Source organism: Undibacterium sp. GW821-FHT11B02 (assembly GCF_058808955.1).
Map to the genome: position 1 here is coordinate 115,344 of NZ_JBXASD010000009.1, position 57,671 is coordinate 173,014.

Annotated in this window: 39 protein-coding genes (2 of these 39 cut by a window edge); 15 read left to right on the top strand and 24 right to left on the bottom strand. The window is 50.1% G+C overall.

Annotated features, from left to right (window positions below):
• Positions 1 to 1,025, top strand: the 3' portion of a protein-coding gene (gene hmpA / locus AC1RVX_RS19760; RefSeq protein WP_493218314.1) for an NO-inducible flavohemoprotein. The gene continues 193 nt to the left of window position 1, outside the view; the window shows 1,025 of its 1,218 coding nt (coding positions 194-1,218); its start codon lies off the left edge, out of view; the stop codon is at positions 1,023 to 1,025.
• A 118-nt stretch (positions 1,026 to 1,143) separates the two neighbouring features.
• Positions 1,144 to 1,626, top strand: a complete 483-nt coding sequence (locus AC1RVX_RS19765) for an RrF2 family transcriptional regulator (RefSeq protein WP_493218315.1) — start codon at positions 1,144 to 1,146, stop codon at positions 1,624 to 1,626.
• A gap of 45 nt (positions 1,627 to 1,671) precedes the next feature.
• On the opposite strand, the gene AC1RVX_RS19770 is transcribed toward AC1RVX_RS19765, so the two are convergent.
• From AC1RVX_RS19770 to AC1RVX_RS19795, 6 genes are all read right to left on the bottom strand, one after another.
• Complete coding sequence (locus tag AC1RVX_RS19770; RefSeq protein ID WP_493218316.1) at positions 1,672 to 2,373, bottom strand: GDSL-type esterase/lipase family protein; 702 nt, start codon at positions 2,371 to 2,373, stop codon at positions 1,672 to 1,674.
• A 39-nt stretch (positions 2,374 to 2,412) separates the two neighbouring features.
• Positions 2,413 to 3,282 carry a rhamnogalacturonan acetylesterase gene (locus AC1RVX_RS19775; protein ID WP_493218317.1) on the bottom strand — a complete coding sequence of 290 codons (870 nt, stop codon included), beginning with the start codon at positions 3,280 to 3,282 and terminating at the stop codon, positions 2,413 to 2,415.
• A 60-nt stretch (positions 3,283 to 3,342) separates the two neighbouring features.
• Positions 3,343 to 4,569: a rhamnogalacturonan acetylesterase gene (locus AC1RVX_RS19780; protein WP_493218318.1), complete on the bottom strand. Its 1,227-nt coding sequence runs from the start codon at positions 4,567 to 4,569 to the stop codon at positions 3,343 to 3,345.
• A gap of 239 nt (positions 4,570 to 4,808) precedes the next feature.
• Positions 4,809 to 7,121 (bottom strand): TonB-dependent receptor domain-containing protein, encoded by a 2,313-nt coding sequence (locus AC1RVX_RS19785; protein ID WP_493218319.1) that lies wholly within the window; start codon positions 7,119 to 7,121, stop codon positions 4,809 to 4,811.
• A 230-nt stretch (positions 7,122 to 7,351) separates the two neighbouring features.
• Entirely contained in the window at positions 7,352 to 10,117 is a 2,766-nt protein-coding gene (locus AC1RVX_RS19790) for an exo-rhamnogalacturonan lyase family protein (RefSeq protein ID WP_493218320.1), read from the bottom strand.
• A 48-nt stretch (positions 10,118 to 10,165) separates the two neighbouring features.
• On the bottom strand, positions 10,166 to 14,200 hold the full coding sequence (locus AC1RVX_RS19795; RefSeq protein WP_493218321.1) for a beta-galactosidase: 4,035 nt from the start codon (positions 14,198 to 14,200) through the stop codon (positions 10,166 to 10,168).
• 494 nt (positions 14,201 to 14,694) lie between these two features.
• Here AC1RVX_RS19795 and AC1RVX_RS19800 point away from each other — a divergent pair, with 494 nt between their 5' ends.
• The 3 genes from AC1RVX_RS19800 to AC1RVX_RS19810 all read left to right on the top strand — a co-directional run bounded on the left by AC1RVX_RS19800 (position 14,695) and on the right by AC1RVX_RS19810 (position 22,504).
• Complete coding sequence (locus tag AC1RVX_RS19800; protein WP_493218322.1) at positions 14,695 to 16,389, top strand: rhamnogalacturonidase; 1,695 nt, start codon at positions 14,695 to 14,697, stop codon at positions 16,387 to 16,389.
• A gap of 847 nt (positions 16,390 to 17,236) precedes the next feature.
• Entirely contained in the window at positions 17,237 to 20,407 is a 3,171-nt protein-coding gene (locus AC1RVX_RS19805; RefSeq protein WP_493218323.1) for a TonB-dependent receptor, read from the top strand.
• Positions 20,408 to 20,578: 171 nt separating this feature from the next.
• Positions 20,579 to 22,504 carry a family 43 glycosylhydrolase gene (locus AC1RVX_RS19810; RefSeq protein ID WP_493218324.1) on the top strand — a complete coding sequence of 642 codons (1,926 nt, stop codon included), beginning with the start codon at positions 20,579 to 20,581 and terminating at the stop codon, positions 22,502 to 22,504.
• Between the two features lie 88 nt (positions 22,505 to 22,592).
• Here AC1RVX_RS19810 and AC1RVX_RS19815 read toward each other — a convergent pair whose 3' ends face one another.
• The 6 genes from AC1RVX_RS19815 to AC1RVX_RS19840 form a co-directional block, all read right to left on the bottom strand.
• The gene (locus AC1RVX_RS19815) at positions 22,593 to 23,981 is read right to left on the bottom strand and encodes an FGGY-family carbohydrate kinase (RefSeq protein ID WP_493218325.1); all 1,389 of its coding nucleotides are present in this window, start codon (positions 23,979 to 23,981) and stop codon (positions 22,593 to 22,595) included.
• A gap of 25 nt (positions 23,982 to 24,006) precedes the next feature.
• Positions 24,007 to 25,023, bottom strand: a complete 1,017-nt coding sequence (locus tag AC1RVX_RS19820) for an ABC transporter permease (RefSeq protein ID WP_493218326.1) — start codon at positions 25,021 to 25,023, stop codon at positions 24,007 to 24,009.
• On the bottom strand, positions 25,020 to 26,039 hold the full coding sequence (locus tag AC1RVX_RS19825) for an ABC transporter permease (RefSeq protein WP_493218327.1): 1,020 nt from the start codon (positions 26,037 to 26,039) through the stop codon (positions 25,020 to 25,022). Before AC1RVX_RS19825 ends, AC1RVX_RS19820 begins: the two co-directional genes overlap by 4 nt.
• Complete coding sequence (locus AC1RVX_RS19830; RefSeq protein ID WP_493218328.1) at positions 26,036 to 27,607, bottom strand: sugar ABC transporter ATP-binding protein; 1,572 nt, start codon at positions 27,605 to 27,607, stop codon at positions 26,036 to 26,038. Before AC1RVX_RS19830 ends, AC1RVX_RS19825 begins: the two co-directional genes overlap by 4 nt.
• Positions 27,608 to 27,755: 148 nt before the next feature.
• Complete coding sequence (rhaS, locus tag AC1RVX_RS19835) at positions 27,756 to 28,760, bottom strand: rhamnose ABC transporter substrate-binding protein (protein ID WP_493218329.1); 1,005 nt, start codon at positions 28,758 to 28,760, stop codon at positions 27,756 to 27,758.
• Positions 28,757 to 29,623 carry a DeoR/GlpR family DNA-binding transcription regulator gene (locus AC1RVX_RS19840; RefSeq protein ID WP_493218330.1) on the bottom strand — a complete coding sequence of 289 codons (867 nt, stop codon included), beginning with the start codon at positions 29,621 to 29,623 and terminating at the stop codon, positions 28,757 to 28,759. The genes rhaS and AC1RVX_RS19840 overlap by 4 nt, the downstream gene beginning before the upstream one ends.
• 476 nt (positions 29,624 to 30,099) lie before the next feature.
• Between AC1RVX_RS19840 and AC1RVX_RS19845 the strand changes: the two genes are divergently transcribed.
• The 6 genes from AC1RVX_RS19845 (at position 30,100) to rhaM (ending at position 39,627) form a co-directional block, all read left to right on the top strand.
• Positions 30,100 to 32,208, top strand: a complete 2,109-nt coding sequence (locus AC1RVX_RS19845; protein WP_493218331.1) for a bifunctional rhamnulose-1-phosphate aldolase/short-chain dehydrogenase — start codon at positions 30,100 to 30,102, stop codon at positions 32,206 to 32,208.
• Between the two features lie 78 nt (positions 32,209 to 32,286).
• Complete coding sequence (rhaI, locus tag AC1RVX_RS19850; RefSeq protein ID WP_493218332.1) at positions 32,287 to 33,582, top strand: L-rhamnose catabolism isomerase; 1,296 nt, start codon at positions 32,287 to 32,289, stop codon at positions 33,580 to 33,582.
• 180 nt (positions 33,583 to 33,762) lie between these two features.
• Positions 33,763 to 36,522 carry a glycosyl hydrolase gene (locus AC1RVX_RS19855; protein WP_493218333.1) on the top strand — a complete coding sequence of 920 codons (2,760 nt, stop codon included), beginning with the start codon at positions 33,763 to 33,765 and terminating at the stop codon, positions 36,520 to 36,522.
• Positions 36,519 to 37,973, top strand: coding sequence for a glycoside hydrolase family 28 protein (locus tag AC1RVX_RS19860; RefSeq protein ID WP_493218334.1), 1,455 nt, complete (start codon positions 36,519 to 36,521; stop codon positions 37,971 to 37,973). Before AC1RVX_RS19855 ends, AC1RVX_RS19860 begins: the two co-directional genes overlap by 4 nt.
• 110 nt (positions 37,974 to 38,083) lie before the next feature.
• Positions 38,084 to 39,295 (top strand): glycoside hydrolase family 88/105 protein, encoded by a 1,212-nt coding sequence (locus AC1RVX_RS19865; protein WP_493218335.1) that lies wholly within the window; start codon positions 38,084 to 38,086, stop codon positions 39,293 to 39,295.
• Positions 39,296 to 39,312: 17 nt separating this feature from the next.
• Positions 39,313 to 39,627 (top strand): L-rhamnose mutarotase, encoded by a 315-nt coding sequence (gene rhaM, locus AC1RVX_RS19870; RefSeq protein WP_493218336.1) that lies wholly within the window; start codon positions 39,313 to 39,315, stop codon positions 39,625 to 39,627.
• An 86-nt stretch (positions 39,628 to 39,713) separates the two neighbouring features.
• On the opposite strand, the gene AC1RVX_RS19875 is transcribed toward rhaM, so the two are convergent.
• On the bottom strand, positions 39,714 to 40,634 hold the full coding sequence (locus AC1RVX_RS19875; RefSeq protein ID WP_493218337.1) for an alpha/beta hydrolase: 921 nt from the start codon (positions 40,632 to 40,634) through the stop codon (positions 39,714 to 39,716).
• Between the two features lie 97 nt (positions 40,635 to 40,731).
• On the opposite strand from AC1RVX_RS19875, the gene AC1RVX_RS19880 reads away from it, so the two are divergent.
• Positions 40,732 to 41,397: a 3-keto-disaccharide hydrolase gene (locus AC1RVX_RS19880; protein WP_493218338.1), complete on the top strand. Its 666-nt coding sequence runs from the start codon at positions 40,732 to 40,734 to the stop codon at positions 41,395 to 41,397.
• Between the two features lie 46 nt (positions 41,398 to 41,443).
• Here AC1RVX_RS19880 and AC1RVX_RS19885 read toward each other — a convergent pair whose 3' ends face one another.
• Entirely contained in the window at positions 41,444 to 42,835 is a 1,392-nt protein-coding gene (locus AC1RVX_RS19885; protein WP_493218339.1) for a TolB-like translocation protein, read from the bottom strand.
• A 330-nt stretch (positions 42,836 to 43,165) separates the two neighbouring features.
• Between AC1RVX_RS19885 and AC1RVX_RS19890 the strand changes: the two genes are divergently transcribed.
• Genes AC1RVX_RS19890 through AC1RVX_RS19900 form a run of 3 tightly spaced genes read left to right on the top strand, consistent with a single transcriptional unit; the run spans position 43,166 to position 46,298 of the window.
• A complete protein-coding gene (locus AC1RVX_RS19890) occupies positions 43,166 to 44,083 on the top strand; it encodes a rhamnogalacturonan acetylesterase (protein WP_493218340.1) in 918 nt (305 codons plus the stop codon).
• Between the two features lie 11 nt (positions 44,084 to 44,094).
• Positions 44,095 to 44,838 (top strand): DUF6250 domain-containing protein, encoded by a 744-nt coding sequence (locus AC1RVX_RS19895; protein ID WP_493218341.1) that lies wholly within the window; start codon positions 44,095 to 44,097, stop codon positions 44,836 to 44,838.
• A gap of 47 nt (positions 44,839 to 44,885) precedes the next feature.
• A complete protein-coding gene (locus tag AC1RVX_RS19900) occupies positions 44,886 to 46,298 on the top strand; it encodes a glycoside hydrolase family 88/105 protein (protein WP_493218342.1) in 1,413 nt (470 codons plus the stop codon).
• Positions 46,299 to 46,346: 48 nt separating this feature from the next.
• On the opposite strand, the gene AC1RVX_RS19905 is transcribed toward AC1RVX_RS19900, so the two are convergent.
• The 10 genes from AC1RVX_RS19905 to AC1RVX_RS19950 all read right to left on the bottom strand — a co-directional run.
• On the bottom strand, positions 46,347 to 48,188 hold the full coding sequence (locus tag AC1RVX_RS19905; protein WP_493218343.1) for a nickel-dependent hydrogenase large subunit: 1,842 nt from the start codon (positions 48,186 to 48,188) through the stop codon (positions 46,347 to 46,349).
• A 48-nt stretch (positions 48,189 to 48,236) separates the two neighbouring features.
• The gene (locus AC1RVX_RS19910; RefSeq protein ID WP_493218344.1) at positions 48,237 to 49,046 is read right to left on the bottom strand and encodes a M15 family metallopeptidase; all 810 of its coding nucleotides are present in this window, start codon (positions 49,044 to 49,046) and stop codon (positions 48,237 to 48,239) included.
• Between the two features lie 55 nt (positions 49,047 to 49,101).
• Positions 49,102 to 49,992 carry a phosphoribosyltransferase family protein gene (locus AC1RVX_RS19915; protein WP_493218345.1) on the bottom strand — a complete coding sequence of 297 codons (891 nt, stop codon included), beginning with the start codon at positions 49,990 to 49,992 and terminating at the stop codon, positions 49,102 to 49,104.
• Positions 49,992 to 50,603, bottom strand: coding sequence for a hypothetical protein (locus AC1RVX_RS19920; RefSeq protein ID WP_493218346.1), 612 nt, complete (start codon positions 50,601 to 50,603; stop codon positions 49,992 to 49,994). The genes AC1RVX_RS19915 and AC1RVX_RS19920 overlap by 1 nt, the downstream gene beginning before the upstream one ends.
• 44 nt (positions 50,604 to 50,647) lie before the next feature.
• Complete coding sequence (gene hypE, locus AC1RVX_RS19925) at positions 50,648 to 51,763, bottom strand: hydrogenase expression/formation protein HypE (RefSeq protein WP_493218347.1); 1,116 nt, start codon at positions 51,761 to 51,763, stop codon at positions 50,648 to 50,650.
• Positions 51,760 to 52,914, bottom strand: a complete 1,155-nt coding sequence (gene hypD / locus AC1RVX_RS19930; protein ID WP_493218348.1) for a hydrogenase formation protein HypD — start codon at positions 52,912 to 52,914, stop codon at positions 51,760 to 51,762. The genes hypE and hypD overlap by 4 nt, the downstream gene beginning before the upstream one ends.
• Complete coding sequence (locus AC1RVX_RS19935; protein ID WP_493218349.1) at positions 52,901 to 53,623, bottom strand: D-sedoheptulose-7-phosphate isomerase; 723 nt, start codon at positions 53,621 to 53,623, stop codon at positions 52,901 to 52,903. Before AC1RVX_RS19935 ends, hypD begins: the two co-directional genes overlap by 14 nt.
• A 20-nt stretch (positions 53,624 to 53,643) precedes the next feature.
• A complete protein-coding gene (locus AC1RVX_RS19940; RefSeq protein WP_493218350.1) occupies positions 53,644 to 53,922 on the bottom strand; it encodes a HypC/HybG/HupF family hydrogenase formation chaperone in 279 nt (92 codons plus the stop codon).
• A gap of 10 nt (positions 53,923 to 53,932) precedes the next feature.
• Positions 53,933 to 56,470 (bottom strand): carbamoyltransferase HypF, encoded by a 2,538-nt coding sequence (gene hypF, locus AC1RVX_RS19945; RefSeq protein ID WP_493218351.1) that lies wholly within the window; start codon positions 56,468 to 56,470, stop codon positions 53,933 to 53,935.
• A 75-nt stretch (positions 56,471 to 56,545) separates the two neighbouring features.
• On the bottom strand, positions 56,546 to 57,671 hold the 3' portion of the coding sequence (locus AC1RVX_RS19950; RefSeq protein WP_493218352.1) for a hypothetical protein. It continues 680 nt past the right edge of the window; the window shows 1,126 of its 1,806 coding nt (coding positions 681-1,806); its start codon lies off the right edge, out of view — the gene reads right to left on this strand; the stop codon is at positions 56,546 to 56,548.

The following is a 57,671-nucleotide window of genomic DNA, read 5'->3' on the forward strand; positions in this document are numbered from 1 at the left end:
CAGAGCACATTGATAATCCCACCGTACTCATGCCTGTGTTGACGCTGGTAGCGAACAAGCATGTCAGTGTCGGTATCAGGGCAGAACACTATCCTATCGTTGGCAAGCATCTGCTGGCATCAATCAAGGAAGTGCTTGGGAATGCAGCCTCGGATGAACTGATCGCCGCCTGGGCCGCCGCATATGGGCAACTTGCTGACATATTGATCGCCCAGGAAGCCGCCATCTACGCGCAGGCAGCAAGCACGCCAGGAGGCTGGACGGGCTGGCGCACCTTTGTTATCAGCAAAAAAATTGCAGAAAGTGAAGAAATTACCTCTTTTTACCTGCGACCGGCAGATGGCGGCAAGGTGCCGACCTATCGGCCTGGGCAGTATATTTCGGTCAAGGTGTTCGTGCCAGAACTGGGCATCATGCAGCCGCGCCAATACAGCTTGTCAGCAGCGCCGGGTGGTGAATGCCTGCGTATTTCTGTCAAACGCGAAAGTGAAATGGCAGATAAACCGGCTGGCTTGGTATCCAATGTCTTGCACCGGGACTTGCAAGAGGGTGCTTTGCTGGATGTGGCACCACCCATGGGCGATTATGTCTTGCATGAAGACCGTGATACTCCTGTCGTGCTGATCAGTGCCGGTGTTGGTGTAACACCCAAGATGGCAATGCTGGAACACCTGCTGCATAACAAGACATCACGACAAGTCCGCTTTTTGCATGCTTGCCGGCACGGCGGTGTACACGCATTCAAACAGCATGTACGCGAGCTGACGGGGCAGCATGCCCACGTCAAATCCGTGATTTACTATGAAACACCGAGAGCAAAAGATCAGCCATCAGTGGACTTTGATCACAGCGGTCGCCTGAATCTGGAGACGGTTGCTGCTGACGTGATCTTGCCAGAGGCCGACTACTATGTTTGCGGCCCACGTCCCTTCATGCAGGCGCAAATTGCCAGCTTGCATGCACTGGGTGTTTCTGCAGACCGCATTCACAAGGAAGCTTTTGGTAGTGGTGGCTTTGCGCAATAAATGGAATTGACGCCATATCAGCACCCTGTTTATGTGGCGTCAATACCTCAGGCTTATCTTTCAATAATTTTGGCAACTGTATTATCATGCGACCTACCTCCTGATTCGAGATATTTTTATGCAACTGACCCACTTTACCGACCTTGGCTTGCGCGTGTTGATGTACTTGAGCCATAAGGAAAGGGAAGAGCCTGTGACGATTACCGAAATTGCGACCAAGTTTGCCATTTCGCGTAATCATCTGGTCAAGGTGGTGCATTTTATGGCGCAAAAAAACTGGATCATAACCACCAGGGGCAAAGGGGGTGGCATGGTGTTGGCACAGTCCGCAAAAAATTATCGCCTTGGTACCACCATACGGGAACTGGAAGGGGAGAGCGCCTTGATTGATTGCGCAAGTCCGCCATGCGAGTTACGTGGCAATTGTCAATTAAAGAGCATACTGGATCAGGCATTGTCAGTCTTTTATACCCATCTGGATACTCATACACTGGCTGATGCGGTGGCTGGCAACACGCATGAGGCTATAGTAATGCTGCACAAATTGGGTTTTGTAGATCGCTCACAAATCGGGCGTGATGCGCAGATAAAGCGTGACTGAAACTTGCAGGTGATGCCACGTCTGCATCACCTGAATTGTGCTTGACTACCTAGCCAATACGGTAGGAAGAATTGCTTCCAGTTCGCTCGCCCATACTTCATAACCTTCTGCAGACAGGTGCAGTTTGTCTTTGCTTAAGCCTTTCCAGTTATCGCCAGCGGGCGGAAATTTTTCTGCCAGGTTGAGATAGAAAATATCTTTTTGGTCAGCCAGCGGAGCCAGCAAACCATTCACTGTCGCCATTTTTTCTGTTGCACGTGCATTGGGTAAAATACTCAGCAAGACAATTTTGATGCCTGAGAATTTTTTCTGGGTGGCGGCAATTACTGCTTTGACGCCGTCGGCTATGTCTTCCGGCGTATCCTGCCAATTGTTGGTGCCTATCAGTATCACGGCTGCTTTGGGGGTGAATGCGGACAAGTCGATGTTTTCAAGGCGCCATATGGTATGTTGTGTCTTGTCAGAACCAAGTCCAAAGTCGATGGCACGCTCTTCAAAATGCTGTTTCCATACCGGCGAACCGGCACCCCAACGCCATTGCTCGGTGATGGAGTCGCCAATGAAAATCAGGTCGGCGGGGCGATTTTTTCTCAGTGTTATATAGTCATTGAAATAGATTTGGTAATTGATTCTGGGACTGTAGTTCTGATCACTGGCAACCGTGGTTGTTTGTTTGGCCGGTGCTGTGCTTACTTGCGCATTGCAAAGAGATGTGACCAGAAGAGCAGACAAAAGAAAGCGTTTCATGATGTGCTCGTAGATGAATGAAGTTCGTCAAAAAAAGTTTTACTCTGCTTGTGGCGATATGACGCCTGCCTTGAGCGACAGATAATTGTTCAAGCCGTTTTTGGGTAAACCCTTGATGCCAGCCACGACAGATTCTGCATTGATTCTGGCGCCAGCAATATTGGTGTGGGTACGCTGGTCGCTAAACAGGGTTTCCACTTTTTCTTTGCCCAGAGCGTCATAGGTTTTACCTGTGATCAAGGTGACATCAATCAGGGGCACTTGCGTTTCTTTGGCAACAGCACTTGCAAGCTTGCGGTGTTCAGCAAAATCATTCGCCCAATCTTTGTGCGGTACTGGTGTAGCAAGGATGACAGAAATACCCTTGGCTCTGGCGTCCTGTATGTACTTCTTCAAATACCAGCCGTAGCTGTGTACGATTTCGACGCTACCATCTGGTTTGGTGATATTTTCGGTTTCTTCGCCTGCGCTGCGTATGCTGCCCCGGAACTTGCCCCTGGCATCCAGTGGGCCGACATCATTGTGTCCAAATTGTACCAGCACGAAATCGCCGGCTTTCATTTCACCCAGCACTTTGTCCCAGCGGCCTTCCTGTATATAAGTGCGGCTGCTGCGGCCACCTATGGCGCGGTTGATGACATTGATCTTGCTCAGATCAAAGTAAGGTGCTATTTCATCTGCCCAGCCACGCATGGGGGCGTCACTACGGGCAGTGGAGTCGCCGACGATAAAGAAAGAGGGTAGTTTGGGATCAATCGCCTGTTTGACGGTTGCCTGCTTGCTTTCGTCAACGACTGGCCTGTCGTCTTCTTTGGTGGCTTGTGCTGAAGCCAGGCCCGCCGCAGCAAAGAAGAGTAAAAACTGTACAGCCTTGCGCCAGGAAAAGAAAGATGTTTTAGTCATGTTCATGAAAGCCTCTGTGTCAGCAATGTTGCAGCAAATGTATAGATATAGTTCAGCATAAAAGCCTTAACTGCCATCGGGTTTTTTGACGATGACAATGGCCGGGCTGGCAGGGATGGAAAATGATTCTGGCGCATCGGGTTTGGCAGGATCAAAACTGTCAACCTCAGCAAGGATGGATTTTGCCAGCGGTAGTTTGGCCAGGCGTATACCTTGGGCTATGCATTTCGCCAGTTCATAGGCACCGTAGGCATTGTGATGCGTACCGTCGCCGGGCTTAAATGCCAGCAAGGATTTTTCTGGCCCCAGGGCTTCATAGAAGACTTTGCTCATGGCATGCAGATCGATCAGGGGCAAGCCTTCTTCTTTGGCTACTTCACGTACCGCATCCGGGTAGCCTTTGTGTGAATTGCTGATGGTCGTACCTTCAAACGTGCGACGCTGTACCTGGGTGACCAAAATGACCTGTGCATGTTTTTCGGCCAGGGCCGCAGTATAGCTTTTCAGATTATTTTTGTAAGTTGCTACATCCACCACTTTCATGTCATTGTGCCCAAATTGAATGAACACATAGTCGTCAGGTTTGACAAGGCTGAGTACTTTGTCCAGACGGCGAGCTGATTTAGATGAGGACAGTGATTCGCCAGATTGCGCATAATTGGCGACACTGACATCCGATGAGAAAAAACGTGGCAACATCTGCCCCCAACTGGCGTAGGGTTCGCCCGGTTGATCGGTGACAGTAGAGTCGCCCAGCAAGTACAGGGTAGGCAGGTTTTCCACGCGTTCGATATCGATGGCATCTACACTGGGGCGTGAGCCGTTGAATTCCAATGTCAGCTTGTTATCCCAGGTAAATTGTTCTTCCCCGGTTTCGCGTGGCTTCAATTTTACTTCGCCACCGCCAGCAATGCCCGGGCGACGCACATTGACGACGAAGCTTTTTTCTATACGTTCGCCTTTTTGGGTTTTGATTTTCTCCAGCATCAGGCGACGGGTCTCGGCCTTGACCGTGGTTTCGGATACGTCATCGGTGTCACCCAGCGTGAGTCTAACGCGATAATTACCTTCTGGTACGGCGACAGAAAACAGGAAAGGTTTGGAAGAGCTGACGCCGTTACTGGTAGCACGGACCTGTCCACCATTTTCAAAGCCATATCCGGTTTCTGCCGAATAGACGACATCCGGTTTCACAGACTTGGATTTTTCTGTGGGCTTTGCGCTGAAATCAAATGAATAGGTTTGCGCGTAAAGTGTATTGCTGAATACGATACTGCTTAGAAAAACAAACACGCTGAATATCGGGAATTTTTTCATTGGGCAAGGTAAGAGAAGTGGGTGCGGCTATAAAACAGCATACAAATTATTCAGGAATTTTAGGACAGCCAGGTAGCAAAGTGTGTCGCACTGACAAACAATCAAGTCTGTGATTGGCAGGGATAATTGGTTTTGCACGGTTCAATGAAACCTATCTGTGACAATGATCGGCGGGGTGTTGGTTGTTGTGCTATAGCAAATATACGTCATGATTGTCAGGCCGGCGGGCGACGCATTTCTGGACGGTTATTGCCGGATCCACCCGGAGTAAAGCCGCCAAAGCGATACGAAAGGCCGACATAAATCAGGCGACCATCATAGCGACGGATATTGCGTTCTTTGAGTGTGTCTGTATCAATGATTGTTTCGATTTTATTGGAATTGAATATGTCAGTAACATTCAATACCAGATTCAGGCTGGGTGTAATCGTATGACGCAAGCTGAAATTGGCAGTGGAATTGGGCTGACGGTATCCTTCCCCAGACAAGGTTTTTCCTTGGGCATTCAGGCTGACTTGCAACTGATCCTGTTCGGTCAACTGGTAATTGAAACGCCCACGCAGGCTTAAGGATGATGCCCTACGTGTGATTTCCTGACCGTTTGTAGTCAGGATTTCCTGGCCAACTGCATTCAAGATTCTTGGGCCGCTTGAAGTCAGGATTTTTTGTTCGATAAACAAGAGGTTGCCGCTGGTATTGATAGAAAGCTTGGGCGTTACTTTGCCGCTGAGTGTGAACTCGATGCCGCTGGAGTGGTTGCCGCCACCGTTTTCCAACGTTGTCCGTACTACAGTGCTGCTAATGGGGATTTGGCGCTGCAAAATACTGTCGCTTTCTGTGCGATAGTAACCGCGGATATTCATATCCAGCCCGACGACCCTGGTTTCATAGGCCAGTTCAAAAGAATCTGTCTGTGCCGGCTTTAATTTGGGATTACCACTTGATTCATTGAAGTCATCGCGATAGACAACGAAAGGATTGAGTTCATTGGCATTGGCGCGCCGTATGCGGTGGGCATAACTGAAGCGTATGGTAGTGTCGTCACTGGCCTTGTAGCTGGCAAAGAAGCTGGGAATATAGTTGATGTAGTGGTTGGTGGCTTCAATCTGGGCCGTCAGTTGCTGGATGTCGATGTGCGTATATTCAGTTCTCAAACCTGCCAGCACACCCCATTTTTCATTCAGGCGCAATTGATACGAGCCATACAGGGCAATATTGGCTTCATCGAGGTTATAGCTATTGGTTCTTAACGGATTGAGAGTGGCGACGTTACTGAATGGGTCAATATTAAAAAAGCTGGTATCAAATTCGCTTTTGTTGTTGGCTATTTTGTAGCCCATTTTTAACAGACCCTGATCATCGGGACGTTCATAGTCACCGGTAAAGTCAACGATCTTGATGTTGTTGGCATTATTTTGCTTGCTGTGTACATCGGGAAAAGAGGCGGGATTGATTGCATACACGTTGGAATACGCGTTGGAACTGGCATTGTCCGACCCCGAGACGCGCAGGTCCACCCGCATGATTTCGCCGTTGATATCACCCTTGTGGTCATAGCGCCCACCCCAGCTGTAGTTGGTGCTTTCGCCACCGCGCTGTGTTGAACGCACGTAGTCATTATTGATTTGGCCAAAGTTCAGGTAATGATCTGTCGATTTGTTGTCATTGTTGCGTCTGCCATAGGAAAAATTGGCAGCCAGCGTGTCCTTGGTGCCGACGTTGTATGTGATCGCAGCATTGACGCCAGAAGAATTATTCAGACCGGCAGAACTGGACGTTTGCGTGCTGTGCTGATCAGGATTAGTGAGGGCGCGGACGGAATCACCTATCGAATTTCTGCCATCATGGCGGAAGTTGACACCGCCCTGTATGCCAAACGGGCCCTCATGGTAGCTGCCGGATACGGCACTGTTGTAGCGACCTGCAGAACCGCCATTGGCGTTGACAACACCAAAACCACCGGGTTGGCGATTACGTCGCATGACCAGATTAATGATGGGGCCGCCGCCACCTTCGTTACCAAATTGCGCGCCGGGGTTATTGATGACTTCCACCGATTCAATGTCATGCGATGGCATGGCATTGAGTGACGCGCCACGGTTATCACCCTGCATCATGGCAGATGGTTTTCCATCAATCAGGATTTGCACTTTGGTGCTGCCGCGCAGACTGACCGTACCGTCCGGATCAACAGATACCGATGGGACATTGTTGAGTGCATCGGCGGCTGTGCCATTGGTACTGGCAACATCTGATTTTACATCGTACACCTGGCGGTCAATGCGGTTGCTGGGGCGTTCCCCCTGTACTGTCACTGACGGTGGTTCAGCGCTGCTGTTAGATGCTGCATCAGGTGTAGCAGATTTTGTCTCAGCTTTACTGACTGTACCCGCCTTATTGTCTGTTTCTTCCGGCTTGGTTTCAGCAGGTTTGACTGGCGTCGTTGAATTGCCTGCTTGAGCTGGCGTAACGGGTGTGGCCGGTGCAATGGGTTTGTCCGGGGTTTGGGCAGAGGCAGTTTGGCCCATGCAAAAAACTTCTGCGATCAACACACCAAGTACCAGGTTTCGCGTTGTCTTGCCACTATGACGGACAAGTTGCGTTACAGCTGTTGTACATTTAATTTTACGGTGTGTAGTCATGATTTGGGTTTAGTTGAACATCAATGTGCGAAATTACCTACACTAGGACGTATAAATTTGCATGTGGTTCAACCTGGTTTGTATCGGTTTGTTGTGATCAGGCTCGTTTGCAGTGTTTATTCATTGTCGGACGAATCTATTTTTTTCAGATCCTCCATGGAGGGGATGTAGTCACCAATCAGGGCCAGATTCTGTATTGCTGCCAATCCCCACTGAGCGGTATCGTTGGTACTGATCCACGGCAGTTCATCAACAGGATTCAGGCTGTTGACGCCTTGAATGCGGACAGTCTTCAGTATTGGGCCTGGTGCACCACGGCCACCAAAGAACTCACGCCACGCGCGTTGCGCCAGTACCGGATTTTTATTTTTCCAGGCGACGTAGGCAGTGAGCCTGGAATGGCCATTACGCAAGGCATTAGTTGCACCATGCGGCATGCCCAGCGCCTTGATCTGTTCCTGTTTGTCAGCGTTAAAGAGTTCACAATACTGCAGCCACGCCTGCACGAATTTGGGTTCGTCTGTCAGGGTCACCAGTTCTGCAAAGATTTCTACCGCACCAAAGACAGCATTCAAATGGGTGGCTGATGCGCGGTTGCCGATGACGTTGATCAGATGGCTTGTGTCAGCATCATAGGCAAAACTATTGCCATTGAAGAAGCCGTGGGGCATTCCCGCAATATCGCGCATGCCTGTCAATATCTTGTTGCGGTATTTGATGTCACCGCTGCGTTCCCATTCGGTCAGCCAGTTACCGGCGAGTGAACCCCAGTCTGTGCCAAAGCCGGCATGCGCCTTGATCTTGCTGACATCTTCCTTGGGTTTGAGTTTGCGTGCCGGATCCGTCGTTTCCAGTTTTTTGTCTGCATCTATCAGTGAATGCATGATGTCGCCTATGCGTTCATCTGCAGTCAGGTAATAATAAAAGCGGCGATACACGGCGGCGCTGATGCGCAATTGTTTTGCGCTGCAACCCCAATGCTGGACATTGTGACGTGAACCCAATCCGGCAAATTGGCCCAGATGATGTGTATCGACTTCGCTGGTATGACGAACCATGGCTTCGGCAAAACGGAAAATGTCTGCCCGCCCGGTGCGCAAGAACGAATACCAAAGCCACAGATCAGGTGAGAGTTCAGAATTATCCCAGGAAAAACCGCCGACATCGTAACGCCATTCATGGCGGTCAATATCATAGCTGTGGCGGATATCACCAAAATCCCAGAAGCCATACCAATGGCGTTGTTCAACCTGTTCCCTGTAAAAATTAAAGCGGAAATCAAGCTGGTCTTCGATCGCTGCTTTTACCGGATGTGAGCGATCAGGCAAGCTCCATAGTCCGCCAAATACGCCGGTTGCCAGGAAATGACCAGGCTTTGCCACCAGTTGTGGCGGCGTCTGTATGGCGTCGGCAAACTGCACCAGCTTTTCCCTTGAAGGGGTGGCGGCGCATACCCACAAGGTGATTTCGCTGCTGCGAGCCACACCCATGGGGCTGCCAAATCCTTTTTCATAATCTTCGTAGGTAATTTCCAGGCCTTCGCGTTCCTGGTCATGGGTTTCCATACCCATGCCATCATGATAAAAACGCAGGTCCATGGCCGGGGCATCGGGCGACCACATCCAGACAGTGACCTGGGCTGTATCGGTATGCGCCTGGCGGATATCCAGTTGGGTCGGATGGCGTTGCCAGAAATCGCGCAAGCCAAAAGCGACACCGCCACTGATGCCGCCTATATAACCGGTGCCGGGTGATCTGTGCCCCCAGGCTGCTTCCACCCAGCCATAACCCGACTTGGTGCGCTTGCGTATCTTGAAGCCGTCTGCTGATTGTTGTGAAAGGGTGTAGTCGCCCCATGCTGGCACCAAGTGAATCAGACGTTGTATCACGTCCGGGAACTGTGTCAATGGTGGGCAGGCCAAACCTGCCAGTTGGGCATTGCGTACTGCCGGACCGGGGTCACGGCGCAGGCCGGTCATGTTCCGTACGCCTTCTGCCCACAAGCCTGTATTTTCACCGGCAAAGCGCACATGTCTGTCATACATTGCGTCACGCATGACGACATCGAAGCGCAAACCTATGCCGCGCAAGAAGTCGCGCTGTTCATCGCCATCATATACAAAGCTGTGCATGACGCGTATCGTATCCGCCCCAGCGTAGAAATACAGCCTGACCACGAAAGGCAGCCAGGCACGGTTAGCGTCCTTGTGCATGCCTTCTACCTTCAGCACGGCACGCACCGGGCCATTTTGTTCAAGGCTGACCTGGTTGATATTGCTGACGTAATTGTGCTGACGGGTAGTGCCATTTTCGCCATCCGGCTGATCGTCGCTGATGAGCACCAGATGGCCGTTGCGCATAATGTCTTTACCATCACGCTGTACGCTGCGAATGAATTGTGTGCCCTGATTGGCGACGTCGCATACCATTACACCCGTATCTATCAGATACCCGTCTTTGCTTGGTCTGACGCTGACGATTTTTTCAGAGGGCAGGGTAGTCTTTGCTATAGGCTTGATCTGTAATTCTGAACCAAGGCTGACACCTGCGGCGACGGCATGTGCGGTCCATTTCAAAGAACCATCGGGCCAGTATGCCAAGGGCCAGCTCTGGGTGGGCAAGTCTTTGCCATCCTGATTGATCAATTGAAATTGCTGATTTTTGGCGACCTTGCCGCGCGGCCAGGGGACACCCACTGTCGTACCTGTCAGTATCTGCGGGGTTTTGGCTTCCAGCCAGTTCAGGCGTATGAACTCATCTGCTTTTACTGTTGTACCTGTATCACCCGCTGACAAATGCTGCGCCTGCAGGGAAGGTATTTGACTGGCCAGTGCAGTAGCTGCGGTTGTTTTGATAAAACTGCGACGCGTTAATTTAAACATTGCTCGTTTCTTTGTATGTCTGATAGAGATCGGTATTTTCGTTTGTCATCAGCGTTGCAGATTGTTCGGGCTGGGTACCAGTTCCAGCGGCACACCACCGCGTACTGCACGTACCTTGACCAATTCCAGAAGCTCCAAAGCATTTGCTGCCTTGCCATCGGTACTGACTGCCAGTGAAAGCGTATTTTCACCGTTCGGATTTAATATGCCCGGCGGCAGGATGAAGAGACGTTGCGGTCCTATGTGGGAAATGAAATTTCCCATATTCCAGCCATTGACAAAAATCAGGACGCGATTTCTGCGATCTGAACGTGGCTGGCTGGTTTCACCAATCGCCAGACCCAGTTGCACATCATGGCCTGCTGGCATATCCAGGGTGAAATTGGTGCGCAACCAATACGTACCTGCCGCTGGTGGTGCTGCGTCGGGGCTGGATTTTTCCCAGCCACTGTTGTCTGACTTGGAATCGGCCTTACTGCTAATCGGCAAATACCAGCCTGCGCGTTCACCAAACAGGCCGCCGTTGTTCAAAGGTCCGCGTACCAGATCGGCAATTTCTTCACCACCTTTATTGCCCTGGATTTTCCAAGTGATCGGTGTGGCAAATTTTTCTTTGATGTCATGCGTCAGCGACACACTGATCAAACCACGCGCGACTTTATGTTCATCATCGGCGGCCAGGTCCCAATTATGGGAATTATTTCTGACCATGACGGACAGTACATGCTCGCCTGCGCTTAATGCTTCGGCGGGCAGCTTGAAGCTGGCCGTGCCCCAGTTATCTGGTTTGGGTTTTCCGGTTGGCATTTCATTTTCACCGATGTAGACACCATCCAGCCATAACTGCATGAAGCCTGCACCGCCACCGCCATAGCTGATTTCCAATTGTTCAGGCAGTGGTTTGCCAGCCTGTACCTTAAAATAGCCGCGATACCAGACATCGCCATGGTGGAAGCCATAATCACTCATGCTGAGTATGGGTTGGCCAGCAGGTGGTGTGGTCTTCACGGTAGCTGCGGTAGTGGTCAGGTCAGCCTTACGCCACTTGCCGTCGTCAAAGACTTTGGCTGCCTCGGGTGAATCCATACGACGCATCCATGTTTGCTGCATCAGTTTCGGTAAAACAATGTCGGCGGGGCCAGCCAGCGGTTCTGTCGACAAGCTACCATCAGCATTCTTGTTGCTGGAAATGGCGACTGTATTCCAGGTGATTTGGGTGATGCCTTTCGGTGTCCATATATCCAGCTTGCTGCTTTGTTCGGTGTCGCCGCTCAAGTGCAGGGTGTTACCTTGTATGCTGGCCTGGCGCACCAGTGCCGGTGAGCGTTCAAGGACAGTTCCTTGTGCAGTTTCTTGACGCCAGAAATCGCGGCCGGTTTCATCGTCAGCCAGCAAGAGCAGTAAATCTGCCTTGCCACCACCGCTGATGCGTATGCGTATCAAATCCTTGTGCACATAATTCAATCGCAAATCGCCGGTTTTTGGGTCAAACACTGCATTGGCCGCACCTTCCAGCACTTCAATCTTTGGAGCGGATTGATAGCGAAATACGGTTTCACCATCCTCGCCCTTGCGGCCATACAGCAAGGCGATATCGCGCTCGTCTTGTTGCAGATGAGTTTGGGTATCGGATGTGGTATAGACTAGGTGCTGGCGTTCCAGTGCATAGTCTGACAACAGCAGTTTGACGTTCTGGTCCTTGATACGCAAAGTACCTGCCTGCGGGATCTGGTAGCTGCCATCGCGGGTAGTGAGCTTGAAGCTGAACAATTCTTCTGTGGTTGAATCGGTCGTGGTATGGATGGCGAAAATCAGATGCGCGCCGTTGACAGAACTGACATTGTGATACAGCTTGACCGCAGGATTGGAGGCGGTGATTGCCTCACCTTTATCCATGGCGCTCAGCACAGATTTGGTAGCATCCACAAATTGCCCCATCTGCTTCAAAGTCAGGGCTTTTTCGCGCAAGCCACGGCCTTCGTCGATGGCAGCACCATAGTCGTAGGACGTATACACCACCTGTGCTGGCAACCAGCCCCATGATGTACCGCCATACATCATATAGATGGAATGGATGGAAATGCCGTTGATCAAATTAGCACCATAGAATGTGCGTACATAATTCGATCCGGTACGCTGCGCGGTACAGTCATAGGTGCCAACGCTACCCCAGAAATCAAACCAGCCGCCGCCCATTTCTGCCGCAAAACCTGGCGTATTAGGTGAGGCGAGGGCACCAATCTTGACAGGCCCGGTTCCGGTGTTGGCAGGGATTTCACCATACATACCCCAGTTAGGTACGACATTCGGCTTGCCAATTTCTTTGGTATTGGTACAGCCACCGCCAGGGTAGCCATCAAAACTGTACAAGTCTGTTGGACCGGGCACCGCATAGGGCGCGCTGGAGTTAGGTGGAGTCCAGTTAGGCAGGCGACCGGCAGAATTGTGGAACAGCGGCACGCTGATACCATCCGCCCTGGCTTTATCCGCCAGATGTTGCATATAGCGCTTATGCGTATCCGAGGTATTTGATAATTCGTTTTCCAACTGATAGGCAATCACGGTACCGCCACCAGTGGTAATTTGATGGCGCGCGATAATCGCGTCAATCTGGGTCAGCCATTCATCTGCTGATTGCATGTATTCAGCAGCATCGGTACGGGCAATCGCTTTTTGCCGGGCCATATAACCGGGAAAGCCTCCGCGTGTCAGTTCTGCATTCACATACGGGCCAGGGCGTGCTATCACATACATGCCTTCCTGCTCTGCCATTTCTATCGCCAACTCTACATTGCGTACGCTGGAAAAATCATATTGATTCGGACGTGACGAGTGATAACCCCAGTCAAAGTAAATGGCCACAGTGTTGAGACCAGTAGCCTTCATTTTTTGTATGACATCACGCCACAGTGAGGGATTAGGTAGCCGGAAAGGGTGAAATTCACCCGCCCAGATCATTTCTCTTTTGCCGTCTATTATCAGCGAGTGTTTATCCCAACTGATTTTTTTCGCTGGTGATTTGGCAGCAGTGGCTTGCGCCAGCGCTTTAGTCGGCTCGCTGATGACGGTGAAATGGCGCACTGCACCTGACACGCCGCCCAGTTCCTGCCTGGCTGTCCAGGTTTTGAAATGATCCTTGCTGTCGGAATACCAGTAATGCTTAGTCGTATAGTCGTCAAAGTAAATGCGCCAGCCGCCATTTTTCAGTTTGACCAGGGCCTGACCTTCCGATGGTTTACCCCAACCCGCCCAGTCGCCGGTCTTTTCCACTGTCCATGGGCCGGTGAGGGCAGGGGCGGTCGCCATCTCTATGTATTTGCTGGTTTCATTTTTAGTGAAGACCACATAGCGAGATCCATCCTTGATGGGGAAGGTATCAATATAATTATTTTGCAGACCCGCCATGGCCTGGGCCTGCGAGAAATTGGTATAAGTCTTGTTCAGCGCATGTAGCACATACGCACCAAAGGGGCCTTTGGTCCCCTGTGTTGATACGGACACGACAATGTGGATGGAGCCATCACTGTCGGTAAACCATTCTGGTGCCCAGACATTGCTGATTTTTGCATTCGCATCCGGCAATTGCAGGCGCACGTCACGCACATGCTGCCAATGGCGCAGGTCGTCGCTTTTGGCGACACCAAAAGTATCACCAGCCCAGCCGGTCGTGTAAATTACATAATAATAGCCATCGTCCGCATGCAAAATGGATGGATCACGCAGCAAACCCTGTGGTGGCGTATACGCTTCAGAAGCCAGTGGTGCAAAGCTGGTGCCATCGGAAGAGGTGAACAGGCTGAGTTTGTTTTGTGATGTAGAAGGAAAGGCAGACATCAGGAAAGTGGTGTCGCCTTTCAGCGGAATCACTTTTGGATTGGCGTTTGGTGGGGCCACAGTACTGTTGGTCTGTACCTTGTTGGTACTGGTCAGCCCGAAACTGTCCATCAAGGCATCACCGGTGACCGGTGGGTTTTGTGGCGGATTTTGAGCCTGTGCTGTATTTTGTGTCTGAGCATGTACCAGACTGACGCTGCACGTCAATACCAGCACAGTCAATCCGAATCGCACTACTGAGTTCATCATTTTCCTTCTGACGAATAGTCAAACAAAGAATTGGGAATGAGTAGATGAATGCCCACACTTGGCAAGGAGCCATGTTCATCTGGCGTAGAAGCTTGGTTTGATACGGCTTAGTGTGAGATGTCTCTATTTTTATCGCCGCATCAATATTTTAAAATGCAGCTTATTATTTTGAGTATCAATTTCAGGAAGAGGCGTGTCAACAAAACTGAGCAGGTTTGCGTCATGTAATCACATTTCTGAGCAATGGCTGGATATTTGTGTTTCCCTGTCAACCAATTGAATATGTGCAGTTAATTAACTGTTCTTCGCACGATTGGTTTTGCGCATTCAGATAAAATCGGTCTCGTTCTGCTCAATATTAATCATCAAGTTGAACGTTGTGACTGAACGTCCATTTCTTTTTTAATGGTAATCTCGACTGATATTTTGCGTGGATAAAAAGAAAAAGCACCATGACAAATCTATTTTAAAAAGATCAGCCGGAGACAAAAAGATTGAATAAGCAGACATCATCGCCATTGCGACGCGGTTTTTTGCGCATGTTCGGTACCGGTGCCTTAGCCGCAACGCTGCCTGTGTACGTACTGCCAGCGATAGCGCAGACAAAGACCGTTTCAAATGCGAATCTTGCAGGTAATTTCAATGTCAGGGCCTACGGCGCTGGCGGTGATGGCAAAAAGGCAGATACCGATGCCATCAACCGTGCCATCAGTGCAGCTGCAACTGCAGGGGGCGGAACGGTATTTTTCCCGGCAGGTAAATACCTGAGTTTTTCCATCCGTCTGCAAAGCCATGTCAGCCTGTATCTTGATGCCGGTGCCATCTTGATTGCAGCTGATCCGGCAAAACATGGCGGCAGTTACGATGCAGCAGAACCGAATGAGTGGGATGCTTATCAGGATTTTGGTCATAGCCATTGGCGTAACAGCCTGATCTGGGGTGAAAACCTGGAACATGTATCTATCCTGGGAACCGGCCTTATCTATGGTGCAGGTTTGACCCATACGGGTCCGGGGCCACGCCGCGTACCTAAGCCTGGCGACATGCCATCCAGCCTGGGTGACAGTGACCCACATGGCGAGCGTGGTAGTGGCAAGCCTTACGGTGCCGATATGGCAGGTAAGGGTAACAAGGCGATTGGACTTAAAAACTGCAGGAATGTCATCCTGCGTGATATCACTATTTTCAATGGCGGTCACTTTGCCTTGCTGGCAACCGGCACCGACAATATGACGATAGATAACCTGAAAGTCGATACGGACAGGGATGGCTTTGACATCGATTGCTGTCGAAATGTTCATATTTCCAACTGCAGCATCAATTCTCCGAATGATGATGCGATTTGCCTCAAGAGTTCGTTTGCGCTCGGGTACAAGCGCTTTACTGAAAATATCAGTATCACCAATTGCCAGGTATCCGGTTTTGACCTCGGCACCTTTCTGGATGGCAGCTTTCAGCGCAAGCAGGAATTTGCGCCAGACAAGGAGGGCGTTGCTGGGCGCATCAAATTGGGTACAGAGTCGAACGGAGGCTTTCGCAATATAAGCATCTCTAATTGCGTATTCGAACGTTGTCGTGGTCTGGCTATTGAGAGTGTTGACGGTGCTATTATTGAAGATATCACCGTCAGCAATTTGGCCATGCGTGATTTGACCAATCCACCACTATTCATCCGCCTGGGCAGCCGTTTACGTGCGCCGGATGGAGCGGTAACCGGTGCCATACGACGCATCAATATCAGCAATATCGTGGTGTCGGGTGCTGATTCTCGCTATGCATCCATTATCAGCGGTGTGCCTGGTTACCCGGTAGAGGACATACGTATCAGTAATGTACATATAGTGCATCAGGGTGGTGGTGATATCAGTAAAGTACCTGCCAATCCGCCAGAAAATGCCGGTAGTTATCCTGAACCTAGCATGTTTGGACTTAGCCCGGCGCATGGCCTGTTTGCGCGCCATGTCAAACATCTGGAGTTGCATCATGTGGATATCGCCTGCAAGCAGACTGACAACCGTCCTGTCTTTGTTTTGCATGACGTGAGCGACGCTTATTTCGATCGGATGATTTTCCCTCTGCATTCAGGTGTACCGGGGTTCAGCTTGCAGGACGTGAACGATTTTTCCCTAAAAGGCTGTAGCGGTCTGGCAGATACACAGCGCAAACGGGTAGAACGAGAGAGTTTGTAAAACGGAAGTGCTTGCAGGCAGTTCTAATCATTATCGCAGTGACGATCAATGCTTCATTGCGGTAGTACCTGCATCTGCTGTGCCAGTGAGAATGCCGCATCAATGGCAAGGTGCCGATCTTGTCTGCAAGGTGTACGTTTTGCGCCTTGCCTTGTACGCCAAATTACCTTATTCACGCTCACGCTGATTGATGAATTGAGTTCTACTAATTTTCAGGAAAATCTGATTAAAATCTATTTCGATTTATATCTGTTTTCCGTACTTTCATATGACTTGAATTGCACACGGAAAATTTGGAATTGTCACCAGAAAGCAACATCGTGTTTTGCAGGGTGTACGACCCTTGCCTGACGGCTTACCCGATTTGATGGTGCGATATTTTAATAAATAATTAGCATCAAAATTCAAGGGGACTATTGACGGCTGCTAGTCATGTGTGATGCGCAGAAGTGGCGCTGGGCATGGTTTCTCGAGTGCTGTCTCATAAAAAACAACGCCTTTGCATTCTTCCACTTGCATTCTCTTTTATTTTCAATAATGCAATTTGTAGCGCATGAAAAACGATGAAAATCGTTGATCACTTTCAGTCATTTTCATGCGTCTTCGTTTGAATTGATCAAATTTCTGCTTAAAAACCAATCACTTTCTTGATTCTTTTTTTAGAGCGCGTAATTGGAATTAATCATCACTTAGAATCAATTTCGTTGAATGTGCTTGTTTTTATGACAGACCAAAATCAATGGTCGAAACACAGCCAGTAACGTAGCTAATAAAGCAGCCAATAAAGCAGCCAATAAAGCAGCCAATAACACAGCCAACATATGGCCGACAACCGGAGGAGACAATTGTGTTAACTAATCGTAGCAAAAAGACGTTTTTCAATCCCAAACTTAAAGGTACAGCTTTGGCTGTACTGTCCGTCATGGCCGCTAATTCAGGCATGGCACAAGACACAAAAAAACCTGACGATACAAAGGAACAGGCTGATCAGGTTGTCGTCGTTTCTGGAACACGTAAATCGGTCGCATCTGCCATTGACAGGAAACTGCGTGCGGACACCGTCGCCGATTCCATCGTTGCTGAAGACATTGGTCAATTCCCTGACAAAAACGTTGGTGAAGCGTTGTCGCGTGTTACAGGCGTGCAGCTCGAACGTTCTTTTGGTGAAGGCAGCAGCATTTCCATTCGAGGTGTCGAGCCGGATTTGAACAGGATTGAAATTAATGGTGTATCGGTACTGAGTACCACTGGCACAGCCGGTCGTGGTGCTGATCTGCGTGAATTGCCAGTAGAATTGATTTCTTCCATTGACGTTATCAAAGGCGTGACCGCCAATATGACTGAAGGTGGTGTCGGCGGTACTGTACAAATTAATACACGCAAACCACTCGAATTCAAGAGGATGACAATAGTTGGCAGCATTGCTGGGGAGCAGGCGCCGCAACGCGGTGGTATACAGCCCCGTGCCAACTTTTTCATTGCGGACAAATTCCTGGATGGTCGTCTTGGTCTGATGGCAAACGTGATTTATGACAAAGTATTGACACGTGGTGATTTCTCGCGAAATACTTCATGGCGCTATCTCCGTGACTGGGATTTTTCTGCAGATAAAACTGTGCCCAGCACAGATCCAGTTCTGGCCGCTGTGACGTCCAAAGCAAATTGTTCCAATTTGAGTAGCCCTGCAAATGCGACGCAGACTGCTGCAGCAGCAACAGCAGCACTGCAGGCTAACTGCGTTTCTCAATGGAATGACTATTCACCGCAGATTGCCCGTTACGGCATCTGGGAACGTGATAATGAAAGAACGTCAGCTGAGCTGACGGCGCAATACAAATTCACCGACCGCTTGAGTGGTTGGGTAAGTTACCAGGCAAATATTCAGAAAGAAAGACTGCGCGATTATAACTATGGCACAGACTTTAGTGCGGTATCGCGTTTGTCTAATGCAGGTACTTTACCTACTTATAATGCAAGCACTGCGGTACCAACGGGTGGATCTTGTACAGCTGCTTCTACAACAACCACACCAGTTGGCATGGTTGTGGACAATCATATCGTTACTCAATATGTATTGGGTAACTGCCTGGTGCCAGGTAGTGCAAATTCACCAAATGGCGGTCAGGGAGCGTTCAGCACATCATTGCGCGATTTTGCATTGAAAATTGATTCTAAATACACGACAGCCGGTTTCAACTATAAAGGTGAAAAACTGGATATAGATGGTTTGCTTTCTTCTGCCAAAGCGACTTACAGCAGTGACTCCAATAATCTGGTATTCACTCAAAATGCTCCAGGGTTGCAAGTCAATCTTGATTCGTCCGGCTTACCACATTTTACGTTTCCGTCAGGTTACAATCCTTCGAATCCTAATTCTTATATTTCTGCACAATTGCAATATCGTCCATCAGAAACGGTCAATAAGGAAGACCAACTCAAGCTGGATTTCAAATATAAGTTGAATATGGATTTCTTGTCACGCATCTGGTTTGGTGTGCAGGCGCAGCAGGCAAAATCCAGTCAATACAATGGTGGCGGTTACTTGGCAAGTGCGGGAAGTGACCTGGTCAACACCGCTGATGACGTGTATGTGCAAACGGCAAACATCAATCAGACATACAACTTTGATCCACTAAATACAAGCAACGCGGTGCGTGCATTAGTTGGTCCGACAAATCTTGCTGATGTAAATGCCTGGACCAAGTCGATCAATGCTTCTGCGATGGCAGCATTGGCACAGTCTGCGTTCTCTACTTCACCCGGAACCTTCTTCAAGGGCTATAGCAGTGCTGGTAATGTGCCTACAAATTGGGTAGCGCCGACTTATGCTAATGCAGGCTCGTTGTTTGACTTGACACACTTCAATCACGATTATCTGTACAACGCACCTGGCAGTGATGGCAAAATGTATGCGCAGATTCCTGCATACGTTGTCGATGAAAAAGTTAAATCGACCTACTTGCGTGCGGACTTTGAAACAGAATTATTTGGCAAGGAAATCTTTGGTAACGTAGGCGTTCGTTATACGCAAACGCATGACACTTCTCAAGGTTTGTTCAAGCAACAAGTCAATGTAGAAAAAACACCTGGATCATCTGCTTTTACTACATACATTGTCTCTAATTCGGTAACGAGTATTGATAACACCTACTCTAACGTACTGCCTAGCTTTAATGCCGGTGTATGGTTGATTCCGAATCATTTCCTGGCGCGTCTCGGCTGGGGTAAGGTCATGGCTCGTCCACGTATTACTGATATCGTCCCGAATGCAACATGTACCAAAAATAGTGGTGCTATACAATTTGGTGGCGATGGAACAGACGATTGCACGGCAGGTAACCCATCTCTGAAACCGTTCCAGGCTACCAATACAGATTTAAGTCTGGAATATTATCCAAACGCTGATAGTCAGCTTAGTCTTGCACTGTTCCGTAAAGACATTACGGTCGGTAACGCAGTTAAAACTAATGTCTCAGGTGTTGATTTGTTCAAGGACGGCACTTTGTGGGATGTTACCATGCCAGTCAATTTCCCTGGCGCCGTGACCCGTGGTGTGGAAATAGCAGGCAGAACAGCATTGACTTTCTTACCTGGTATACTTAGTGGTTTCGGTGTGGATGCTAATTACACGCGCATGAATTTCACTTACGCTCCAGGTACAGAACAACTGAATCCATTGGATGGTTCGATTCTTCCTTATGCAGGTTTGTCCAGGAATGCGTATAACCTGGGTCTGTGGTACGACAAGGATAAATTTAATGCGCGTCTCGCCTATCATTACCGTGATCGCTATTACACAGGTACTTTGGACGTCTCAAAGAATCCAGTATTTAATGAAAAAACCGGGTACCTGGATGCGAAGATCCAATATCGCTACAATCGTTTCGTTACTTTCTCATTTGAAGGTAAAAATCTGACTGACCAGGCGAATGTTACTGACGCCGGTGATTTGTCCCGGCCGAATGAATTGGCTTGGTATGGCCGTCGTTACTTCATAGGTGTATCGATCAAGAATTAATTTGTTGGACGTTTTGGAAAACGCAGTAGTTGATACCAGCCATTTTTGATCAGATGGCTGGTTTTTTTATTTTAAAATACTGAATACTTATCGGATGCTCTCTTATCTTTCACTTTTCCCATGACCTCATTTTTCAAACGAATAAGCATTCTTTACCTGTTCTTGATAGTTATGATGTCCGTCTGTGGCTCGCTGTTGGCTCAACCGGTTTTCAATAATCCTGTCGTAAAAAATAGGGCTGATCCACAAATAATCCTGCATACGGATGGCAATTATTATTTCACCGCTACCGTGCCGGAATATGATCGCATTGAATTGCGACGTGCCTCAAGCATCAATGATCTTGGTACGGCAGATGCCAAAGTGATCTGGCACAAACATGCGAGTGGACCCATGAGTCATCACATATGGGCTCCAGAATTGCATTTCATCCAGGGGAAATGGTATGTGTATTTTACTGCAGGCAGGGCCGATGCCATTTGGGATATCCGTTTGTATGTACTGGAAAATTCTTCAGCTAATCCGCTGGAAGGCGAATGGATAGAGCGTGGTCAGTTAAAAACTGGAAGAGAATCATTCTCGCTGGATGCAACCACCTTTACGCTGGCGGGACAACGTTATCTGGTATGGGCTCAGCGTGACCCTGCGCCGGGTAAAAAAAGTACCAATATTTACCTGGCAAAAATGGATACACCTTTGTCGATTGCCGGGCCGGTCGCCTTGTTGTCGCGTCCCGATTTTGATTGGGAAAAAGTGAAGTATGAAGTCAACGAAGCACCTGCGGTATTGGTCAGGAATGGTCGGGTCTTCATTACCTATTCGGTCAGCGCTACTGACGAAAATTATTGCATGGGTTTATTGACAGCGCCGGCAGATGCAGACTTGCTCGATTCAAAAGTATGGCAAAAATCTGCTCAGCCGGTATTTAAAACCAATACGGAAAATGCCCAGTATGGACCGGGGCACAATTCATTTACGACGACCCCTGACGGTAAAACGGATGTGCTGGTCTATCACGCACGTGACTATCGCGACATCAAGGGAAACTCTTTAAACGATCCCAATCGTCATACACGTGCCCAGATATTTTACTGGCGAGCCGATGGCAGCCCCGACTTTGGCGCACCCGGTGCGCCCACCATCAATCTGGGGACGCGCGCAGCCAAACCGTTGTTTCGCGACCCGGTGATGGATGGCGCTGCAGATCCCGTCCTGGTGCGTAATGCCAAGTTGGGGAAGTGGTGGATGTTTTATACCAACCGCAGAGCCAATGTTACTGAAGCACGTGGAGTTACCTGGGTACATGGCACGCGCATAGGCATTGCTGAGTCGGATAACGAAGGTGCTAACTGGCACTATATAGGTGAAGCTGACATAGAATTACCAGCGCAAATGGGTGGCGCAGAAGCTACCCATTGGGCACCGGATATTATCCGGGCGAATGATGGCAGCTACCATATGTACCTGACGGTGGTACCCGGTATTTTTGAAGACTGGAAACATCCACGTTATATGGTGCATCTGACTAGCCAGGATTTGCGTCATTGGCGCAATGCCAAAGTCTTGCAACTGGCGTCAGAGCGCGTGATCGATGCTACCGTATTGCGTTTGCCGCAGGGTGGGTATCGTATGTGGTACAACAATGAAGCGGATAAAAAATCGATTTACTATGCCGATAGCCCCGATCTGGAAAACTGGACAGACAAAGGCAAGGCGGTCAGTGACCAAGGTGGTGAGGGGCCTAAAGTTTTTCGATGGAAAGATCAGTGGTGGATGATTACTGATGTATGGCATGGTCTCGCTGTATATCGTTCCGATGACTTATTGAATTGGAAGCGCCAGATCGGTAATCTGCTTGAAGTACCGGGGCATGGCGAAGATGATGAGGTAATAGGCGGCCACCCTGATGTCGTTGTCAACGGTGACAGGGCATTTTTATTTTACTTCACCCATCCTGGCAGGCGTGGCCCGGATCAGAAAAAAGATGGCAGGGAACAAAGGCGCAGTTCCCTGCAAGTGGTTGAGTTATTGCATACGGAGCAGGGCTTGCGAGCAGATCGTGACGCACCTGCTTATGTGCGTTTACCGGCAGAATGAGCAATCGATGCAAATAAAGTGAAACGTTGAAATGGGCGCGAAATATTCGCTCCCATTGATGGCGTCTCTGTCAATCGGTTTGGTAAAACTATCTGGACATCACCAGATTCAGCCACGTGTTCTTGTAGGCTTGCCAGGCATCTGGCTCCAGTTTTCTGACAGTTGCCGACGACTCGCTCATGCTTGGCAACTGTTCCCAATGATGCAGCATCCAAGCGCCGTAAGTCGTGCCGCTGGTATCGTTTGACAGCATGATATTTTGCTGCGGTCGCAGGCTTGCCAGCAAAGGTGCGAAGTAGGGGTTGTTCGTGAAGCTTCCTTCGACGATGATATCGCCTTCCGAACCCAGTTTATTGAGACAGTAGTCAGTCGTCAGCACGCAATACAGGGTGGCGAGTGCATATCGTTCCTGCATGCTGTCTGGCGCCTGGCCTTCTATCCTGGCAAGCTGCCCGGAAAAAGGACCGCCTGAGTCTGCGAAGCAGGGCAAGGCAAAAGTTTCTTGTCTGGTCAGTTTATCGATGTCGGATGGCGTGCAGGTCACAGGCTCCAGGCCTGCCAGCGTGGCAAATTCTCGTCCACCCATAAATCGCATGCAGGAAACGGCTTCACCCAGTACATTGGTATTGGCCAGCATATCTGCTTCTTCATCAAGGCAAGATTGCGACGTACCCAGGGCTGCGGCGATCATCCAGGTACCCGTGGACAACACTGTACATTTTGTATCCTTGCCGGCGTTGTGCAGGTGGCGTAACAGGGAAGCATTGCTGTCATGGATGCCGCATACGATCTGGCAGTTTTCAGGCAGACCTGTTTCCATAGCCAATGTCGGGCGTATTTTTCCTAGCCTGGACCAGGCTTTTTGCATGGGAGGAAACAAGGCTATCCATCCCTTTTGTTCTGTCAGAGATGAGTATTGTTGCCGGCTCGTATCCCACAGATCAGTATGGCATCCCAGCGAGCTGACTTCCGTTGCAGCTACACCAGACAGACGCCAGGCCCAGTATTGCGGATACATCAGGATATGTGATGCACGTGCAAAATCAGATGGATAAGTACTTTCCAGCCAGGCCAGTTGACGAGCCAGGTTTAGTCCAGCCGGCAAATCGGGGGAATAGCTTTGTTGGTAAAGGGGGCGCAGTGGCTGGTATTTGCTGTTTTCCTGTTCTGGCAAGTCAGACTCATAATCCAGAACAGGTAACACCAGGCCCTTGTCATTTACCAACGCTGCAGTCGCACCATGGGTCACGGGTATAATCGCGGTCACGGTCGCAATACGTGAAAACTCGCTAAAAACACGCAGCATCCACGCCCAGATTCTGTCGGTATCATGATGCGGATAAATACCGTCCTGGACAATATTGTTGGCGCAACGCTGCTCAGCTAAAGTATTTGCCTGCGCATCCAGCAGGCTGAGTTTTACATTGGTCTTGCCTATGTCCAGTACGATACTGGCGTCAGCTTTCGTAGTTTCCATTGATTCCGCCTTGCTGCCTTGCATATTATTTTCTTTGTTTTTTACGGTTCAACAAACGCGGCAAGGCGATGGTAATCAACAGCAAAATGCCGACCACGATGGTCATGATGATGCCGGGTATGTTCGCCAGCGCCATACCGTAATTGACTACGCCCAGTGTCAGTACCGCCAGGAACACGCCAACGATGGTACCGGCTCCGCCAGCGATGCTGACACCACCCAAAATAACCATGGTAATGATTTCCAGTTCCCATCCTGTGGCAATATTCGGGCGTGTGCTGCCTATGCGGCCAGTCAGCAAAAACGCTGCCAGCCCAGCCATGGCACCAGTCAGGGTAAATAACATGAAACGGTACTTGTCTACTGACACGCCTGAAAACCTGGCAGCAACCGGGTTATTGCCTATGGCGTAGATTCTGCGCCCCCAACTGGTGGCGTGCAGGATGATGGCGAACACGACAACAAAGAACAGCAGGATGACGAACTGTCTGGGGATGAAATCAAAAAAGTAACCCTGGCCCCAATCAATCAACAATTGTGGATAGGCCGTGAACGCCTGGTCACCCAAAACCACACTGGCCAGACCGCGAAACAGGGACACGCTACCTATCGTCACCACGATGGATGGCAGGGCAAAGCGCGTGACCAGCAAGCCGTTCAGGCTGCCGCAGGCAGCGCCGGTGAAAACAGCAATAAATAACAGGCTAGAGGCAGGAAAGCCATGTGAATTGGCGAGTCCCATGGCGACCGAACAAAGCGCCAGAATGCCGGAAACTGAAATGTCAATTTCCCTACAGATAATCAGCAAAGCCATGGGCAGGGCAATCAGCGCCTTTTCACTAAAGTTAAAGGTGCCGTCTGCCAGGTTATGCAAGTCAAAGAAATTGGGCAACAGCAGGCTGTTGATGATGAATGCTGCTACGAACAGCAAAGCCAGTAAGGTTTCCCAATGGGAGAAGAATTTCTTGAACTGGAATTCTTCCTTGTCGCGTATGGTATAGCGTGAGCCGTTGCTTGGTGATGTCATGGTGGTCGTGTTCACGTACTGCTCCTGATTGCATTTTTTGGCAGCAGTTGCAAAGGCAAAATCTGCCGGCTGCCTTTCTTATTGCTGCGCGCATTGATCATGACGGCAGTCAGTATGACTACACCCGTCAATGCACTTTGCCAGAATGGGGAAATTTTAACGACAGGCAGTGCATTATTGATCACCGCCAAAAAAAGTGAGCCCAATACCGCACCAGATACCGTACCCGCACCACCGGCAATACTGATGCCGCCAATAACGCAGGCTGCAATGACAGTAAATTCGAAGCCATAAGCAATTTCCGTATACGCCACAGCATAACGCGCCACCCACAGATAACCGCACAAGCCAGCCATCAGCCCGGACAAGCCATATGTCCAGAACAAACGGCGTGGGGTAGGGATGCCGATATAATTGGCTGCAGTAGGCTGGTTGCCAATGGCGTACAAATCTCTGCCAAAATGTGTATAACGGGCCAGATACCACATCAGGATAACCACAATGGCCGCAATCCAGACCAGGTGGGTAATCCCCAATAACTCACTGAGCGGGAAAGCGATAAAGGCGGCAGGCATCTGGTGTGACGATACCCAGGCACCACCGGACAATACAAACACAAGGCCCCGGTAGACACTCATGGTACCCAGCGTCACAACGATAGGTGGCAGGCCCAGGAAACCGATCAGGTAACCGTTGATCAGGCCCAGGCCCAGACCTATGGCCATCGCCACCAATACAATCAGCAACAGCGGCAAGTCAGGGAATTTGGACGCCAGCAAGGCCGACATCATGCCTGACAGGGCCAGATTGGATGCAACAGACAAATCAATCCCACGTGTGATGATGATAAACATCTGGGTCACTGCCAACATGACCAGCAGGGTACTGTCAGTCAGCAGGTTAGACAGACTGGACATGCCAAGAAAGATAGGCGCGCGTACACCTACCAGGCCGATCAGCAAAACGATCATCAATCCCAGCAACACTTCCCTTTGCTGCAGGTACTTCTGCAGATACTTCAAACGGTTCATGCTATTTCCTCTGCCATTTCCACTACTATTGCGTCGCTGCCAGATGCTGCTGCAACGACGCTCTCTGGCGTGGCATGGGCTCTGTCAAATACTTTTTTGATATGTCCCTGATGCATGACGATGACGCGGTCAGACATGCCTAAGACTTCAGGTAATTCGGATGACACCAAAATGACTGACAGGCCAGTCGATACCAGTTCACTGATGAAACGATGCACTGCAGCCTTGGAGCCGATATCAATGCCTTTGGTAGGTTCATCCAGGATGATGACCTTGGGTTTAGTTGCCAGCCATTTTCCTAGCACCACTTTTTGTTGATTGCCGCCCGACAGTTCGGCGATCAGTTGCGTCAGGTGACTGGCCTTCAGTTCCAGCTGTTCACTGTAATGTCTGGAAATCGCGGCTTCTTCGCTGCGACGCGTTCCCAGCAAGAACCCTATTCTGTCCAGTATGGGCAGGGTGATGTTCTGCTGCACCGACATGGTCAGATGGCCGCCCTGGTGTTGCCGGTCTTCCGGCACATAGGCGATGCCATGAGCAATGGCATCTTTGGCAGACTTGATGTTCAGGATATTGCCAGCCAGACTGACACTGCCGCGCACGTTGCTGCTGAGCCCGAACAGAGCTTGCATGACTTCTGAACGACCGGCACCAACCAGTCCATAGAAACCCAGTATTTCACCCTGACGCAGGGAGAAATTAATATTGTCGAATTCGGTAGGGTGGCAAAAATCTTTCACTTCCAGCAGAGTTTCGCCTATCTCCACGTCTTGCTTGGGAAAGGTTTGATGGATGGAACGTCCCACCATGAGGGATACCAGATCTGGCTCCGAAATATCGGCCAGCGCACCTTCGGCTACAAAATGGCCGTCTCGCAAGACAGTATAGCGATCGGCCACGGCATAAATTTCATCAAATTTATGTGAGATGAAAATCACGGCAGTACCAGCAGCACGCAATTGTCTGATGATGCGATACAGTTCCTGGATTTCGCGCTGCGACAGGGATGCCGTTGGTTCATCCATGATGACCACTCGTGCATCTTGTGACAGGGCACGTGCAATTTCTACAAAGTGGCGTTGTGCCACGCTCAGGTCTTTGACCTTGGCGCGCACTGGCAATGAAACCTCAAGCCGGGTAAACAGGCGTTCTGCCTGGGTTTCCATCAATGACCAGTTCACACGTGCCGGAAAACCGTGCATGGGTTGTCGGCCTATAAAAATATTTTCGGCAACTGTCAGTTCATCAAACATGACTGTTTCCTGATGTACTGCGGTGACACCCGCCAGCATCGCCTGTTGTGGCGTGGCAAACCGGACTTCTTTGCCGGCAATATGCATGCTGCCGCTATCAGGCTGGTAAATGCCGGTCAGGGTTTTTACCAATGTGGATTTGCCTGCCCCGTTTTCACCTATCAAGGCCATGACTTCGCCAGCACGGACATTCAGAGCAACTTCATGCAATGCAATGATGCCCTGGAAGCGTTTGCAGATACCAGTCAGCGTCAGGATGGGTGGGGCCAGCGAGCCGTCGGGCGCGATAGGAAACGGATTGTGCTCGTTCGTCATTAACATAAGGCAAGGAGGTGATGGAAAGGAAAACTCAGCCGTCTACCTGCCTGTACGCAAGAAATGACTCTGTGGCAGACAGCTGATTTTCTGTTTTACTGATGACCCGGCGGCAGGCGCACAGGCCAACATTTGTGGGCTTCTTTGCTTAAAATATTTTGGAGAACTGCTCCACATTGTCTTTGTTGTAGGTGAAAGGTGGTGCCATGGCTGCTTCACCGCTGGCATCAATCGCAATCGTACCCATGCGGCCTATGGTAAAACTGCCACCAGCCTTGGCATTTGGGTTGCCTTTGACAAATTCATTGGCGATATAGGTCGCAGCATAGCCAAGATCGATAGGGTTCCAGATGGCAAATTCCTTGACGGCGCCGCTCTTTACATGGCCTGCCATTTCTGATGGCAAGCCCAAGCCGGTAACAAAAACTTTGCCGACCAGATGCTCATCCACCACTGCCTTGCTGGCAGCATTGATGCCGACAGTGGAGGGGGAGATGATCACTTTCAGATTGGGATTACTACGCAGCAGGCCGATTGCTTCACGATAGCTCTTGTCAGACTGGTCATCGCCGTAGACGGTTGCCACCAGTTTCAGGCCCGCAAATTCGGGTTTCTCCAAATCCTTCTTCATCACATTGATCCAGATATTCTGGTTGGTTGCCTGGGCAGACGCCGAAAGTATGGCGATTTCACCCTTGCCACCAATTGCGTCAGATGCCATCTGCAATTGTTTGAGACCGATCAAATCTGCATTCGACGGGTTCAACTGCATCAGCCTGCCTTCCGGCGCAATGCCGCTATCAAAGGAAATAACCTTGATACCTCGCTGCATGGCTTTTTTGGTGATAGGAACCAGCGCATTGGCATCATTGGCAGAAATAGCGATCGCATTCACTTTTTGACTGATCAGGGAATTGATGATTTCAATCTGCCCTTCAGCACTAGGGGTAGTTGGCCCGGTATAAATGATTTCCACATTACCGATTTGCTTGGCGGCTTCCTTGGCACCTTCATGTGCCGCATCAAAAAAACCATTCCCCAGGTTTTTGACAACGATGGCAATCTTGACCTTATCCGATTTTTGCTCGCAACCCTGCAGTGCGCCCAGCATGCTCAGTGCTATCGCTGCAAGTAATACCTTTCTTCTTTTCATTCCACGGTCTCCGGTTGGAACATGCTTGCTGACTCCATGTCATAAGCCTGATTAAATTTTGTTGTGGGGTACTGAACCGGCAATGTCTCTGGGGCAACGGTGATTACTTTGACGCCAGACTGCTCAAGCAACTGCACGGCAGAATCAGATGCATTGTTATCGGTGATCAGGCAAGAGACGCGATTGAGCCCGCAGAGTATCAAGCCAGCCTTCTTGGCGAATTTTGAACTGTCTGCCAGCACAATCAATTCTTCAGCCTGGCTGATCAAGCGTTTTTCTGCCTGTATCAGCAGTGGGTCTACTTCCATCAGGCCCAACAAGGACAGCCCATATACGCTCATGAACATCTTGCCGGCATAGTGGTGCTGGGTGATGTCGTTATCGAAAGGGCTAAGGATGACGTTTTGCTCCCGATAGACACGGCCACCAGGAACAATGATTTCGTTTTCGCTCGATACCAGCAGGCGCTCGGCCATCATGAACGAATTCGTCAGGATTTTTAGTTGCTTGTCGACCAGAAATTCTGCCATCATGAAAGTGGTAGTGCCACCGTTGATGATGATGGTTTCGCCATCGTTGCACATATTGCTGGCGTAACGGGCAATCGCCCGTTTACGATCAGCATAGCATTTGATATTGTTTTGAAAGGTTTCGCTGGTGAGTGCGATGGAACGTTTTTTCTGCTGCAGATTTTCTGCACCGCCACGTGTGCGGGTCAACAGATTACGGGCAGCAAGCCAGCTTATATCGCGCCGGACGGTTGCCGGAGATGCGCTAAGCCACTCAACCAACTGCTGAACGCTTGCTGAATTATGCTCGGCGAGCAACTTCAACAAACGCTTACGACGTTTGTGATTAACCATTTTTGTCTCCATCTTTAGCCGTTAATTGTCTTTTTGCGGCAAGCACCAGTCATTGCTTTGTAATAATTTGCTGGCATATAACGAGACTAATCACTTAAAAATCGGGCGTCAATCAAAAATTGATCAATCGAGTGATTATTTCCCCAGGTAGTAATCTACTCCCGGAAAATTCAATCATCATGCTGACTATTCGAACTTCAATCAGCGTCTTGATTGCTTCTGTATTGACACTCAATGCTGGCTGTTTTCTACTGATTGCCACTGCCGTACCGGGCAAAAATGCAGTGCAATCACAAACTGCTCAATAGTTCCGGTGACCTCTCAGGAGACCAAGAGGTGGGGGCAGGGCCTGTTAATAATTAAATCGGGAGTGCGAATGTGCCTGCTTACGCCCATTTCCTCTGGATTCAAACAAATTTAATTATTAACAGGCCCTAAGATTTGTCATAAAAATATCAATCAATCACGGAGAGTGTATGACCTCAAAGATTCAAACCGAGCAGAAAAAAGCTATCACTTCAATTTGGGACGATGCGTATGCAGCAGGCTTGTCTGAGCCAGAATTATTGCTGTATCGCTCGAATCTGCTCGGCTCTGATATGCGCATTACCAACTTTGGCGGTGGAAATACCTCGGCCAAGGTGATGATGCCGGATTACCTGACTGGCGAACAGGTAGAAGTGCTGTGGGTAAAAGGTTCTGGTGGAGATCTGGGAAGCATCAAGATGGATGGCTTCTCGACCCTGTACATGGATAAATTGCAATCCCTGAAAGGTCGCTATCGCGGTCTGGCACTGGAAGATGAAATGGTGGCTTATTTGCCACACTGCACTTTCAATCTGAACCCGCGTGCTGCCAGTATCGACACCCCCTTGCATGCCTATATCAATCGCAAGCATGTTGATCACATGCACCCTGATTCAGTCATTGCTATTGCAGCCTGTGCCAATAGCAAGGATTTGACGCAAAAAATATTTGAAGGTGAACTGGGCTGGTTGCCCTGGCAGCGTCCTGGCTATGACCTGGGCCTGAAACTGGAAGCTGTTTCCCAAAGCCAGCCGCACCTGAAAGGCATCATCCTCGAAGGTCATGGCTTGTTCACCTGGGGTGATACAGCCAAGTCTTGCTACGAAACCACACTGGCAATCATCCAGCGTGCCGAATCATGGCTGGAAGAAAATAGCCGTAAGCCAGCATTTGGTGGTGCCAAATACAGCGCCTTGCCAGCAGCAGAGCGTGCCAGTCTGGTTGCCCGTTTAATGCCTGTATTGCGTGGAAAAATCAGTAAAACAGAGTTCAAGCTCGGCCATTTTGATGACAGCACCACAGTGCTGGATTTTGTCTGCAGCAAAGACTTGCAGGCACTGGCTGCACTGGGTACGTCTTGCCCTGATCACTTCCTGCGCACCAAGATTCGTCCATTTGTGATCGATTTTGATCCTTCCAATCCTAATTTTGATCAACTTTTGAGCGGTTTGGACGAGGGCTTGAATCAATATCGCGCAGACTATGTCGCCTATTATGAGCGTTGCAAGCATGATAATAGCCCAGCGGTACGCGATGCCAACCCGATTATTTACCTGATCCCCGGCATTGGCATGTTGTCATTTGCGAAAGATAAAGCAACAGCAAGGATCGCAGGCGAGTTTTATGTAAATGCTATCAATGTGATGCGTGGTGCGAATGGTGTTGACAGCTATGTCGGTTTGCCAGAGCAGGAAGCCTTTGATATCGAATACTGGTTGCTGGAAGAAGCCAAACTGCAACGTATGCCCAAGCCTAAAAGCCTGGCTGGCCGTATCGCACTGGTGACCGGCGCTGCCGGTGGCATTGGTCAGGCTGTAGCACGCCAATTGTTGCAAGAAGGTGCTTGTGTCATGTTGACAGACATTGACGGCGAGGCATTGAGCCAGGCGCATCAGATGCTGTCCAAAGTGGCAGGCAAGGATAATGTAGCGACCATCAGCGCCAATATCACCCGCGAAAGCGATGTCGAAGCGATATTGAGCGAAACGTCATTGCGATTTGGCGGCATCGATTTGCTGATTTCGAATGCTGGTATTGCATCATCCGCGCCGCTGGATGAAACGACACTGGAAATCTGGGAGCGCAATCAGGATATTCTGGTCAAGGGTTACTTCCTGGTCAGCCGCAGCGCATTCCGTATCATGAAACTGCAGGAAATTGGTGGCAGCATGGTGTTTGTGGCCAGCAAGAATGGTCTGGTCGCTTCTGCTGGTGCATCTGCTTATTGCACGGCTAAAGCTGCTGAAATCCATCTGGCACGCTGTATCGCCCTCGAAGGTGCTGCCCATGGCATACGTGTCAATGTGGTCAATCCGGACGCAGTGATCCGCGGTTCCCGTATTTGGGACGGTAAATGGAAAGAAGAACGTGCTGTCTCGAATAAAATCGATGCAGATGATATCGAAGAATTTTATCGTCAGCGCAGTATGCTGAAACTCAGCGTATTGCCGGAAGATATTGCAGAAGCAGTGTATTTCCTGGCCAGTGACAAGTCGGCCAAGAGCACAGGTAACATCATCAACGTCGATGCAGGCAATGCTGCAGCATTCACACGCTAAAATATAAAAATTGACTGACCTGATGCATACCTGATACGCGGTATCTGATTCAGGTCAGCAACAAGATGGAGACATAAGATGGATAAAATAATTGATCACGGCCAAGTGGCAGAACACAACGCCAAACTGCAACAGAATCTGGATGCCGATTATGCTGCTTTGGGTAGCATGCTGGCCCGACGCGGGCAGGATATTGAACAACTGACAGCCAAAGCCCAGACTTTTGCTGTAGCTTTACCAAGCTGGGGTGTCGGTACTGGTGGTACCCGCTTTGCCCGCTTCCCGGGCAAGGGTGAACCACGCGATGTCATGGAAAAACTGGAAGACTGTGCTGTCATCCATCAACTGACACAGGCTACTCCTACCGTATCCCTGCATTTCCCTTGGGATAAAAGCAGCGATCCAGCGGCCATGCGTGAATTTGCCAGCAAACATGGCCTGGGATTTGACACCGTCAATTCAAACACTTTCCAGGATCAGGCCAATCAGGCGCAGACCTATAAATTCGGTAGTCTGACAGCAACTGCCAAGGCCGTGCGTGAGCAGGCTGTAGCACACAATATCGAATGCATAGAACTGGGCCGTGCACTGGGTTCCAAGGGCTTGACCGTATGGGTGGGTGATGGTGCCAATTTCCCGGGCCAACATAATTTGCGCGGTGCGCTGGAACGCTATCTGGACAGTATGCGCGATATCTACAAAGCCTTGCCTGCAGACTGGCTCATGTACATCGAGCACAAGCTGTTTGAGCCGGCATTCTATGCCACCACGATTGCCGACTGGGGCACCAGTTACGCCTGTGCTACCGAATTGGGGCCTAAGGCAAAATGCCTGGTGGATCTTGGTCACCATGCGCCAAATACCAACATAGAAATGATTGTTGCCCGCCTTGCGCAATTCGGCAAACTGGGGGGCTTCCATTTCAATGACAGCAAATACGGTGATGATGATCTGGATTCTGGCAGCATCAATCCTTTCCAGCTGTTCCTGATTTTCAATGAACTGGCGGATGTTGCTCAGCGCGATGGCGATGCCTTTAAACCATCCTACATGCTGGATCAGTCACACAATGTGACCGACCCGATAGAAAGCCTGATGTCCAGCGCCATCGAAGTGCAACGTTCCTTTGTACAGTCTGCACTGGTAGACCGCAAGGCATTGAGCGCCTATCAGGAAAACAATGATGTGCTGCTGGCAGCACAGACACTGAAACAGGCGTTCCGCACCGATGTCAGTCCTATTCTGGCCATGGCCCGCTTCCGTTCTGGCGCTGCTATTGATCCGGTTGCCTGCTATCGTGCAACGGGCTATCGTGAAAAGCAGGCTACACTCCGTCCACCAAAGGCTGGTGCGAGCGGTAGCGGCATAGTCTGATTTTATGCCTGTTACCCTCTGAGGTGTGCCGGTTGACGCATTTTCTTATGTGTCAACTGGCGGCTGCCGAGGGATTTTTTTATAGCTGTGCGTCTCTACATGAAATATCCTTTGCACCAAGGATGTCTTCATCCGGGATAGATCTCTGTTCTTCCGTTTGTCCGGCCTAATCCATTTTCTATGACTAAGCGTACCTTGCCTGTATTTACCGTATCAGCATTGCGTGCCAGCATCTTGTATTCGCTTGCCGTTTTCTGCGCAGCACCAGTGTTGGCGCAAACCACAGCGAACGTTTCATCAGTGAAGGAAGTCTCCAAGGCTTTTGTTACTCCACCGGACGATGCACGTCCCATGGTGCGCTGGTGGTGGTTTGGACCATCCGTAGAAAAGAAGCAGCTGGAACGCGAAATACTGGACATGAAAGCCGGTGGTTTTGGTGGTGTTGAGATTCAGGCTGTCTACCCCATGGAGTTGGATGATGCCGCCAAAGGCACACACAATTACCCATATTTGTCGAAGCAATTTCTTGAGCACGTCAGTTTTGCCAATGACACGGCGCGTGCCAACAAGCTCAGGGTAGATATTACCTTGGGTAGTGGCTGGCCGTATGGTGGTCCGCACGTCGGCGTGGGCGATGCCGCCAGCCGTTTGCGTGTTGCCGTGATCGAACTGCCAGCTGGAAATGAGAGTTTTGCCTTGCCGGCCATCATGAATGGTGAGAAATTACTGGCCAACTTCATTGCAGATGGTTCTTCCAAACAGATAGACAGCAGTAAATTGATTTTGTTTGAACCGCAGGTGTTGCCTGGGAAAAGTGGCCGTGCAAGCATCAAGGTAGCATCTGGCGAACGCGTGGTGGTATGTTATATCGCCAGCCGTACCGGCCAACAGGTCAAACGTGCAGCTTTGGGGGCAGAGGGTTTTGTGCTTGATCATTTAAGTCGCAATGCCATCGATCATCACCTGAAAGCTGTGGCTGAACCACTATTGAAAGCCTTTGGAAAAAATCCGCCTTACGCCGTATTTTCTGACAGCCTGGAAGTCTATGGTACTGACTGGACCGATGATTTCCTGGCCGAATTCCAGCGCCGTCGTGGCTATGATCTGAAGCCACATCTGCCAAAAATAGAATATGGCCTTGGTGCAGATGCCGCTGCCATACGACACGACTGGGCATTGACACAAACCGAACTGGTAAACGAACGTTATCTGGTGCCAGTGAATCAATGGGCGAAGGCGCATGGTACCCGTTTTCGTTCCCAGACCTATGGTGAACCGGCTGTGACCATGTCCAGCAATCGCCTGGTTGATTTACCTGAAGGCGAGGGCTATCAGTTCCGTCAGTTTTCATTTACGCGTTGGGCAACTTCCGCAGGCCACCTATATGGTCGCCCCGTCATTTCTGCCGAAACATGGACCTGGCTGCATTCACCCGCGTTCAGTGCGACACCGCTGGATATGAAGGTAGAAGCTGACCGCATGCTGTTGCAGGGTGTCAATCAGTTTGTTGGTCATGGCTGGCCATATACACCACCGGGCACGCTGGAGCCGGGTTATTCATTCTATGCGGCGGCGGTGTTTAATACCCATCTGCCATGGTGGAATGTCATGCCGGACATCAATGGCTATCTGCAAAGGATGAGTTACCTGATGCGCCAGGGTAAGCCCGCAAACCAGGTCGCCGTATTTCTGCCTACGGATGACGTGTACGCGACCCTGTCTTTGGGTAAGGTATCGGTATCGGCAGAAATGGGTAAATATGTGACGCCAGAATTAAGCGCACAGATACTTGATGCCGGACATAATATTGATTATGTGGATGCCGAATCTGTCATGGAACTGGGTATCAATTATCCGGTTTTGATTTTGCCGCATGTGACACGACTGTCGCCAGCTGTCATCGCCAAATTGAATGATTATGTGCGTGCTGGTGGCAAAGTCATCGCGGTCGGTAGCAAACCATCACTGGCACCAGGTTACCTGGAAGCCGCGCGCATTAGCGTCGACGTGCAGACTGCATCAGATACCTTGTTTACGAATCAGGATAAGGTCAGTCTGGTCAATAGTGACAGCGCGGTTGGTGTTGCCTTGAAGGCCGCTGTTCCGGCTGATATGGAACTAAGTGCTGAAAAAGAAAACATAGGCTTCATACGCCGGAAGTTGACTGATTCGGATGTTTATTTTATCGCCAATACCAGCAATCACGACGTAACTGCGAATGCTGTTTTCCGAAGCAAGTACAAAACAGCTTACTGGTGGAATCCGTACGACGGTAAGATAAGTAATGCCGATCTCAAGCCGGTGTTACGTCTGGCACCGTATGAATCAAGAGTATTGGTGCTGACCGATACGCCGCAGAATGCTCAGCCAGAAACCCGACTGGCAGATGCCACAACCGTTGTGGATTTAAGTCGTGACTGGAAAGTGCAGTTTAGTGAAAAATCTCAAGCGGTGAACATGACCAGCCTGCGATCATGGACAGAAGATGAAGCGACACGCTATTTCTCTGGTATCGCAACTTATACCAAAGACGTGGAATTGAGCGCGATGCAATTAAAGGACAGCCAGCTGACTCTGGATTTCGGCCCTGGCACACCACTGGAAGTGACGCCGAAGGTACCGAGCGGGATGCGCGCCATGCTTGACAGCCCAGTGCGGGAAGCTGCGGTCGTATTCGTCAATGGCCAACGTGCCGGTTCGGTATGGAAACCACCTTACCAGCTGGATATCAGCAAGTTGCTGCGTGCAGGCAATAACCGCCTTGAGATACAGGTCGCCAACCTGGGGTTGAATGCGCTGGCTGGCCATGCCTTGCCAGACTATCGCCTGTTGTCTGCCCGTTATGGGCAACGATTTATCCCTCAGGATACACATCTGATACTGGCCCAACCCGCCGGTATTTTGGGACAGGTCAAACTGATAGGTGCGAAGTTGCAATGAAACTGTTAGCACGGCGGTGGTTGCGCCATACTGAAATGGTATTTGCCTTGCCTGTGCTTTTGCATCTGGCAGTCGCTGCAGTATTGATGTTGTTATTAATATTAACGTCGTTCACTGCGGCAGCTACAGATATCAGTGCCGATACCTACGGTGCCAGAGGTGATGGCAAGACGCTCAACACGCTTGCCATACAAAGAGCAATCGACGCTGCTGCCATCAATGGCGATACACTGACTTTCCCGACGGGCACCTATCTGACCGGGGCCTTGTTCCTCAAAACTGGCGTTACATTACGCCTGGATAAGGGCGTCACCTTGCTGGGGTCGCAAAATATACAGGATTATCCCGTCATGCCCACCCGGGTTGCTGGCATAGAGATGAGCTGGCCAGCAGCACTCGTCAATGTATATGAACAACACAAGGTTGCCATTACTGGGGAAGGTGTCATAGACGGTGATGGCAAGATATTCTGGGAAAGCTATTGGAACTTGCGCAAGGCTTACGAGCCGCGTGGCTTGAGATGGGCTTCTGATTATGATGCTGGTCGACCGCGTTTGCTGCAAATCTACAAGGCATCTGATGTGCGTGTTGGTGATGGTTTGTTGCTGCGTCGCTCAGGTTTCTGGACCTTGCATATCTGTTATTCGAACAAGATAGTCGTGGATGGCGTCACCATCCGCAACAACGAAGGTGGGCATGGGCCATCCACCGATGGCATAGACATTGACTCATCCAAAGACATCCTTATTCAACATGCAGATATTGCCGTCAACGACGATGCAATAGTCTTGAAGGCTGGGCGTGATTCAGATGGCTTGCGCGTCAATCGCCCTACTGAAGATGTCATCGTGCGCGATGTCGTGGTTAGGGAAGCGGTTGCCGGACTCAGCTTTGGTAGTGAGACTTCAGGCGGTTTCAAGCGCATTGATGCATACCGTTTTGCGGTGATGAAAGATGTACCGGTAGGTATATTGTTCAAGTCGGCACATACACGTGGCGGTTTGGGTGAAGACTTGAATATCCATGATTTTGTTCTCAATGATGTTCCCGTTGTATTACGGGTGATCATGAACTGGAATCCTCAATACAGTTACGCAAAAATACCTGACGACGTGAAGGATGTGCCTGCTTATTGGAAAGTGCTGGTGACGCCGGTACCGGAAAAAGATGGTATATCAAGATTGCGTCGGGTGAATATCTCCAATATCAAGGCACGTGGTGCAAAAACGGCCTTTGAGGTGGAAGGATATGCCCATACTCCTTTGGAAGATTTCAATCTCACAAATCTTGATATAGAAGCTAATACTGCTGGTTTTGTTCGTCACGTAAAACGATGGAAGCTATCAGATTCCAGGCTGGTTTTTGCTGATGGCAAGCCGGTGCAGATTACAGCTGATTCTGAGGTGCAGGATTCGCCTGTGACGGGTAACATACCTGGCACTTCAAAGTGAGAATGAAACAAATAGGACTTATGCAAAACTGCCCCAGCTGCGTTGCAGCTCCTTACTGGGACGATTTTGCGTAAGTCCTGACAAGCAACAATAAAACGTAGGAGATTACTTTGAAATTAACAAAAAAATGTGTAATGCTTGCCAGCCTGGGTTTTGTTGGCAGTATGTTGCCAGCTTGGGGCGGGGCGCAGAATTATCCTTTGCCCACTGCAGCGATGCAAGCCATCATCGACAAAGATACCTCACGTCATTTTGGCGATGCGCCTGCTGATGGCGGTCCTTTGGCAACTGACTTGTCGGCGGAGCTGGAACCAGCAGCAATAGAAAAAGTCTTGCGCAAGGTGGCTGACTGGCAATTGGCCCGTTCACAGGCTTACTTTGGGCGTATCTGGACATCCAGCGTGATGTACACCGGTTTCATGGCAGCATCGGAAGCCACAAATGACAGCAAATACAAAGACGCCATGCTGGCCATGAGCCAGCAGCATCAATGGCAACTGGCGAAGCGCCTGCCAAATGCAGATGACCAGAGCGTGGCGCAGACTTATCTGGATCTGTACTTCCTCAACAAGCAGCCTGAATTCATCGCCCCGACCAAAAGCGACCTGGATACCCTGATTGACCTGAAAACACTTAAGCCAGGGGATGACCGTTTGCCATGGTGGTGGTGTGATGCGCTGTTCATGGCACCGCCGGTATGGGCGAAAATGTATGTAGCAACAGGTGAGCGCAAATACCTGGATTATGTACATACTCAATGGAAAAACACCTACGACCTGTTGTACGACAAGCAAGAACACCTGTATTCACGTGACGTTGGCTATATCAACAAGACCGAAGCCAATGGCAAGAAAATGTTCTGGTCACGTGGTGAAGGCTGGGTCATGGGGGGCATAGCCAGGACACTTGACTACATCCCCAAAGATGATCCGCAGCGACCGTTTTACGTACAGCAATTACGTGAAATGTCCGCCCGTGTAGCGCAGTTGCAGGATGAAAATGGCCTGTGGCATGCTGGCTTGCTGGATCCGGCTTCATACCCCTTGCCAGAAATTTCCGGCTCATCCCTGTTTGTATATGGCATGGCCTACGGTGTCAATCACGGCATTCTTGATCCCAAAGAATACCAGCCTGTCATCGCCAAGGCATGGAAGGGTATTCTGAAAAACGTGTATGCAGATGGCCGTCTGGGTAGCATACAACAGACCGGTGCCGAACCAGCCTTCTACAGACCTGCATCGAGCTTTGATTATGGTGTTGGCGGATTCATGCTGGCTGCTGCAGAATTAAAGAAGATGGCCGCAGTCAAACCAGCTAAATGACCGCAGGAGAGATAACCATGATTACGCGTGCTTTTCGTATGAAACTGAAGCCAGGTAATGTTGAAGAATATCATCGCCGCCATGATGAATTATGGCCAGATCTGGCAGACGCTTTGCATGCAGCGGGTATTTATGATTATTCGATTTTTTTGGATGAAGAGACTTTACATCTGTTTGGCGTACTCAAACTGCATCCTGATCACCAGATTGATGATTTGCCAAAACATCCTGTCATGCAACGCTGGTGGGATTATATGGCAGACCTGATGGAAGTTGAAGCTGACAACCGTCCTAAACAATTGGCATTGAAACCAGTGTTTTATTTCGAGTAAATAATAAATTGCCAGCCCATATCACGGTATGGACCGGCAATTTTCGTATTTTCCGGGTCTTGTTTTTCTGCTCTTTATTACACCACTTATTTAGCTGCTGACTGGCTGTCGGATTGCAGTATTTTTCTATCTTTCAGCCATTCTTCGGCACGATGTGGCCAGTCAGATGCGTTGCCGTTACCAAGCCGCATACCCATGCCATGCGCACCACGTTCAAACAGCAGCATTTCCGCCGGTACACCTGCTTTGGTCAGCGCCTGATAAAACAGGATGCTATTGTCGACCGGAACAGTTTTATCATTCTGGGTATGGATCAACAGGGTAGGGGGTGTCGTGCCGCTGACCTGTTTTTCCAGCGACATCAACTGCACGGATTCTGCACTGGGCGATGCGCCCAACAAAGCTTTGCGCGAACCTGCATGTACCGATGGGTCTTGCATGGTAATGACGGGATACATCAGTATCATGAAATCAGGGCGTGCATTGACACTGTCAAGCGCAGTACCGGTGCGTCCCAACGGGTGATCGAACAGCGTGCCGGCACTGGCCGCCAGATGGCCACCCGCCGAACTGCCCATTACGCCGATGCGATTAGGGTCAATGCCATATTGTGCTGCGCTGGAACGCACTAGACGAATGGCACGCAAGACATCTTGCAGAGGAGCAGGGTGGCCAAATTCAGCCAGGCGGGATTTCAACACAAAGCTGCTGATGCCCAGAGTGCTGAGCCAGTGGGCGTATTGCTCGCCTTCGCGCAGGTTTGAAAGATATACATAGCCGCCGCCAGGGCAAATGATCACGGCGCTGCCATTTTTTCTGTCAGCGGCCGCAGGATAATAAGTCAGCGCGGGTTCGCTGACGTTGGAGATTCTGCTATCAGTAACTTGTTCTGGTCCTATGCTTTTTGCACCCGGCACGCCTTCAGGCCACAAAGTGATGGAACTTGATTGTGCATGCGAAGAAAAGGCCGACAGGGCGAGCAACAAAGTGAAAAAAAATCGTGTCATGGCAGTAAATGAAGTATGTTATAAAAATTCTGTTTATTCTGGACGAAGCAGTTCTGCATTAGCGTAAAAATATCGATTTCATATGAGAGAGAACATCATGCGTCAACTTTCCCGTTTTTTGAAACCTTTTCAATTGTCAGTATTGCCTGTTGCATCCATCCTGTCTGTCCTGGCCAGCCCTGTTGCTATTGCGGATGAGCTGTTCAATGGCCATGATTTCAAGGGTTGGGAAATTCAGACTTCACCAGCAAGCAAGATGGAAGACGTGTTCAGTATTACGGCTGACGGCGTGATTACTTCTGCCGGCAAGCCTTCTGGCTACATCGCTACCACGGGAAGTTATAAAAATTTTGCGCTGCATGCAGAATGGCGCTGGACTGCCGCCCCCGGTAATGGCGGCGTTCTGATACATATCAGTTCTGGCCCCAAAGATAAGGTCTGGCCACTGAGCCTGCAAATCCAGACCAAATATAAAAATGTCGGTGACCTGTTGCCCATGGCCGGTGCCAGCTTTGCCGAACCACTGACTACGGCCGAAGGCGCATATCCCCCTATCAAGGCAAAACTGGCCGATAGTGAAAAACCAGTAGGTGAATGGAATAGCTGTGACATTCTCGCCAGGGATGGATCGGTTGAAGTCAAGATCAACGGCATAGTGCAAAACAAAATTAGCAAGTCCAGCCCGGATTCTGGTCACATTGGCTTTCAACTCGAAGGCACTGCTTATGAACTGCGTAATGTACGTGTTCAAAAACTTGATTGATGCCCTCAAGCCGGTTAATGTTTGCTGCATAGTCTGGACAGGGAAGTCAATTCGGCACAGGAATAATACAGATATTCAGTGTCCGGTTATCTGCAGACAGCATGGCTGACTGGATTTCTATCTTCTTACCGTCCGGGCTGAATGTCGGGTGAGGGTGGTCTGCTGCTGTGTCTTTATGCCCAGTGCTGAGCATGATCATCTTGCCATTCAGCCGGTCTATCAGGTAGATGCTGCGGCTGAAATCATCGCCTACTGCCCAGTGACCGTCACTTGATCCATGCACGTGCCATAAACCACTGCCCGAATGCGTCTGTCCAACGATACGCATTTCACGCGTACGCAAATTGACTATGGCAAGACCACTGGGCTTTTCGCGCGTGCCAGCATTGCCCCAACCCGTATCTTGCCCCGGGTTGGCTCCTTCAACTGCAGTACCCTTGTTGGCACTGTTATTTGTCTGACCTATAGTGCGATGGCCCATAATCGCCATGGCGACTTCGTCTTTTGAAATGACGGCTTCGTGGGTAACCCATTCATAATCGGCTTCCGGATAAAGCGGACGCAAGCCACTGCCATCTGCCATCACTACCCAGGTACGCTGTGGTGATTTGCCACCAGTTTCCCAGCAAAAAATGATTTCACCAGGATTCCACAGATTGGCCTGGATATGACCGATCTGAAAGGGTACCGAAACGACGTGGCGTATTTCTCCCGTCCTGACATGCATTTTTGCAATGCCGCCAGGGCCTGCACCCATGTTTCTGGGGCCGAAGCTTTTCTCTACACGTGTAGTTTTAGCCAGGTATTTTCTCGCTTCCTGTGGCGTCTCACGGAAGTATATCCATTCGTCGGCAGCATCCAGTGCCAGGTCGGCGGCTTGCCCAATTTCAGCTGGGACAACACCGCATATACGCTGGTAGCTTTCTGGCGGTTTCATCTTGCCGGCTTTGCTGTCCGCGAATACCGCAGCAAGATCAACTTCCACCAGTTCAAGCGGCGAGGCTTGACGTGGCCGACCAGTTCTCCCTTCACGCGGAGATTTATCTGTGCTGCGCATAAAATACAGCTTCATGTTACGTGTTGACACGTTTAGCATGCCGGTATAACCACCTTCAGACACCTGCACGATATCCCCGGTTTGCTCATTGACGGCCATCGCTTCACCTTTTGCGATACCAGAGCGAAAAATCACCCATTGCCCATCCGAAGTCCACTGTGGATGGGTAGGATAGATTTTTGAATCACCATGGGGTTGGCTGGTCAAAAATGTCAGCATCACCCCAGTGACCGGGTCTTTGACCACTTTGCGTTCGCTAGGGAATCGATGACCTATTTGCGCATAGGCAGATACGGATAGCATGCAGAACACGCACAGCAGGAGATTCAAAAACAAATGCGGAATGCGGGAGGATAAAATACGAACAGATAAGCGGTTCATGGAATTTTGATATGTGTGGGAGTAATCGGGTAAATCCCGGATGCGCATTCTTGCAACATGATTGAACGGAATGACATCAGCGGCACCTATTGTGCTTGGTTTTCAGGCAGTTTTTCCATAATGTGCACTGCACAATCAACAGTGATCATTTTTTTGATTCTTTAAGCAAGTCTTGCAGTCAGTTACAAGCTCTCGAATAAAATGAAATCATGTGAAGAGGCTGTCGAGCTTGTTATATTCTGACCTGTGTATGATGCTCAATGTCCATCTGTCTTCCTTGAACTGACGATACTTAACCATCATTCCTATCATCTATCTATGAATACCAGTATGTCTGCAGTACGCCGCCTGATCTGTGTAAGTGTGTTGGGCTGGACTTGTTCTGCCCTGGCGCAAACTACGCCGCCACCAGCGGTAAATACCGACCCCAATGCTGCGGCGCGTATCGTATTACCCGAACCGGCTAATCCGCAATTACCTTCGGTGTTCTTTATCGGCGACTCAACCGTGCGCAATGGTCGGGATGATGGTCAAAACAAGGGGGCAGAAGGGCAGTGGGGCTGGGGCAATCCTATCAAGGCGTATTTTCAGACAGATAAAATCAATGTCGTTAACCGCGCTATTGGCGGCCTCAGCAGCCGCACGTACTTGACAGGCGGGCACTGGCAAAGAAGTCTGGCGCTGATGAAGCCGGGTGATTTTGTCATCATGCAATTTGGTCACAACGACAATGGCCCGCTTAACGACACCAGCCGCGCGCGCGGGACCATCAAAGGCATAGGTGAAGAGGTGGAAGAAATCGATAACATGCTGACCAAGTTGCCAGAGACGGTACATAGCTATGGCTGGTATTTGCGCAAATTTATTGCCGAGGCAAGAGCCAAAGGTGTGCAGGCCATCGTATGTTCCCCGATACCACGCAAGAGCTGGGATGCCAGCGGAAAAATCAATCGTAGCAAAGCTAGTTATGCTGGTTGGGCTGAACAGGTGGCAGTCCAGGAAAAAGTGGATTTCATCGACCTGAATGAAAACATCGCCGCAGCCTATGACAGCATGGGTAAGGATGAAGTGATGAAACTCTTCCCGGTGGTAACACCTGACGAACATACCCATACCAATTTGGCCGGTGCAGAGTTTAATGCAAGGGTGGTTGTGGCGGGTATCAAGACTTTGCGCTATGCGCAGTTGAAAAACTATTTGAATGATAAAGCAGTCGACATCAAATCGACTACTGTGTCACCCAAATAGTAGCTCAGGAAATGATGCACATACCTCATTTGCGAGCAGTCTTGCGCCCGGTTTGTATGGTTATTTTAACCGTCATTGCAATGGTACCGGCTTTGCCTGCCGCTGCACAATCCACAGAAGCTGCTTGCAGCCAATGGGGCAAGCCTGGAAAATTGATTTACCAGGATGATTTTGATACGGATCTGCAGCAGTGGCAGATAGAGTCTGCTGATATGCAGCACTCCAGCATCAGCGTTGCCGGTCACCAGCTTTTGATTGATGCAGCGAAAGGGGCAACGGTGTGGTTCAAACAAAAATTGTCAGGTGACATACTGATCAGGTATACGCGCAGGGTAGTAATGGAACAAGGTCGCAATGACCGCCTGTCTGACCTGAATCAATTTTGGATGGCGACTGATCCGCATAATCCGCGCATCTTTACCCGCAATGGCGTGTTTGAACAATACGATGGCTTACGCCTGTATTACGCCGGCATAGGTGGCAATACCAATACGACGAGCCGGTTTCGCAAATACCAGGGCAATGGTGAACGTACTTTGTTGGCGGAGTTGAATACAAGCGATGCCTTATTGCAGGCGAACCGTGATTACGTCATAGAAACAGCGGTATATCAGGGTTGCACACGCGTGCTGGTGGATGGGAAAGTCTTCTTTTCATATAAAGACAAAGATGCTCTGCGTGATGGTTATTTTGGATTCCGGACCACGCAATCCCGGCAGCATATACGTGATTTCAAGATTTACCAACTGGAATAAACTAGCAGTTGCAAGACCATTTAAAGATCAAAGAAACGATGATAAAGATGAGACAAAAAAAACAATCTGGCCTGCGTTCAATATTGAAATTATTGACCATCGCAGGCATTAGCTGCATGCTGCCACTAAGCATGAGCACAGCAGTTGCCGCAGGTAAAACAAACAGCGCAGGCAAACCAGCCAATGACATGACAGCACCACTGCATTTGATGCAGCCCAATTACCCCACGCCTTATGGACAGCCAACAGCAGAAGATGTCAAGAAAGTGCTGTATCGCGTGCATGCCTATCTGGATAATGTCACGCCTGCCAGGATTATTGATGGTAAAACAAAGAAACAGATTACTGATTTTTCCCAGATCAATGACGATACGATACTGGCCCCTGGTGATTATCGCCTGACCAGTTATGAATGGGGCGTTACTTACGCAGGCATGCTGCTGGCTGGCAGTGCCACGGGTGATAAACGTTTCAGCAATTACGCCAGTGATCGCCTTGGCTTGCTGGCCGACCTGGCGCCGCATTATCTTGCACGCCTCAAGGCCAATCCCAAGAGCCCTTCACCTATCCGTTCCTTGCTGCAACCACATGCGCTGGATGATACAGGTGCCATATGCGCCGCCATGATCAAAGCGACCAGGGAAGGTGTCTCCAATAAACTGGCTAGCCTGATTGATATTTGCAGTACCTATATCAGCACCAAAGAATACCGCCTGACGGATGGTACACTGGCCCGCAACCGGCCACAGCCGAATACCTTGTGGCTGGATGATTTGTTCATGAGCGTGCCCGCCCTGGCACAAATGGGTAAATTGACCGGGGATACCAAGTATTATGATGATGCCGTGAAACAGGTTAAACTGTTTTCCGAACGCATGTTCAACAAGGAAAAAGGTGTGTACATGCATGGCTGGGTGCAGGATATGGGTGTTCATCCGCAATTTCACTGGGCCAGGGCAAATGGCTGGGCCGTCATGACCATGGTTGAATTGCTGGATGTATTGCCACCAGAGCATCCAGGTTACGCCGACGTGTTGGCGCAATTGCAGGCCCACGTCAAAGGCCTGGCATCATATCAGGACGGCACTGGATTCTGGCACCAACTGCTGGATCGTAATGACAGCTACCTGGAAACGTCCGCCACCGCCATTTATACCTATGCCATGGCACACGCAATCAATCGCGGCTTTATCGACAAACGTGCTTATGCCCCGGTAGTCATGCTGGCATGGAATGCAGTAGCCAGCAAAGTGACGCAAAAAGGTCAGGTAGAAGGCACCTGCGTCGGTACTGGCATGGGCTTTGACCCAGCGTTTTATTATTACCGCCCGGTGAATGTATTTGCAGCGCACAGCTATGGCCCCGTCTTGCTGGCCGGTGCAGAAGTCATCAACCTGTTGAAGTCGAATACTTTTGAAATCAATGACAGTTCATTACAGGTCAAAGTAACGAAGCCTTAATGAAGCAATCCAGCGAGGCATTTCAGATCCGATGAAATGCCTCGCTGATCAGGCAGAGATCGCAGGGAAGTGTGTATCAATTTCCCTGACCAGTACTTCTTCTGTCTTGTCTATCAGTACATGTGCCGTGCAGCTCATGCAGGGGTCAAAACTTTGTATCGTGCGCTGTATATCTATACCGCTGAAGTCACTGGCATTACTGAAACCACTTTCTATAATGGGTGTATTCTGTAAAGCCATTTCCATTGGACCAGGCACACGTCCCGGCGTGCAGGTGCCAACATTGATACGTGAAGGTATAGCGATCTGGTAGTTGTCGATGACATGTTCCTTGATCACCGCCCAGTGTGCCAGGAAGCCGCGACTGGCACCCCATAAACCGACACCCAATTGCAAGCCCGGTTTATTATTGTCAAGTGCCACATGTGTCAGGGTTTCACCTTTGCGTATCAATTGCCCTGCAATGGCGATGTTTTCCTGTGTGACTGCAAAATTGAATGCCAATGAATAAGCGCGTGCCCGGTTGCGCTCAATGGCATTCCAGACCGGTGGTATGCGCCACTGCATCGGCAAGCTGGTGCCACCGCTGACAGGCAGGCAAAATTCCAGGCTGTGGCCAGTGGCCGCAACAAAGGGATTGTCAGGAATTTTACGGGCGGCAGCCGTCAGGTACAGGCGTGCATAGGCCCCCACTTCAAAATTATGTCCGCGCCAGGCTAAACTGGAACCCCAACTGTACGCCTGGGGATTCAGGCTTTTAGGATTTTGCGTGCGCTTGTTCCAAGGGTGATAAGCCGACACAGGATTGCCCAGCGGATCAGTTTTGATCATCTCTTGTTCAGTCTGGCTATGCTGCTGGAAAGAGTAATCGAGAAATTCTTCCATACCGGCATTCAAAAGGCTCAGGCGGGTACACAGCAACTCGCCGCGTATCATCACTGCGGGCGTGGACCAGCGTTTTTCTCCCCACGTATCACAACGTGCATAGCTGCCATCATAATGGTCGGGATGATCCCATTGACCAAAATCCAGCATGGATGCTACCGAACGTCCCATATCTTCATACAAAGGATTGGCATCGAGCATGAAGTCAAATACTTCATCCCATATCGCCGCTGCCTTACGGCTATAAGATGCAAAGGGTTGCAAGATACGACTGAAGTCCGCCATTTTCCCCGCATCCGCATGAATGCTCACACCACCGGGAATGATGGATTCTGAATGTGGATATTTGCCACCCAGCACAGTATAAGCCTGGCGTGCCAAAGCAACCATGTGCAGGGCTTCGCGGTATAGCGCTCCACCCTTGTTCAGGTCATGCAAAATATCACTGATATGCTGATAGCCGTGAAGCTGCTGATGACGGCAATGACTTTGGCAGGCCTTCGTCCATATTTCAGGGTTACTCTGTTCTATCACTTGCTGTGAATAGTCCGGGCCGGCCAATACAAACAGATGCATGCAATTGTCATTCAGGTATTGACAACTGAGCAGCAGGTTGCGCAAGACTATACCCAATGGCGGAGGCTTCAGGCCCAATGCCATTTCCAGACACAATGCAGAAGCGGTCGCATGCACACCGCCGCAAATGCCGGACGCCGTCGCACTCACCATGCCCACCTGTTTCAGCGCACGACCTGGCAGCAATGATTCATACCCCTTGAACAGGGTAGCCATGGATGCGCTGTCGAGAACGGTACGACTTTCAAGATCAACCCGGCAATGTACGGCAAGCGCACCTTCCAGCCGGCTCAGTGGATCGACCTTGGCTGTCATACTGGCCTTATTCTTTTGCCTGATCAGACGCATCAAATCAGCATCTATTCCGTTTTCGGCTATTGTGTCGGCTGTATCTGTACGCTGTGCCTGCTGTTCTGAATCCAGATCCATGCTATTTCCTTATAGGTCACTGTTGAATGCATCGTCACTTGTTCTCCATCAGGCTTCTGGTTCCCATTCAGGCGGCCCCTTGTAGCCATACCACGCCATATCAGGTGCGCTTCCATACACAGCGTTTTTCACCTTGATCCAGATCTGATTGCCCCAGTCGTGATGCCAGTAAAAGATAGGGTCGTTGGTCATGTCTTCGGTAAGCAGCGCCCAATGCAGAAGGCGACGGTTCCACAAGCGTTCATCCCTGTCATCAATGGCGCCAGTCAGCAACTGGCGTTCAAAATAATCTGTGGCACTGACGTCACTGTATTCTTCAAAATCCGACCCCATGTTCAGCCATTGGCCTGATTTGCGATCACGCAAAACCACGTCTATTGATGAACCTGTGCTGTGTATAGGAAAGCTGCGTGCATCCTTGGGATCAAAATTGCGTGGGTCACGCAAGTAACCAAGCGTATGCTGACGCAATTCCTCTTCACTGGCCTCTGGTCTGGCAGCGCGTGCGCGATCCCAGTAATAGGCCCACAAGCCACGCTGGCATTCTATCGAGCGATAGGCATCGAGTATGAACAACTCAACGCTAAAGGTGGACAACACGGCATTGGCGCGCGCCAGTTTTTCTGCGAAAGTCTTTCTTAACCAGCCATCCTTTCTGCTTCCTTTTATGCGCTTGTGATACGGTGAATTCTGGCCGTTATCCATCGCATGCCATGAAGAAAAGGCCAGGCCATAATCACGCACATTAACCAGTTCTTCCATGAACAAAGGGGAACTGGTATCCAGCGGAATCTGGTAATGCGGCAGTCTGATCTTGCTAAGATCTGCTAGCGGGATATGGTATTGAATGTCATACATGTCCTGATCCTTATGTTTCAATTATTTCAGATGATTTAGCCGGTTAAGAGAGTTTTCAATGATGCTGATATTCACTGGCAAGCAACTGCATTTTTTCTTCGAAAATAGGATTCAGATAACGCTCCTCCGCTCGTGCCTGCGAAAGAATGTTTGCTTTTGCGTCTGCTCCAAGCAAGGACATTAATTGACTGAAGTTATCCATGTCTTCAGAAAACAACCGGGACAGGCAGCGTGTCGTATACACCGTCTGCGCATCGTTGATGATGTTGGCAAAGCTTTTCATATCATCGACGCCATGATTGTTGATCTTGAATTCAATGTCAGGGTGTCGCTGAGCAAGGCCGCTTTCAAGCTTGAATATATACAGCCAGTAACTATCTTTTACGGCAATCGCGTTCAGCGCCTGTTGCATGAAATATTGCTGAGTACCAGTCACATAAATATCGTTGATGATAATGATCTTGCGCTGGCAGAACTGTTTCATCTGGTCATCATTCTCTGCCATCGCTTGCATCTTTTGTCTCTGCTTTACGCGCTGTGTCAGATTGTTTTTGCTGTAATTGTTACTCAAATTAAAATCGCCCTGGCTACTGACCGTGATTTGCTGCCGGTTTAAACGTGGTTCCAGCAAGCTTAATCTGAAACCTTCTAATTGCAATAAGGCATGCACGCGCCTTGCCATTAAATTGGCAGCAGAAGGCAGGTGATAAAAAGCCGGTGCGGTAACAACCCAATCACTGGCAACATCTGTGTGCTGCTGCAGAATGCTCGCTGCCAGGCTGCTCAGTTTTTGACTGAAAAAATCTATCTGCCACCATTGCCCCAGTTTCATGCCGGGGTAATGGCGGTATAAATCTGCATCAAACTGCAAGGGCAGGGAGCTGATTTCCTCCAGACATACTATCTTGCTGCTGGCCTGATGCTGATCATCGTCCAGGTTCAGCATCAGGCCAGTACTTTGTTCCAGGCATGGTTGGAAGGCACTTCACCCTTGCTCAAAGGCGGCAATAGTTCCACGGTAAAGTTTTCTTCCAGCGGTGCGACCCAGATGCGTGACGACAGATTGACCTTGTAGAGTTCAAACAATTTATCATCGTCAGCCTTGGTTTCGCTGTACACACGGCGGTCTATCAATTGATAGAACTCATCTGGTACGAAATCTTCATTCAACATGACATGGGCAGTTTGCTTGCCATCGCTGACCCACCATTCGAATTTCATCTGGCTATTACAACGGCTGACACAGTTGTCATTTTCCATTACGGTCAGATTGCCCTTGTCGGCACAGTGGGTTACGTAATTGAGTGAATCCAGGACCCCCGGGCCAGGGTGTGCGCTGACGACGACCAGATTATCTCTATGCCATAACTGATCGCGTGACAGGGCCAGTGCGGCCATCTGCATGGCGCGGTAACCGACGGCCGTGCCCCACCACAGCGAGCGCTGATGCTGGGCAGTGGCTTCCTGATAATCAAGTGTCAGCACCTTGCCCTGATCGACGATACGTATCAGCAAGCCTTGTGCCGGGATATATTCTTTGGATGAAAAACTGGTCATGGCATTTTCCTTTTACGATAGATTTCGATATTGATTGATCAGGATCAGCAGATGCGCGGCAATTGTTCACCTACCAGCATGTCAACAATGCGCTTGCCGCCAAACAGGGTCTGCATGTGTACACGTCCGGGCCGTCCATCATGTAAAACTGTACCTATATCTGCTGCATCCTTACCCAGTGCATGCCCACGCATGGCCGCCAGGGCAGCATCGGTTTCTTCAGCAGGAACGACGGCAACCAGTTTGCCTTCATTCGCCAGGTACAAGGGGTCAAGGCCAAGAATTTCGCAAAAGCCTTTTACCTCTTGTCGTAACGGCGTCTGGGTCTCGTGGATTTCTATGGCGCATTTCGACGCATCGGCAATTTCATTGAGTACAGAGGCAATGCCGCCACGCGTCGCATCGCGGATGAAGCGGGTATGTGGCGCTGCCTTCAGCAGGGTCTGTATCAAATCATGCAAAGGGGCGCAGTCGCTTTCTATCGGGCTGGTCAAATGCATGTCACCCCGTGCATTCAAAATCGCCGCACCATGATCCCCCAAAAAGCCATTGACCAGGATATGGTCACCAGCCTGCGCCTGATGCGCCCCCAGCTTGTAATCCTGATGGATAACCCCTATACCTGCGGTATTGATGAAAATCTTGTCGCAACCGCCGCGCCCCACCACCTTGGTATCACCCGTGACGATCATCACACCGGCTTCCCTTGCCGTATCAGCCATGGATTTGACGATCTGACGCAAGGTGTCAACCTGCATGCCTTCTTCTATGATCATGGCGCAAGTCAGGTATAGCGGGGTGGCTCCGCCAACGGCCAGGTCATTCACCGTACCGCAAATCGCCAGCTTGCCGATGTCCCCGCCGGGAAAGAAGATGGGGTCGATGACATAGGAATCAGTCGTCATGGCCAGCCGGTCACCCAGCTTGGCCAGGTCACTGAGCTGGAAACGGGCCTGATCTTCCAGTGTGTTCAGCGCAGGGTTGCTGAAGGCTTCAATAAAGACATCATCTATCAGGTCACGCATGGCTTTGCCGCCACCGCCATGTGCCAGGGTAATGACAGAACTGACCAGTTTGCCACGCCGGGTGCGGATATCAGTGACGTTGGTCGTTGCTGGTTCGTCGTCTGGCCGGGTGAGATTTTTTTCTATCATGTTCATAGACTGGTTTCCTCAAGCTGATGTATTTTGATACTGTCTTTGGGTGCACCGCCATATTGGTAATAAGCAGCGCAGGCTCCTTCGCTCGACACCATCAGTGCACCCAAAGGCGTTTCCGGGGTACAGGCCTTGCCGTAAACCTTGCATTGCCAGGGCTTGATTGCACCTTTCAATACCTCGCCACACTGACAGGATTTGGGGTCGGCGATGGTGACCGAAGGAAGGGAGAATTTTTTCTCGGCATCGAAAGCAGCATATTGTTGGTTCAGTTGTACGCCTGAATTGTCAATCGAACCCAGACCACGCCATTCAAAAAATTGCCGCAATTCAAACACCTTGCTGATGGCTTCCAGTGCCATGCGGTTGCCATGTTCTGGCACCACGCGGTTGTACTGGTTTTCAATTCGCGCTTCACCGGCATGTAGTTGCTTTAATACCATCCACAGAGATTGCAGAATATCCAGCGGTTCAAAACCTGATACCACGACAGGACGCTGATAATGTTCTGCGATGAAACCATACGGCTGATTGCCAATCACCATGCTGACGTGACCAGGGCCAAGAAAACCATCGAGTTGCAGGTCTGGCGAATCTAGCACGGCCTTGATGGTGGGGATAATCGTAATGTGATTGCAGAACAGGGAAAAATTACGTATGTCTTCTGCCTCGGCCTTCAATACTGTCAGAGCGGTGCTGGGCATGGTGGTTTCAAAGCCCAGGCCAAAGAAGACCACTTCCTTGTCCGGGTGTTTTTTCGCTATGCTGAGTGCATCCAGTGGCGAATACACCATACGCACGTCGGCCCCCAGTGCCTTGGCCTGCAGCAGGCTGCGTTTGGAGCCTGGAACCCGCATGGCATCACCAAAGGTGGTCATGATGGTGTCTTTTTGTTCCGCAATGGCGACACAGTCGTCCACGCGCCCCATGGGCAATACGCATACTGGGCAACCGGGGCCGTGTATCAGTTCCAGGCTGGTTGGCAGCATGTTTTCTATGCCATAGCGAAAGATGGAATGCGTGTGGCCGCCACAGACTTCCATGATATACACCGGGCGTTTCAAATCTTTTGACAGTTCGTCTGAGATCCGGGTAATTTCCCGTATCAGGAATTTGGCTTTTTCCGGGTCGCGAAATTCATCAACGTATTTCATGTTCGGCCTCTGTATCGTGATTGGTTTTATTACTCAAATAACCGCGCTCATCTGCCAGCAGGGTATGTACCAGGTCCCACAAGACGTGATAGATCGCCACATGGCATTCCTGGGTGCGGTGTATGCTGTCTGAAGCAACGACCAGGCAATGGTCCAGCCCGATTTTTGCCATTTCACCGCCGGTGCCACCTGCCAGACCTATCGTGACTGCGCCAATTTTCTTGGCCTGTGCAAAGGCACGAAGCAGATTGTCTGAATTGCCGCTGGTGGAAATACCTATCAGCGCGTCATTCTTCTTCATCAGATTGGCGACTTGTCGTGCATATACGTGCTGGTAACCGACGTCATTGGCAATGGCTGTCATCACTGTTTTGTCACAGCTCAGGTCATAGGCGGGTAGGGCGGGCCGTCCGGTGGTGACTGGATGTAAAAATTCCACCGCGATATGTGAGGCATCCGAGCTGGAACCTCCGTTGCCCATGGTGAACAGTTGGCCCTGCTTTTTATAGATACCAGCAATCGCATTGGCACAATCGACGACCGCCTGTTGATGAGTCGCAAAGAAATGACTGATCACGCTCTGGTGTTGAGCCATTTTTTGTTCTATTGAATCCAGTAGCGCCTGGTTCATGCTGACAGTATCGGATTTCTTTTTGGTGAGAAATGGATACAGTGCTTGCAGGTGGCTGGCATTTTCAGTATTGGTCATGACGCTCTCTTTGATAGAATTCAGGAGTCACCTTCCTGCATGGCGACCAGTTCTTCCTGCATTTGCCCCAGTTCATTTAGGATGGACAGTGTTGCCTGTGCCTCCTCTTCATTGATGAGGCTCATCGCAAAACCCACATGTACCAGTACCCATTGATTGATCAGTTCGTGCAGATTTTTTCCGTCCTGAGCGACGCAACTAAGGTCTACCGCACGCTGTATGCCACCTACATCCACGATGCCAAGCAGTTGCCCGACATCGCTGATGCTGACAATTTTTCCTGGAATTCCTAAACACATAATGTTTCCTTTATGGTGAGATAGCGTGTTGGGTAAAGTTTTCCTGCCTGGACGAATAGTCTGCTGCCACAAATCTTGCTGCTGTTGGTACGGTCACGAATTCGAAGGATCTGGCCGCCGCAATTGCTGCCTGTCCCAGCGCTATGCCACCATCATTGGAAGGCACCAGCGCATGGCTCAGGCAGTTGAATTGTTTTTCACGTAAAGACATATCCAGCCCCGTCAAAAGGATAGCGTTTTGCATGCAGCCACCAGATAGCACCACATCCGTAAACACATGCTGCTCACGCAAAGCGCATACCATATTCGTAATGCTGTTGATTAAACCAGCATGAAAACGGGTAGCAATGACCGATGTCGGCACGCCTTGCTGCAAATCATCCAATAACTGTGACCAGATACTGGCGGCATTCAGTTCAAAGAGCTTTTGCGTAGTGTCAGTTGAAGGCGATGAAATATCCGGCTTTTCTATGCGAAAGTTATAGGATGGAGAATCTGTCTTGTCTTTCAAGTAATCGGTCAGCAGATTTTTATCGACCAGCATCTCGAGTTCCATCGCCGCCTGGCCTTCAAACTGGACTTGTTGCGTATGCAGGCCAACAGCACCGGCTACCGCATCAAACAGGCGGCCCGCCGAACTGGCAAGCGGACAATTGATTCCACGTGCCAGCATAGTTTCCAGCATGGCGACGGGTTGTTGGCAAAGGAACTTTGCCAAATCAGTATCCGCAAATTCCCTGGTGAATGTATCCCAGCGCATACTGTTCAGGATATGGGTGTAGGTATTACGCCAGGGCTGTCTGATAGCCTGTGCTGCGCCGGGCATGGCGATTGGTTTGAAGCGTCCCAGTCGCTGGAAGCTGCGGTAATCGGTCAGTAAAAATTCGCCGCCCCAGAATTGCCCATCATCACCCAGTCCCAAACCGTCAAGAGCAATGCCAAGGACAGGTGGGTGTGACAGCGCAATCCTATTCTCTATCATGGCGCTGGCGATATGCGCGTGATGATGTTGCACCGTGGTTACAATAGCCGGTGACAAGTCGTGTACATCGTGCATGTCATGAGTGTCGTGCGTGAGTTTGTTGCAGACATATTCGGGATGCAGATCTTGCGCCACATGGGCGGACGTCATTTCAAACAGTCGCTGATAGAGTGTCAGGTTATGTTCATAATCGTCCAGCGTGCTGATATCTTCCAGGTCACCCTGGTGCTGCGACAAGATGGCCGTGCCTTGTTTGATCAGACAAAACGTGGATTTGAGTTCCGCTCCATAAGCAAGTATGCCATCCGCTTTTTCAAAGCCTGCTGGCAGCGGTATAGAACGTGGAGCATAACCACGTGCACGCCGCAGGATGCGCGCTTTACCTGCCACACAGCGCACAACACTGTCGTCAATGCGGTTGGCAATGTCGCGGTTATGAAAAACAATCAAATCGGCAATGCCAGCCAGCTTTTCAATAGCCTGATCATTGTCAATGATTTGTGGTTCACCTGATACATTACCGCTGGTCATGACAAGTGGCTGCCTGAATTGCTGGCAGACCATGTGGTGCAAGGGCGTGTATGGCAGCATGAAACCCAGCAGATGACTGCCAGGCGCGATGTCGGTGGACAAGACAGGCACATCAGCATCCCTTGTCTGTCTGGCTTCCAGCAATACGATGGGTGCAGCGGCGCTTTGCAGTAACTCTGCCTCCAATTGATCGACGACACAGTATTGTCGTATACAGGCAAGTTCATGCGCCATCACTGCAAAAGGTTTGGCATAGCGCTGTTTGCGCTGACGCAAAGCCTGGACGGCATCATCATTCGTGGCATCGCAGCACAGGTGAAAACCACCCAAGCCTTTGATGGCGACAATTTTTCCATCTTTCAGGGCCTGATCAATGTGCTGTAGTTGCTGTGTGCTTCTGTTCTGATATCCGTTGATATCAGTGCTGCTGCCGTGGGCCAGCAATTGTCCTGCTTCATGCAAAGATAACTGCGGGCCACATACATGGCACGCAATAGGCTGGGCATGAAAGCGACGATCAAGCGGATCACCATATTCTTGTTGACAGGCAGAACACATGGTGAAAGCGTTCATGGTCGTCTGTTCACGGTCATAGGGAATACCCTGAATGATGGACAGACGCGGCCCGCAATGGGTGCAATTGGTAAATGGGTAGTGATAGCGGCGTTCGCCGGGATCCATGGTCTCGGCCAGACATGACTTGCAGGTGGCCGCATCAGCCACTACCTCAGTGCGGCCTTGCGTGTGAGCTGACTGCGCAATACGAAAATTTGCATAGGACCAGCTGTCGCTGATTATTTCTGTAGCGATGGAATCAATTTTTGCCAGTGGCGGTGCTTCGGTCTTTAGTCGCTGCAAAAATTTCCGGATATCGTTTTGCATGCCTGACAGGCGTATGAGGACGCCGTCGGTATCATTCGATACTTCACCATGCAATTGGCACTCCAGCGCAAGACGGTAAACAGCCGGGCGAAAGCCCACGCCTTGCACGGTACCTTTAACACGTATCTCTTGATTTTCCACAACAGATGGCATACCCGGGCCTCAATACTGTGACAACGCTTGCGACAAACAAATACGGGGCCAGGATGGCCCCGTATTTAAAGACTGTTACTTGGGATACAAAGGAATCAAGGTGCTATAGATATGACTGACCACCGTATTGGCTGGTTGCCCTGCTGGTTGCGATTTGTTGGAATGGCAGCTAAAACAGTTTGAACCATTGATCTTGCTGCTGGTTCCCTGATCGTAGGTTTCCATCGTTGTATTGTTGAGCAGATTGGTTCCCACCTGGTTGGTGGCGGTTACCGTTTGTCCACCTACGGTCCAGGTTGCACCAGTCATCATGTAATTGGTGCGCAAATCGCCTTTGATCAACTGGCTGAGTACGCTACTGTTGACTGAAATGACTTCTGTATTTTCAATCAAAACGTTGCTGGCATCCGAGCCAGTACCCCAGGCTTTCCAGCGCAGGGTATCGCTAGGACCTATAGGCGCACTGGTGTTCGCAGTAATATTTGGTGACGACGAGAAATTGGCAAGCTGTACATTGGGCGTTGCCGATTTCAGTGATGAAAACAGCCAGGTACCAGTAGTATTTTGTGCCACATTTACCGTTGTGCCACTGGTGTTTGTATAGCTGTAGGCAGCATTGGGTGTATTGCTGACATGCTCAAACGTTGCCCATATCATTTCCGGGTGACCTTTTGCGCTGCCAACTACATGCATCCCGACCAGAGCCAGGACCACTGATTTGGTTTGCCCAGTCGGGATCCAAAGTTGAGTATTGCTCTTGTTGTATACAGGTACCGTACTGGTGACAGTGACATAGTCGCTAGCTTTTAGACCCAATGCATCCAGCCCGACAACATCTATCCATGATGTTTTTACTTCCATCGCCAGTGCTTCAGATGCAGGAAGTTTGGTGCCTTTGGATGCAGCATAGGCAATCACCGGGTCCAATTGCGATTGCGTAGTGGGGAACACATTGGTGGGATTGGGAATGACGCCGTTGGCGACACCAGTTTGGAAATACGCAAACACATCATTGACCATGGTGGCGTAATACACCAATGACTGATTTTGGCCGAGCAACACGCCCGACAGACCACCAGCCTGACCTTGTGTAGGTTCTATGGTATTGCCAAGACTGTCAATGAAAACGGTTTTCCCATTCACCTGGAAGCCTTGCACCATGTTTTTCGTTGCGCTGCTGTCTGCGGTCAATAGCTTGGGT

Coding starts and splice junctions, on each gene's coding strand:
- hypE (WP_493218347.1), bottom strand. CDS start 51,763: ATGAACATGATAGAAAAAAATCTCACCCGGCCAGACGACGAACCAGCA.
- AC1RVX_RS19875 (WP_493218337.1), bottom strand. CDS start 40,634: ATGACACGATTTTTTTTCACTTTGTTGCTCGCCCTGTCGGCCTTTTCT.
- AC1RVX_RS19785 (WP_493218319.1), bottom strand. CDS start 7,121: ATGGGCCAAACTGCCTCTGCCCAAACCCCGGACAAACCCATTGCACCG.
- hypD (WP_493218348.1), bottom strand. CDS start 52,914: ATGAAATACGTTGATGAATTTCGCGACCCGGAAAAAGCCAAATTCCTG.
- AC1RVX_RS19900 (WP_493218342.1), top strand. CDS start 44,886: ATGAGACAAAAAAAACAATCTGGCCTGCGTTCAATATTGAAATTATTG.
- rhaI (WP_493218332.1), top strand. CDS start 32,287: ATGGATAAAATAATTGATCACGGCCAAGTGGCAGAACACAACGCCAAA.
- AC1RVX_RS19790 (WP_493218320.1), bottom strand. CDS start 10,117: ATGTTTAAATTAACGCGTCGCAGTTTTATCAAAACAACCGCAGCTACT.
- AC1RVX_RS19825 (WP_493218327.1), bottom strand. CDS start 26,039: ATGAACCGTTTGAAGTATCTGCAGAAGTACCTGCAGCAAAGGGAAGTG.
- AC1RVX_RS19880 (WP_493218338.1), top strand. CDS start 40,732: ATGCGTCAACTTTCCCGTTTTTTGAAACCTTTTCAATTGTCAGTATTG.
- AC1RVX_RS19770 (WP_493218316.1), bottom strand. CDS start 2,373: ATGAAACGCTTTCTTTTGTCTGCTCTTCTGGTCACATCTCTTTGCAAT.
- AC1RVX_RS19885 (WP_493218339.1), bottom strand. CDS start 42,835: ATGAACCGCTTATCTGTTCGTATTTTATCCTCCCGCATTCCGCATTTG.
- rhaM (WP_493218336.1), top strand. CDS start 39,313: ATGATTACGCGTGCTTTTCGTATGAAACTGAAGCCAGGTAATGTTGAA.
- AC1RVX_RS19810 (WP_493218324.1), top strand. CDS start 20,579: ATGATGTCCGTCTGTGGCTCGCTGTTGGCTCAACCGGTTTTCAATAAT.
- AC1RVX_RS19935 (WP_493218349.1), bottom strand. CDS start 53,623: ATGACCAATACTGAAAATGCCAGCCACCTGCAAGCACTGTATCCATTT.
- AC1RVX_RS19940 (WP_493218350.1), bottom strand. CDS start 53,922: ATGTGTTTAGGAATTCCAGGAAAAATTGTCAGCATCAGCGATGTCGGG.
- rhaS (WP_493218329.1), bottom strand. CDS start 28,760: ATGAAAAGAAGAAAGGTATTACTTGCAGCGATAGCACTGAGCATGCTG.
- AC1RVX_RS19795 (WP_493218321.1), bottom strand. CDS start 14,200: ATGATGAACTCAGTAGTGCGATTCGGATTGACTGTGCTGGTATTGACG.
- AC1RVX_RS19775 (WP_493218317.1), bottom strand. CDS start 3,282: ATGAACATGACTAAAACATCTTTCTTTTCCTGGCGCAAGGCTGTACAG.
- AC1RVX_RS19855 (WP_493218333.1), top strand. CDS start 33,763: ATGACTAAGCGTACCTTGCCTGTATTTACCGTATCAGCATTGCGTGCC.
- AC1RVX_RS19845 (WP_493218331.1), top strand. CDS start 30,100: ATGACCTCAAAGATTCAAACCGAGCAGAAAAAAGCTATCACTTCAATT.
- AC1RVX_RS19890 (WP_493218340.1), top strand. CDS start 43,166: ATGTCTGCAGTACGCCGCCTGATCTGTGTAAGTGTGTTGGGCTGGACT.
- hypF (WP_493218351.1), bottom strand. CDS start 56,470: ATGCCATCTGTTGTGGAAAATCAAGAGATACGTGTTAAAGGTACCGTG.
- AC1RVX_RS19920 (WP_493218346.1), bottom strand. CDS start 50,603: ATGACCAGTTTTTCATCCAAAGAATATATCCCGGCACAAGGCTTGCTG.
- AC1RVX_RS19815 (WP_493218325.1), bottom strand. CDS start 23,981: ATGGAAACTACGAAAGCTGACGCCAGTATCGTACTGGACATAGGCAAG.
- AC1RVX_RS19860 (WP_493218334.1), top strand. CDS start 36,519: ATGAAACTGTTAGCACGGCGGTGGTTGCGCCATACTGAAATGGTATTT.
- AC1RVX_RS19915 (WP_493218345.1), bottom strand. CDS start 49,992: ATGCTGAACCTGGACGATGATCAGCATCAGGCCAGCAGCAAGATAGTA.
- AC1RVX_RS19895 (WP_493218341.1), top strand. CDS start 44,095: ATGATGCACATACCTCATTTGCGAGCAGTCTTGCGCCCGGTTTGTATG.
- AC1RVX_RS19840 (WP_493218330.1), bottom strand. CDS start 29,623: ATGGTTAATCACAAACGTCGTAAGCGTTTGTTGAAGTTGCTCGCCGAG.
- AC1RVX_RS19910 (WP_493218344.1), bottom strand. CDS start 49,046: ATGTATGACATTCAATACCATATCCCGCTAGCAGATCTTAGCAAGATC.
- AC1RVX_RS19765 (WP_493218315.1), top strand. CDS start 1,144: ATGCAACTGACCCACTTTACCGACCTTGGCTTGCGCGTGTTGATGTAC.
- AC1RVX_RS19905 (WP_493218343.1), bottom strand. CDS start 48,188: ATGGATCTGGATTCAGAACAGCAGGCACAGCGTACAGATACAGCCGAC.
- AC1RVX_RS19830 (WP_493218328.1), bottom strand. CDS start 27,607: ATGACGAACGAGCACAATCCGTTTCCTATCGCGCCCGACGGCTCGCTG.